Raw genomic sequence first — 43,660 nt, 5'->3', positions numbered from 1 at the left:
AGCCTTGGTTCGGGTAGTGACAGTGGCAGCGCGGGCAGCGGTAGTGCCGGTCTGGATCTGGGCAGTCTGACTGATCTGGGTGCCGGGAGTGCCGATTCCGGTAGTGCGGGCGGGCTGGATCTGGGCAGCTTGGGTGAGCTGGCGTTGGGTAGCCTTGTGCTTCCGTTCGGGAGCTTGGCTCTTCCGGTTGTGGGTAGTGCGGCGGCTCTGGGGAGCACGGGCGACTCGGGCAGCGCGGGCGGTATCGATTCCGGTAGTGCGGGGTCCGGAAGTGATTCCGGTAGTGTCGATTCCGGCAGTTCTGATTCCGGTAGCTCGGGTGGCATCTCGGGGAGTGGCGATATCGACCTCGGCAGCCTCACCGACCTCGCGCTGGGCAGCCTCGACCTGGGTAGCGCGGACGGCGGCAGCGTGGCACCGGACAGCGGCAGCGAGGGCGGATCGGGTAGCGCCGGCGACGCCGGTAGCTCGACGCTCGGCGGTGCAGGACTGGGCAGTGCGGCACTCGGCAGCGCAGTGCCCGTGCTCGGCAGTGCGGCGATCGGTGGCTTGACCCTCGGCAGCGCGCTCGCCGGCGGAGCGACCATCGGGAGCGTGGCACTCGGCAGTGCCCTCGCGGGCGGTGGAACCCTCGGTAGCGGCGGTGCCGCCGGAACCGGAAGCGGTGAAGGCTCCGCACGGGGCGAGGCCGCCGACAGTAACATTCAGGACATCGTCCTTCGCGCCACGGCGCCCGGTGATAGCTTTGCTGCGCAAGGCATCAGCGCGCCGACCGCTCAGAYCGAAGTCGGTGTGGCTCGTACCGGTGGCCAGATCTCGGCTGTGCCGGTCGGTGGCGTCGAAGCCGGCGACAAGGGGCTCGCCGACGACGCGCCGGCGCGCGGAGCGCTCCTCGGCACCGCCCTGCTGCTTGCCGCGGCGGCCGGCACAACGGTGGCCGCCGGACGGCATCGTCGCAAGTCGTAGGAGGGTCGCAGTTTCATGACCGACAGATCGACAGGCCGTTGCCCGCGCTCGCGGCGCAACGGCCTGTCGGCGGCTGTCGCAGCCTGCGCCACAGCCGCACTCGTTCTCGCCGGATGCGCAAGCACCGAACCGGGGAACGAGCAAGTGTCGGCGACAACGCAATCGGCGACCACAGCGGCAACCGGCGCGGGCGCCAACCTGGCCGACCCCTCGGCCCTGCATCCCGTGAGCATCTCGATTCCGGCAATCGGCGTCACGTCGGATCTCATGATGCTCGGCCTCGAACCCGACGGTGCGCTCGAAGTGCCCCCCGGAGGGCATCCCGCGGGATGGTATTCCGGCTCACCGGTTCCCGGCGAGATCGGCCCGGCCATCGTTGCCGGGCATGTGGATTGGGAGGGCGATCCCGGCGTCTTCTATCGACTCCACGAACTCACGCCAGGCGACGAGGTCACCGCCACCCGAAGCGACGGCGTCACCGCCGTGTTCCGGGTGGCGAGTGTCGAGCGTTTCGCGAAGGCCTCGTTCCCGACGAGCAGGGTGTACGGAGACCTCGACCATCCCGGCCTCAGACTGATCACGTGCGGGGGAGAGTTCGACGACTCCGTTCGCAGCTACCGCGACAACACCGTGGTATTCGCAGATCTCATCGACCAGCGTGACTCGATCTCGGATGCCCGTTGACGCCTCCGGCCACCCGATCATGCGGATGTGCGCCGGCCCCAGCGGAAGTAGGACAGCGGGCCGATGAAGTTCACCGCGATGATCGCGGCCCACTTGCCCTTGCTGCCGTTGACCTGCTCGGGGTCGCGCGTGGCAAGATCCGTCCACGCGGTAGCAGCGAGACTCAACTGCACCGAGCCCAGCACGAGTATCACCGCACGCCGGCGCGGGCTCAGCTCGGCCCATCGTTTCTTCGCCATGTCGCTCTCCTCTTCCTTCGCGTCGATCGAACGTACCCAGGTCCTTCCTACCCGATTCCACGTTTCCGACACGACGGCGTTCGACGCGCAGAAAGGACGGTCGGTCGGTAGCGTGTCGCGTGCGAGATCTCGGCCGTCCGGAGGCCCGAGCGAAACGGGAAGTGGCGGGGTGTGTCAATGGCGGATCTGGTGCTCTTCGGCGACGTTGTGACCATGGACGACGCGAAGCCGCGGGCCTCAGCCGTCGCCGTCGAGAACGGCCGTATCGTGGCCGTCGGTTCGGACGCGGAGGTCGCCCCGCACATCGGACCGGGCACCATCGTCCACGATCTGGGCGCCGCGTGCATCATGCCCGGATTCATCGAGGCGCACGGCCACCCGTTGAACGAGGCGGTGGTGCTGGGTGAGCCCGTCGTCGACATCCGGCCGGTGACGATCCCGGACGCAGCCGGAGTGCTGGCCGCCATCGAACAGGCCGTCGCCTCCGGTGGTCCGGAAGGCGCTCTTCTCAACGGTTGGGATCCTCTGCTGCAGAAGGGATTGTCCGATCCCACGCTGCAGTGGATGAACGAGATGTCGCCCGACGCACCTCTGGTGATCCTGCACAACTCGGGGCACGCCGCCTACTTCAATTCCGCCGCCGCCGTCGCCGCCGGTATCACCCGCGACATCCCGGATCCGGAGGGCGCGCGCTTCGGCCGCGACGAATCCGGGGACCTGGACGGCGTCGCCTACGAGATGGCGGCCGTGCTCGCGATCGCCAGTCCCCAACTGCTGTCGAACGCGGACCGCTTCCCGCAGCTCCTGGCCGCGGAGTGCGCCCGGATGAACGCCGCCGGTGTGACCACGGTCAGTGAGATGGCGTTCGACCCCGCGATGCGTCCGGCGCTGGAGGCCGCGGCCGAGGCAGGCGTGCTCACCACGCGGCTGCGGCTGTACGAGACGTCCGGTCCGCGACGGCCCTCCGACGTCGCCCCGGGCGCCGGCAACGACATGGTCCGGCAGGTGGGCATCAAGATCTGGTCCGACGGGTCCCCGTGGATCGGCAACATCGCGCTCAGCTTCCCGTATCTCGACACACCGGCCACCCGGGCGCTCGGTATGGCGTGCAGCCACGGCCACGCGAACTACACGAAGGACCAGATCGTCGAGATCAGCACACCCTATTACGAGCAGGGGTGGCAGATCGCCTGCCACTCGCACGGCGACGAAGCGATCACGATGGTGCTCGACGCGTGGGAAGAGATGCTGGGCGACAATCCCCGCCCCGACCACCGTCTGCGGCTCGAACACGTCGGAGCCATGCGGCCCGATCAGTTCCGTCGGGCTGCCCGGCTGGGGGTCACGTGCAGCCTGTTCGTGGACCACCTGTACTACTGGGGCGACGTCCTGGTCGACGACCTGTTCGGTAGTGACCACGGAGCACATTGGGCCGCAGCCGGTTCGGCGGTCGCGGCCGGTCATCGGATCTCGTTCCACAACGACGGTCCGGTCACCCCCACCAACCCGATCCGGAACATCGCGGACGCGGTCACGCGGCGCTCCCGCAGCGGCCACGTGCTCGCCCCCGAGGAGCGCATCCCGGTCGGTGCGGCTCTGCGGGCGCAGACGATCGACGCCGCGTGGCAGCTGTTCAGCGACGAGAGCATCGGATCACTGACGCCCGGTGCGCACGCGGACATCGTCGTCTTGTCGGCGAACCCGCTCACGGTGGATCCCGACGCGTTGGCCGACCTCGAGGTGCGGGCCACGGTCTTCGCGGGAAAGACGGTGCACGGCAGCCTCGGCTGATCAGTTCGGGCGGATCCGTGCGGTCGCCTTGATCTCGACGAGGATGCTCGGCTTGCCGAGCGCGGCCGCACCGATGGCGGTCCAGGCCGGCCGCGCGGCACCCTGGAATCGGGCCTTGGCGGCCATGAACTCCACCATGTGGTGGGGGTAGTCGACGTGGAAACTCGTCAGCTCCACGAGGTCGAGCGGAGACGCGCCGTGCTTCGCGAGCAGGGCCCCGAGTGTCGCGAACGCCAGGTCGTACTGGCGTTCCGGGTCCGCGGGCGGGGTGCCGTCCGAGTCCAGACCCACCTGGCCGGAGCAGAACAGCAGATCTCCGCTGAGCACGGCATCCGAGTAGCCGTACTCCTCTTCCCAATCCGTACCTGACGACATCGACACTCCTCGACTGTTCGGGGACGACGTACGCCGCCCGGGACGATGATGTCCCGGGCGACGGGGAGGGTGGGACATCTTCCCGCCCAGTGGGATTCGTCAGGCCGCGAGGTGTTCAGGACGCCAGCACGCCGATCACCGACATCGCGCCGAGCACGCCCAACTGCTGGCGGAGGCGGTGCAGGCCGCCGCCACCGAACTGTTCGCCGAGCAGGGCTTCGCCGCGCTGCAGGTGCTGATAGACGGCCGGCCGGAGTGGTGTTCCGCTGGATGGGAAGCCCCGCGCGCCCACCGGCCGCACCCCTCGACAATGACCGGGGTCACACCGAATCGCGGTAGCGACTCGGGTCACATCAGATTCGGGTCACATCAGATTCGGGTCACATCAGTCGAGAGGGGCGAACGTGGGCGTTGCGGGTTTCGATGAGGAATTCGACGTRGTCGTTGTCGGATCGGGGGCGGCGGGTTCGGCCGCGGCGCTCGGTGCACACCACGCGGGAGCGAGCGTTGTGGTCGTCGAGAAGTGCGACGAGGCCACCGCGGGCGGCAACACGCGAGTCTCCGGCGGCGGCTGGTGGGTCAACCGCGACCCCGAGCGGGCGCGCGCCTTCCTGAACTCGCTGTGCGGCGCGTTCCCGGTGGCCGACGACGTCGTGGCGGCGTGGGCGTCGGAGACCGCCGAGAACTCGCGGTGGCTCGAGGAACTCGGCGCCGACGTCGCGCTGAGCCCGGACTACCACACGGAGCCGGAGTATCTCGAGCTCGACGGCAGCGACTGCTACGCCGGCATGGACACCGTCGCCGGGCGGATGGGCAATTCGCTGCTCTACGACTTCCTGCGCGGTGCGCTCGACGAGCGCGGCATCGAGACCCGTTTCGGGACACCGGCAGTCGAGCTGATCACCGATGGCGGCGCCGTCGTGGGCGTCGAGGTCGAGGGTGTCGAGGGGCGGCGCCGGATCGGTGCGCGTGGCGGGGTGGTGCTGGCGACCGGCGGATTCCAGGCCAATGCCGCGATGGTCCGCGACTACCTGCGGGTCGAGGACCACGTGCTGTGGGGCTCGCCCGCGTCGACCGGCGACGGCCACCGCATGGCGCAGTCGGTCGGTGCCGATCTGTGGCACATGGGCAACATGATGACCATCACCGGTGTGCGCGGCGACGACGAGTTCGGCCACTACCTCGCGCTGTGGAACGCGCACAACTACCTGTGGGTGTCCGAGGACGGCCGCCGCTTCGTCGACGAGGCTGCCGATCCCAAGCACGGCCACATCCTCCGGAACGGGACCTACGAACTGTTCCCGCTGCGGCCCTTCCACCTGATCTTCGACGAGCAGATGCGCACCGCCGGCCCGCTCAGTCCCACACCCGACGTGCTGCCGGTCGGGTGGAACCTGCTCATGACCGAGAATCGGTGGAGTCTGGACAACAGTGACGAGATCGAGAAGGGCTGGATCCGGCGCGCGGACTCGATCGCCGAGCTCGCCGAGCTGGTCGGACTGGACGCCGCGACGCTCGAAGCGACCGTCGAGCAGTACAACGCGGCGTGCGCCGCCGGCTCCGACGACCACTTCGGCCGCGACCCGGAGAAGCTCGGCGCCGTGTCACAGGCGCCGTTCTACGTCCTCGACGTCACCCCGCTGCTCGGATGGAGCAACGGCGGACCGCGGCGCGACGGCCGCGCTCGCGTGGTCGACACCCGCGGTGTCGCCATCGACGGCCTGTACGCGGCCGGGGAGATGAGCTCGACCTACAGCTGGACCAAGGACGGCGGCTTCCACGTCGCCGACGCGCTCGCATTCGGTCGGGTGGCCGGACGCGACGCCGCGGCCCGTGCCTGACCAGTCCCGGTGGTTCCGCCACACGGGCGGAACCACCGGATTCGGGGCGGCGCGCAACACCGGATAACATCCAGGTCGGCTGGCCGATCCGGTGTCGAGCGGCCTCCGACGGACGGTGCGATGGGAGCGGGTGTGCAGGTGCAGGAGCCACAGCGTGGGGATGTCGCCGGTCAGGAGGCTCTGATTGCACAGCTCCCGCCGTACACCGAGCTGCTGTGGCCCACCCTCCAGGCGTTGATCGCGCTGGGCGGGTCGGCATCCAACAACGAACTCGACAGCGCCGTCGTCGAGCGGGAGGGCTGGTCGCCGGAGCTGCAGGGGGTGCTCCACGGCGACGGGCCCGGAACCGAGGTCGAGTACCGATTGGCTTGGGCGCGTACGTATCTCAAGGGTATGGGCCTGTTGGCGAACAGTCGTCGTGCTGTGTGGAGTGTGACGAAGCGGGGGCGCGAGGCGACCGAACCCGAGTTGCGCCCGCTGTTGGCGGCCTTCACCGCCGACAAGCGGCGTCAGCGCCTGAACCGCAAGGCCAACACACCTGGTGCGCAGGCTCTTCCGCTGTCGGACACGGAGGCGGAGTCCGAGTCGACGGCGGACACGTCGTACGGCGACGCCGCCGATGCGGTCGCGTGGAAGTCGACTCTGCTGGACTCGCTCCTGCGGATGTCATCGACCGCCTTCGAACGCCTCACGCAGCGCCTGCTCCGCGAGGCGGGCTTCTCGAGTGCCACCATCACCGGGCGCACCGCCGACGGCGGCATCGACGGGATCGGGATGTGCCAGATCTCGTTGCTGAGCTTCCCGGTCGCGTTCCAGTGCAAGCGGGTCAGTGGCAGCGTCGGGGCCGGCGCCGTCCGGGATCTCCGAGGCGCCATGGCCGGCCGCGGAGAGAAGGGCCTGCTGATCACGACGGGCACCTTCACGAGCGAGGCCCGCGCCGAATCACGTCGCGACGGCGCACCCCCGATCGACCTGATCGACGGGGACCGGTTGTGTGCACTGCTCAAGGAGCATTCGCTCGGCGTGAAGACCACGACCCGGGTCGTCGAGGACGTGTCCGTGCGGGCCGACTTCTTCGCCGGCCTCGAGTCGGACTAGGGGACGAAGTCACCGATGTGACTGACGAAACCAGAGTGACTGTGGTGAAATAGGCGTCGAATCCCACAGGGCCCGCGGCGAATACGCCACGGATGCCCAGTCAGAGCGATGCCGGAATCCGCCGGTGATGCGAGGTTTGCAGTGCAGGTTTCCAGACGAGAACTATTCAAGATTGCCGCGGCCGGCACCGCGGCAGCGGGCATCGCGGCCGTCGCCGGCCCCGCGATCGCGAACGCGGGCCCGGCGACACTGATCGACTACTCCGCCGGCGTCCCGTCGCCCGTCGGTATCCGCCTGGCCGGGCACGTCGGCGCCATCCGGTACGTCTCGGACCGCCGCCCCGACGCCGCGTGGATGCTCGGCAAGCCGATGCAGTTCGGCGAGGCCGCCGCGATGGCTGCGGTCGGCCTGCAGATCGTCTCGTGCTACCAGTTCGGCAAGGGGGCGACGTCGGACTGGCGGGGCGGATACGACGCCGGTGTGCGTCACGCCCGCCGCGGCGTCGAATTGCATCGCGCCGCAGGCGGGCCGGAGAACTGCCCGATCTACGCCTCCATCGACGACAACCCGTCCGCCTGGGAGTTCGACAACCTCATCGCCCCCTATCTGCGCGGGTGGGAGAACGTCATGGGCCACCGCAACGTCGGCGTCTACGCGAATTCGCCGACGATCGACCGCTGCCTGCGTGCCGGTGTCGGCGCATGGTTCTGGCAGCACAACTGGGGTTCGCCGGCCGGCTTCGTCCATCCGTCGGCACACATGCACCAGTTCGAGATCGACAAGCGCCAGATCGAGGGGATCGGCATCGACCTCAACTCGATCCTCAAGCCCGATTACGGACAGTGGTCGCTTCGTAAGCCGCTCTTCCTGTCTTGATCGCACTCCCCGGCACGGAGGTCAGCCGACCTGTGTCGTCGCCGACGCGGTGTCCGATTCGTGCACCGTCCCCGCGTAGCGCCGGGTGAATGATGTGCCGTCGTCGGTCGTGACGGTGACGTCGTAGCGGCCCTCCACGATGGGCCAGCGGACGCTCGCGCGGCCGTCCGGTCCGACCTCGCAGACGCGCGATTCCCCGCCGAATTCCCGCGGTGCGATCGTGAAGGACAGCGACGTCGCACCGTGGTTTGCCAGCTCGAGCTCTACCCACGCGTCCGCGGGGCAGCTGCCGTGCAGCGCCGCCCTGACGTGGGGTGCGGCCCCGTCGTCGGTCTTGGGTAGGACGCCCGCGAAGTGGCACAGGAATCCATCGGCTCCGTAGACGGTGAAGTCGTAGCGACCTGCCGTGCGGACAGCGTTCCACTCGTAGACCGCCGTGCCCTGCGGCGCGACCGTGAACGGAGTCCCGGCGAATGGTCGGTACGCGTTGGGGAACACCGTGTAGTGGAACGCCACGCTCCCAGCGTTCGTCAGCTCGGCGCGAACCCGGCCGGTGGCGCTATCCACCACGATGTCGGCCCAGGGCCGGTAGGGCAGCGGCCGCTGTGGACGGCTCCCCGGCTCCTGAGTCGGCATGACCTGGGCGCCCGGGGCGGGCAGCGGCACCGGGGGCAGGTCCACCGCCGCATCGGCCGCCGCCATCAGCGCCCTCGTATCCGGTAAGTCCGGGATCGAGTAGTCGGGATTGCCGAAGTCGAAGCAACTCGTCAGGTCACCGCACACCGCTCGCCGCCACGCACTGATATTGGGCTCGCGCACACCGGTGACGAGTTCCAGGAAGCGCAGTACCGAGGTGTGGTCGAACACCTGGGAGTTCACCCATCCGCCGCGCGACCACGGGGAGACCACGAACAGCGGCACCCGGTTGCCCAGCCCGATCGGCTGCCCGTCGACGAATTCCTCCGGGGTCCCGGTGGGCGGGAAGGGCGGCACGACATGGTCGAAGTAGCCGTCGTTCTCGTCGTACATGACGAGAAACACGGTGTGCCGCCACACCTCGGGGTTGGCGAACAGCGATTGGAGGGCGGAGTCGACCCAGTGCGCACCGTACGCGGGGCTGGCGTTCGGGTGCTCGCAGAACAGGTACGGCGACACGAGCCACGACACCGTGGGCAGCGTCCCGTCCTTGCAGTGCGCGTCGAAGTCCGTCAGGTCCCACCTCGTCATCGCGTCGATGTATCGGGGATCGTCCTCGGCAAAAGCGTGGAACTGGGGGAAGTACTCGAGGGCGTTGTCCTCGTAGTTGCCGTCCCGCTCGTCCAGGCCGGGCGTGTGGTACACGCGCCAGGAGACGCCGGCGTCCGAGAGACGCTCGGCATACGTCGTCCAGTCGCACACCGGGCTCTCCGGCAGCGGCGTGTTGTCGATCCACGGCCCGGTCGTGCCGTCGCGACCCGGTCCCACCGTTCCGGTCCACAGGTAGAGGCGGTTGGGGCTGGTGGGGCCGGCCATCGAGCAGAAGTACGCGTCGCCGATCGTGAACGCGTCCGCAAGCGCGTACTGATAGGGGATGTCCTCCCGGGTGAGGTATCCCATGCTCTGCTCGCCCTTGGCCGAGGTCCAGCGGTTCATCGCACCCTGGTTGATCGCATCGTGACCGCTCTCCCAGTCGTGCGGCAGACCCTCCGCATTCTGGGCGTTGTACCGAGTGGAGTCCATCCGGAACGGCAGGAGCACACCACCGTCGCCCCGGGACAGCGTGGGCTGCCGGAAGACGCTGTCGCCGTTGGGAAAAGTCAGGGTCTGCCGGTCCTCGAACCCGCGGACGCCGCCGAGCGTGCCGAAGTAGTGGTCGAAACTGCGGTTCTCCTGCATCAGAATCACCACGTGGCGGATGTCGTCCATGCTCAGTACCTTTCGACCGAATGCAACAGGGAGGCGAGGAAGGCGACGTCGGCCCCCTCGAGTGAGTCCAGGATCGTTCGACCCGCCGCCGGCGGGACCGCGACGGAAGGAACGACGAGCACGGCGCATCCCGCAGCCTCGGCCGCCGCCACACCCACGGGCGTGTCCTCGACGGCGACACATGCGCGCGGGTCGACCCCCAGGGCCGCCGCGGCCGCGAGATAGGGGTCCGGCGCCGGCTTGGAGCAGACCGTGTCCTCGACGGCGATCGTCGTGGTGAACCGCGTCGCGCCGAGCGTCTCGCGCACCACGTCGACGACACGTCGTGGTGATGCCGTCACGATCGCGGTGGGAATCCGCGCGCGGACCAGTTCATCGAGCAGCGACAACACGCCGGGACGCGGAACCACGTCGTTGGCGACCAGGGCCGCGAACGCCTCGTCGAGCTCGTGGGCAAGCGCATCCGGGTCGGGCGCCGCCGGCCCCAGTGCCCGGCACAAGTGGGCCGCGGTGTGATCGGCGGGCCGCCCCACGACCGCCGGCGCGTCGGCATCGGAGAGGGGGCGTCCGAGCCGTGCCGCGACCTGCTCGACGGCGTCCCACCACAGTCGCTCGGTATCGACCAGTGTCCCGTCCATGTCGAAGAGGACGGCTGCCGGGGCACCGGGGAGGGTATCAGGGCTCATCGGGCGCGCCTCCAGAATCGACGACTGGACGAAACGGATTGCTGAACTGCACTTCTGACCGGTTCGGCGGTCCCGCTCGGACGGTCCACCAGCACCGGACGGTCCGGTAGTGCGAGGGTCACGGCGGTGCCCGCGCCGAGCGCGGCGGCGGCGGTGGTCGACACGTCCGCAATCACCACGCGGCCGTCCGGCAGCTGCACGGTCAGCCGCGTGCCGGCGCCGCGGAATGCTGCACCGGTGATGCGGGACGTTCCGTCGTCGGACGCCGTCACGCCGAGGGATTCCGGGCGCACGAGCACATCGACGTCGCGGGCTCCGCTTCCGGACTCCGCAGAGCCCGGAAGTTCCCCATGGACGGGCAGCCTGCGGCCGAGGACGTGCACCGCCCGCCCGCCCGCCTCGAGCCGTCCCGGTAGTCGGCTCATGACCCCGACGAACTCGGCGACGAACGCCGTCGCGGGGCGCTCGTAGAGCTCGGTCGGAGGTGCGCACTGCTCCATCTGCCCGGACCGCATGACCGCAACCCGGTCGGCCATGGAGAGGGCCTCCTCCTGGTCGTGGGTCACGAACAGCGTCGTGATGCCCAACTGCTTTTGTAGACGGCGGATCTCGTCCCGCAGAGTCTGTCGCACCTGCGCATCGAGCGCGGACAGCGGCTCGTCCAGCAGCAGGACCCGGGGCTGCAGCGCGAGGGCACGCGCCAAGGCGATCCGCTGCTGCTGCCCGCCGGAGAGCTGGCTCGGGAACCGCGCGGCGTGCTGCGGCAGCCCGACCAGCTCCAGCAACTCCATCGCGCGGGCACGCCGGGCGGACTTGCCCGTCCCCTGCATACGCAGACCGAAGGCGACGTTGTCGACGGCGGTCAGATGCGGGAAGAGGCTGTAGGACTGGAACACCATGCCCACGTCCCGCCGGTGCGCGGGAATCCTCGTGATGTCCTCGCCGTCCATGCGCACCGTGCCCGCGTCCGGGCGTTCGAAGCCGGCGACGGTGCGCAGCGCGGTTGTCTTGCCGCAGCCGGACGGGCCGAGCAGGGCCAGCAGTTCGCCGGGGTGGACCTCCAGGTTCAGGCCGTCCAATGCCGTTGTGGCGCCGAAGGTACGGCGCAGTCCGCGGAACTCCACGGTGGAACCGGCTCCCGCGGTGGCGGCGGGCGTCCGATCGGTCAGTAGTGCGGTCATGAGGCCTCCTCGAGGCGTTTGGTGCGTCCGGCTGCGGCGACGAGCATGAGCAGCGCCCAGGTGCCGAGCAGGCCGACGATGGACACGGCCACCGACATCTGCGCCTCGGAACCGCTGATGACGACGGTCCACACCGCGAACGGCTGGTACCCGAGCAGTGCGGCGACGGCGTACTCGCCGAGGACGAGGGCAAGGGTCAGGAAGGCGGCGTTGAGAAGCGCGCCGCGCAGATTCGGCAGCACCACGTGGATGAGGGTGCGCGGCCACGAGGACCCGCAGGACCGCGCGGCTTCGACGAGGACCCGCAGATCGAGTGCCGACAGGCCGGCGTCGAGCGTGCTGTAGGCCAGCGGCAGGGCCATCACGGCAAAGGCGAGCACCAGGATCACGGGAAAGTCGGGATCCTGCAACGCAACCAGGCCGTCGAACAGCGGCGTGCCGTAGTAGCGATCCGCGCCCCACCTCAGCAGCGTGGTGATGCCGGCGCCCAGGGCGACGGCCGGGACGACCAGCGGCAGCAGACAGACCGCCTGGACGAGCGTGCGCAGACGTGGTGCGGCGATCCGCACCGCCAGCAGCGCCGGCACCAGCAATCCGAGTACGACCGCGATCGTTGCCGCGGCCACCTTCAGCGTCAGTGCGAGGCTGCCGGCCAGGCCCGTCGCGCTGCCGATGCCGGTGTAGGCGTCGAGGCTGACCTGCCGGCCCGGCGACCCGATGCCCACGCTGAACGCGAACGCGCACACGATCGGGACCACGAAATAGATACCGGCGACCAAGAGCACGACCCTGCGACCGAGTCCCGGCCTGGACATCGTCAGGCCAGCCATCGTGCACTCCTTCGCTGCAGCGGCAGGTAGATGGCCATGACGATCGCCGCGATCAGCACCATGTCCAGGCCGAGGGCAAGGGCGACGTTGCCCTGCCCCACCAAGACGTCGCCCGACAGGCCTGCCGCGATCTGCACCGTGACCAGTTGCACGCTGCTGCCGGCGATCGCCGCGGCCGTCGCGTAGGTGCTGAATGCCGTCCCGAACAGCAGGACGAACCCGCCGAGCAGCGACGGCAGCAGGATCGGCAAGGCCACGTGCCGCCAGTACTGCGCCGTGCTCGCGCGATTGTTGGCGGCCGCCTCACGCCACTGCACGCGCAGACCCTCGAGTGCCGGGGTGAGGGTCAGGACCATCAGCGGGATCAGGAAGTAGAGGTAGACGACGGTCAGGCCCCGCATGTCGTAGAGGCTCCAGCCGAGGTCGCCGAGATGGAAGGCGTTGGTGAGGACGCCCGCGTTGCCGAGGGTCGCGACGAACGCGAAGGCCAGGGGAACTCCGCCGAAGTTGGCGAGGACTCCGGCCGCCGCCAAGACTGCCTCGCGCAGGGCCCGGAACCGCGACGTCACGATGGCGTGCGCGATCGGCAGTCCGACGATCGCGCCGATCGCCGCGGCCGTCGCCGAGAGCTTCATGCTGCCGATCAGGCTCGACCGGTACGGATCCTGCAGCGTCGCAGTCATGTTGGCTGTGGTCAGCCCACCCTCGCCGGAACCGGTCGAGGGCGTGGTGAACGCGCCGATCACCATCGTGGCGACGGGCAGACCCAACGCGATTGCCGCGAACAGCAGCAGCGGGAGGACGCCGAGCCAGCCCCCCATGGCCACCCGGTGGCGACGCCGGGGGACGGGCTGGGTGTCAGCGGCGGGGACCGGGGTGCTCCCACTCCCGGCAGTGGTCATCTGGATACTCATCTGGCGAGCACGCCGCCCCAGCCTTGGCTGACGACTGCCTTGGCCTGCGTCGACTGTACTTCCGTCGGGAAGACCGGCGCGGCGGCGTCGACCTCGGGCAGCCTGGCCGCCGCGGTGGCGTCGAGCGTTCCCGCCTTCTCCATCGCGGGCATGAGCGCCGGACGGGCGTAGCCCTTCAACCACAGGTTCTGGCCCTCAGGGCTGTAGAGGAACTCCTGCCAGAGCCGCGCCGCGGCCGGGTGCGGCGCCCACTTCACGATTGCCTGCGAGTAGAACTGGGCGAACAAGCCGTCGGCCGGGATCGCGACCTGCCAATCGACCCCCTTGTCTCGGAGCGAGTCGCTGTAACCGGCGTTGAGGTAGTCCCAGTTGACGCTGATGGGGGTCTCGCCCTTCTGGATGGTCGCGGGCGTCGACTCGACCGGGTTGAAGTTGCCGACTTCGCTGAGCTTGGCGAAGTAGTCCAGGCCCGGCTGGATGTTGTCGTAGGAGCCGCCATTGGAGAGAGCGGCCGCGAAGACGGCAGCGAATGCTGAACCGGACTGCGTGGGGTTGCCGGTCAGCGCGACCATGCCCTTGTACTGCGGGTCGAGCAGGTCGGCAAAAGTCTTCGGGCACTTCGCAACGCGCGCGTTGTCGCAGCCGATCGAGACGTAACCGCCCATGTCGTTGTACCACCGCGCGTCGGCGTCCTTCTGGCCCTCGGGGATGTCGCCGAACGCCTGCACGCGGTACGGCGCCAGCAGGCCCTGCTCGGCGGCGCTGATTCCGAAAGTGTGGCCCACGTCGAGGACGTCCGGCGATCGGTCCTGCCCCTTGCGCGAGGTCGCGGCGTTGATCTCGTCCTGACTGGACGCGTCCGGATTCTCGACCTCGACGTCGATCCCGTACTTCGCCTCGAAGGTGTCGATGATCTCGCCGTAATTGGCCCAGTCCCGCGGGAGGGCGATGGCGTTCAACTTGCCCTCCTGCTTCGCGGCGGCGATGAGGCCGTCCATACCGCCGAAGTCTTCGGCCGAGGTGGCGGTCGAGGACTTGCCGGTGTCGCTGTCCGTCTTCGTGCTGGTCAGTCCGCAGCCTGCGAGTGTCGACAGGGCGATCGCCAGCGAGCAAGCAAGGCTCGCCTGGCGAAGGTGGTGCATTCGCATCGTGTCTCCTGATCAATGTTGGCTATACAACTTCGCCATCATTCCGCCAGAGCGACGTTGCCATGAGGTGAACGATTCGGAATCGAGTCGTGAAGATTGACCGGCCGAGAACCGTCGATCTCTCGCCGAGGGACGCCTGTGACCAGTGGGAAGAGTTCTGAGAGCTACGATCGGGTCAAAGAGCACCGGGTGCCGGAAGGAGACGGACATTGGCTGATTCGGGGGGCAAGCGCCCGCGCGCCGAGTATCGAAGGTTGGCGGCCGAGTTGAAGGAGGCGATCACGTCGGGAGAGTTCGGTTCCGGGGATCGGCTGCCCAGCGAGGAGAGTCTCGCCGGGCAGTACGGCGTCTCCCGTGGCACCGTCCGCCAGGCCCTGGCCGTCCTGCGCGCGAACGGACTGGTCACCTCACGACGTGGTACACGCCGCGTCATTCTCGGCACTGCGCGCACGCAGAGCTTCTTCGAGTTGCTCAGCTTCACGGGCTGGGCGCACTCGATCGGCGAGGATCCCGGAAGTCGAACGGTCGAGATCGAGCACCGGGCCGCGGTGCCACTCGAGTGCGAGCAGCTCCAGCTCGAACCGGGATCGCACATCTACCGGGTGGTGCGTCTGCGGACTCTCTCGCGGGTTCCCGTCATGCTCGAGCGCGCCATCTACCCCGAGCGGATCGGAAAACTGATAGCCGCCTTGCCTCCGGATGCCCCCTCTCACGCGAACCCCCTGCTGGAGGAGGGTGTTGTGTTCACCGATGCCGATCACACCATCGACCTCGTCGACGCAGATGCGGACGACGCCCGTCTCCTGGGTTGCGCCGAGGGCTCACCGCTGCTCCGCGAGCGCAGGCGTGTCACCGACCCCGCCAGCACCCCGTTGCTGTGGTCCGACGACCGCTTCCTTCCCGGCACGGTCTCGTTCACCGTGCACAACTCCGTAGCCACAACGGCCCTGTCGCGCCGCCGTGGCTAGTCTCGGTTGGGTGGCGACGTCCCTGCCGCAGCTGCGGCTGAGTCTCCCCGCGGTCCAGCACAACGTCGATCTCATGGCGGCGTGGTGCCGCGACCGCGGCGTCGAGCTGTGCCCGCACATCAAGACGACGATGACCCGGCCCATCGTCCAGAGACAGCTGGACGCCGGCGCGTGGGGCGTCACGGTCGCCACGGTTCGTCAAGCCTCCATTGCCCTCGAATGGGGGGCGCGGCGCATCCTCATCGCCAACGAGGTGATCCACGGCCCCGATCTCGAACAGCTCCGGGCGTGGCTGGACGCGGACCCGTCGTTCGAGCTCTACCTGCTGGTGGACTCGACGGCGGGCCTGAGCCTGGCTGGAACGGTCATGCGGGGCGCTGCCAATCCACTGAGGGTCCTCGTCGACGTCGGGACCCCGGGCGGGCGAACCGGAGTCCGGGACGCCCGGGCGGCGCTGGGCCTCGCCCGGGAGTGTGAGAACGCGCCGGGAATCGCCCTCGCGGGCGTCGCGGGGTACGAGGGCGTTCGCCCCAACCGGCGGGACTCGGACATCGTCGCGCAGGTCGATGCGCATTGCCGGGAGACGGTGGACGCCTTCCGTGCGGTGTCGCCGTGGATCCAGACCGAAAAGCCGGTGTTCAGCATGGGCGGCTCGGCCTTTCCGGATCGGGTCATCGAGGCTATCGCGGACCTGCCGGAACGGGGCGGGCGTGTGATCCCGGTGTTGCGGTCGGGTTGCTACGTGACGCACGACCACGGAACTTACGCGGAGGTGTCACCGGTGCCAGGCCTGCGTGCGGCGCTGACGGTCCGGGCTGTCGTCCTGTCCGCGCCGGAGCCGGGGCGGATCGTGGTCGGCGCCGGAAAACGCGAGCTTCCCTACGACGCCGGCCTGCCGGTGCTGGTGTCTGCCACCGATGCCCAGGGAACCGCCCGCCGGTCGGCGAAGGCGACCGCGACCCAAATCTACGACCACCATCTCGTCCTCACCGATACGGTGGGGCTGGATGTCGGTGACATAGTCGATCTCGGCATCTCCCACCCGTGTTCGGCCTTCGACCGCTGGCCCGACATCACAGTGGTCGACGACGGCCGTGTGGAGGCGGTGTGGCACCCGCAGTTCCGCTGAATCCATCCTTGGATGGATTTCTCGAGCAGAGTTGTGAAGCCGCCGGATCCGTAAAGCTAAGGTAATAGCATGTCTGTCGTCTACAACATCCTCGTTGCCGTCCACCTGCTGGGCATGGCCGCGATCGTCGGTGGTTACCTCTCGGTCCTGAAGGCCCCCCGCGTCAGCGAGGTGATGGTCTGGGGCGCTCGAATCCAGTTGCTGTCCGGCATCGTGATCGTCGGGCTCGGCGAGTCGATCGACTCGCTCGGCAAGGACTACGACATGGCGAAGATCGGCGTCAAGCTGGTGATCACCCTGATCATCGTGGCTGTTGCCGAGATCGGCCGGGCCCGGCAGAAGCGTAGCGAGGGCAACCCCAACTTCGCGCACATCGTCGGAATCCTGGCGATCGTCAATGCGCTGATCGCGGTGCTCTGGACGAGCTACTGACATCCGACTCGAACACACGACGGGCGTCCTCCACACGGAGGGCGCCCGTCGTCGTAGGCGGCGGCGATCAGCCGGGGACGTTCGCCATCTTGCCGAGCCAGATGCGGGCATCCTCGGGCAGATTGCCTGACGCCTCCGCGTGCTTGCACCACTTCTTCGCCATCGACAGGAAGTTCATCGGGTTGTAGGCGTCCTCCTCGTGCGACCACAGGTTGTCGCCCGCGTAATGCAGGATCGTGATGTTCGCGGCGCCGTGATCGGTGCCGTCGCCGGGATCCTCCATCGGGTTCTGCACCTCGCAGATCACCCAGCCCCGCTCCTCGTCGATGACGTACCAGGAGACGGGGAACTCGGGCATACGGTTGCCGGGGAAGGCTGTCATCGTCCGGGTGACCCAGCGGCGGATCTCCTCGCGGCCGGTGAAGCTGCCGAACGCGTGCTCGAGGTAGGTCGCGTCCTCGGTGAACTGGTCGGCGAAGGCGTTCCAGTCGCGGGTCTGCGTCGCCTGCACGACGGTCTTCTGGTAGTTCTCGAACGCGGCTTCGAGTTCTTCGCGGGTCCACGCCATCGCTGCGCTCCTCCTGGTCGGTTGCGGGACGACTTCACCTGCAACCTAACGCAGGGCTGGAACGTGTTTCAGTTTTTCGTCGCAATCGACCAGATTGTCAGGTTCCGTGGAGTTCGGTCCATATGCCGAACGGCGGTGGTCCCTCGCCGAGCACCTTGACGCCGTGCGCCGGCGTGCCGGTCAGGGCGTCGGCGTGCTTGACGTGCATCCACTGGTAGCCGGCGAGGAGGTGCTCTTCGGACGTCGCCTTGTTGACGACCACGTTGTCGCCGTTGGCGCGTTGTTCGAGGTACCAGCCGCTGTCCGGGCCCGCCAGGACCCACCACTTCTCTCTGCTCATGGTCGTTACTCCCGTCCTGGAGCGACTACGCGATGCCCCTCTCAACGCTACCGCTGCGGTGGGGTGAAACAAGTCGTGCCGAATGACCGATATGTGGATGCGGTCCGGGCCTCGGATCGGCTTCGGATACCGTTAGCGGTCCGAAATCAGCTACGACGCGGAGGGTCTCGTGGAATTCCTCATCAACCTGTTCTATACGATCGCTGCGAATCTCTACATGGGCTCCTCGGGGGCAGTGAACGGCGGATCGTCGGGCGGGGGCCAGACGACGCAGACGCCGTAGCCCGCGGGCTCGAACGTCGAACGCCMGCCCCGATGCATATCGGGGCGGGCGTTCGTGTCTGTGCGCCGGAAGCCGCGTGTCAGGCGTGGCGCTTGCCCGCGGCTCCCGGCGTCGTKGCTTTCGGGATGAAGAACGCGAACACCAGCGACACCACGGCGGCCACGATGGCGATGACGAACGTTGCGCGGAAGGCGTCGAACGACGGAATCGTCGCCGTCCCGAGCGTCACCGTCATGCTCGCCAGCACGACGCTGATGACCGCCGCGGCACTGGACGTGCCGACCGACCGCATCAGCGAGTTCAGACCGTTGGCCGCCGCGGTCTCCGAGACGGGGACGGCGCCGATGATGAGGGCCGGCATGGAGGCGTACGACAGGCCGACGCCGGCACCGATGATCATTCCGCCGACGACGATCATCCACACCGAGGACGACAGGAAGTAGACGAACCCGTAGCCCAGGCCGACCACGACCGAGCCCACCATGAGGGTGAAGCGCGGGCCGCGCCAGGCCGAGATCTTCGCGGACACGGGTGACAGCGCCATCATCACGAGACCGCCCGGCGCCAGTGCGATGCCGGCGGTGACCATCGACAGGCCGAGCCCGTAGCCGGTGGACTCCGGTGCCATCAGCAGCTGGGGGAGCGTCAGCGAATTGCCGTACATCGAGAAGCCGATCGCGATCGACGCCAGATTCGTGAACAGGACGTTCGGCCGTGCGGACACGCGCAGGTCGACCAGCGGACGAGCGGTCCGCAGCTGCACGAAGCCCCACGCCACGAACACCACGACGGACCCCGCGAGCAGGCCCAGGGTCAGTGGATCGCTCCAGCCCCACGTTCCGCCCTTGGTGATCGGGAGCAGGAACAGGATCAATGCCGTGCTCAATCCGACGGCGCCGACGAAGTCGAAACGTCCGGGATTGCGGACCGTGGACTCGGGGATCACGATCACGGCGAGCGCGACACACAGGAGCCCGAGTCCGGCCGACATCCAGAACAGCACATGCCAGTCCGCGACCTGTGCGACGGCCGCGGCGACCGGTAGCCCGATCGCACCGCCGACGCCGAGGGTGGCACTGACGATGGCCATCGCGCCGGCGACCTTCCGCGGCGGAAGTTCGTCTCGCAGGATGCTGATGCCGAGCGGGATCACACCGACCGACGCGCCCTGCAGTGCGCGACCGACGATCAACGGAATCAGTGAATTGGCGAAGGCGCAGACCACCGAGCCGATCACGACGAGCAGCAAGCTCGCGACCAGAATCCTCTTCTTGCCGAACATGTCGCCGAGGCGTCCGCTGATGGGTGTCACCACCGCGGCCGCGAGAAGCGTCGCGGTGACCGCCCACGAAGCGTCGGCCGGCGTCGCCGAAAGAAGGTGCGGCAGTTGCGGAATGATCGGAACGACCAGTGTCTGCATAAGGGCGACGACGATGCCGCAGAAACCGAGAATCGCGACGATGGCGCCGCTGGATCTGGATTTCGCGGTGTCCGTCGACGGGGACGCGACGGTTGCACTCAAAATGGGGCTCCTCGGATTTACTGCTACACAACAAATTTGCAAGAATGTGTACGGTACACATGGATGTGCACGATGCACAAAGCGGACATTGCGGGCAATGTCGGAGCGAGAGGGTGACGGGTGTCCGACGGAGACCGGACGATGACGGACATCGAGTACGAGTTGACGCTGTTGTCGCGCTACCACGCCCTCGCGCAGCAGCGGGGCGGGCAGAAGCTCGACAGGTCCGCGTACCTGATCCTCGCGAGGCTCGAACTGGAACCGCCGATGAGCCTCAAGGAACTGGCGGAGGCGTTCGTGCTGGACATCTCGACGATCAACCGGCAGGTCGGCGCGCTCGAACGCCACGGCTTCGTCGAACGCGTCGCCGACCCGGACGGCGGTGTGGCGCGCAAGGTACGGCCGACGGAGTCAGGGCTGGACCGGCTGCACCTCGACCGCGACCTGAACCGCACCGGGATCGGTCGGGTGCTCGGCGGCTGGGACGTGGACGAGATCCGGCTCCTCAGGGACATGCTCGTCCGGTTCAACCGGGGTGTCGAGGAAATCGAGGGGCAGCCGTGGCCCCGTCCGGCGGCAGGCTAGGACTGGACGTGCCGCGTCGTCGACTGGACCAGGTCGGGTTCGTCGGGCATCACCACGAGCGTCGGGCGCTGGTCGGGGGAGTGACCCACCGCGCGCCACGACAGCAGTGACCACCGGGACAGTCCCGACAACGCGGAGCCCACGCTCGCGAACGACAGTGAGGACAGTGCGGAACCGGCTGACCCGATGGATCCGATCGACAGGATCGAGCCGACGCTACCGATGGACAGGATCGAGCCGACGCTGCCGATCGAGAGGATCGAGCCCTCCGAACGGATCGAGAGGATGGATCGTCGGGAATGCCGGGAACGGATCGACTGCGTGTTGTCGGCCATTCCCCGGTCTACCACGAACGGACGCGGTGTGAACAGTGAAAGGCCCCACCGAATTCTCGGTGGGGCCTTCACTGTCGGACGGTGAACCTACGCGACGGTGAACATTCCGATCGTCGGCAGGAAGTTGCACGTGAGCGGCGCCGCGCCCTCGGGCTCGGTGGTGAGGTCGCCGGAGATCACCGCGAGCACCCGGCCCGGGCCGGTGTTCGAGATGACCGACAGCGTCGCCGGGCCGTCCGGGTTGATCCGCGCCTCGGTGGTGAGGGTCTGCGTCTCACGACGGCCGTTGTCGACGTTGATCCAGGTGACCGTCATGCCCTGGGTGGGGGCGGCCTTCGCCGTGCCGAGCGCAGTGAAGACGAAACCGGCCTGGCCGGCAGCCGGCCCCGGCGGGGGCAGGTGCGCGGGGCCCGGCACCGCGAGGGCGGTGCCGACCGCGTCGCTCGACGGGGCGATGCAGCCCTTGCCGACGGTGGGGTAGAGGAACTGGGCGATCGCGGGCCCGTCCTGGGGGATCTCGGGTCCGCCGCCGCCGCTGCCGTCGAGGAAGGTGATGACACGCTCGAGGGTGGACTTGAGTTCGGGCGGCAGGTTGGCCGACTCGAGCAGTGCACGCGCCTGAGCGAGCAGGTCGTTCTTGGTGTCGACGTCGGCGATGTCCGCCGGAACGGCGGCCGCGCCCAGGATGGCGGGGGCGAGGGACGCCAGCGCGTCGATGGAGACGTCCTCGGGGACACCCGGAAGGGTCGGTTGCGCGACCGCGTTGGCCGGAACGGCGAGCGCCGCCGCGGCCGCAACTGCACACGCGGTGAGTGCTCGTCGCATTCCTCGGTTACGAATCACGGTTTACCCCATCCTTGTCGTTCAGACGCGTGCGGAGCAGCGTCGGTCTGCCGAGCGGGCGCCACGGCCCATCACGGTCGCGGGTCACTCTATGGATCGACCCCCGATGTGTACAGACTCTTCTGTACGACCCATTCGTGACCTGCGTCCCGAGGAGTCTATGCAAGCTGTGACGTGACTGCCATCGCTTGGTGACCATATCGCGTGACTTATGGGGAAAATGTGAACCTTGATGCAACTGTTACTGATGAGCAAGGTATTTTCTGTGCCCGTCGGCGTCGGGTTAGGCTGACGCGACACCTGGTCGTTCCCCCGCTGCGTCACACTGGGTGCTTACTGCCAGCACACGATCACGGGAGAGCACCAGCCAGTGTCTCAGCTTGCACGTGCCGGGCGGCGGCCACGCGCGCACGCGGCGTATCGCACACTCGTCGGCTGGGCGCCCGCGCTGCTCGCACTGTCGGTGCTGGCCAGGCTGCTGTGGATGGTCCTGACGCCCAACGGTCTCAATCTCGTCGACCTGCACGTGTACGTCGACGGCTCCGCAGCGCTCCTGAGCGGTGACCTGTACGGATTCACGTATTCGGAAGAGACACCCGAGTTCCCGCTGCCCTTCACATATCCGCCGTTCGCGGCGCTCGTGTTCCTGCCGCTGCACTACCTGCCATTCTCGGTCGTCGGATTCTGTTGGCAGCTGTGCACCGTCCTCGCCCTGTACTGGGTGATCCGAATCAGCCTCGAGCTGCTGGTCGGATCGGCCGCCGTCGGGGACCGGCACTGGAAGTACCTGGCGATGCTGTGGACCGCGATCGGGGTGTGGACCGAACCGGTGCGCACGACGCTCGACTACGGCCAGGTCAATGTGTTCCTCGTCCTCGGTGCGATGCTGGCCGTCCGCAGCACCCGCTGGTGGGTGTCCGGTGGCATCGTCGGGATCCTCGCCGGCATCAAGCTGACCCCCGCCGTCACCGGCCTGTACTTCGTCGCTCAGCGCCGCTGGCGCGCCGCGGTGTTCTCGGCGATCGCGTTCTTCGGAACCATCGGGCTGAGCTACCTCGTGATCAGTGCACAGGCTCGTGACTACTTCACGTCGAAGTTCGGTGACGCCGACCGGATCGGACCCGTCGGGTCGGCGTGGAACCAGTCGCTGCGCGGCGCCCTCAGCAGGATCGTCGGCCACGACGTCGAGTCGGGTCCCGTGTGGCTGATCGCGGTCGCGCTGTCGGCCCTGCTCGCCTTCCTGGCGTGGCGCGCCCTGGCCCGCGACGACAGGCTCGGCACGCTGGTCCTGGTGCAACTCTTCGGACTGCTGATCTCCCCGATCTCGTGGGTCCACCACTGGGTGTGGGTGTTGCCGATGCTCATCTGGCTCGTCCACGGTCCGTATGCGCGGATGGTCGGCACCCGCGTCGTCGCGTCGCTGTGGCTGATCGTGACCGTGATCGGTGTGCCGTGGGTCCTCAAGCAGGTCGAGGACGACGCGATCTCACGGCCCGGCGCGCTCGCGTGGGCGGGCACCGTCAACGTCGCCGGCGCGCTCGTCGTGTTCGCGTGGGTCGCCTATGCCGGCCGACGCGTGCGCGCTACGCAGACGCGGCCAGATCGTCGATCCGCCGTGCCAGCTCCAGATCCAGCGCAGTGATCCCGCCGGCGGAATGCGTGGCGAGGGAATACGTCACTTTCCGCCAGCGGATGTCGATGTCGGGATGGTGGTTCATCGACTCCGCGGCCTCCGCAACCCGGTCCACCAGCGTGATCGCGGCGGGAAAGCTGGCGGATTCGACGGTGCGGACCAAGGTGTCGCCGTCGCGTCGCCAGGTCGGCAGGTTCGTCAGTGCGGAGTCGATCTCGGTATCGGACAGCAACTCGGCCATACCTCATGATGGTGCGATGGGGAGGGGACCGCAATGACCGGCGCACCTGAACGTGAGGTCGGGGAGGTCGGGGAAGTGGTGGCCGCGGCCGTGATCCGCGACGGCCGCCTACTGCTCGCGCAGCGCACCCGCCCGCCGGAGCTGGCGGGGCTGTGGGAATTGCCCGGCGGAAAGATCGAACCGGGCGAGACCCCCGCCGACGCGGTGCGTCGCGAACTGCGGGAGGAACTGGGCGTCGAGGTGACCGCGGGCGAACGGATCGGCGTCGACGTGCCGCTGCGCGACGGACTGGTGCTGCGCGCATATCGCGCCGAGCTGATCAGTGGCGTCCCGCAGGCACTCGACCACTCCGCGCTGCGCTGGGTGGACGCGACGGATCTGCGCGAGATCGCACTGGTCGCCAACGACCGCGCATGGCTGCCGGACCTGACCGCGCTGCTCGACGCGGACTGACCGGTCTCAGGCCGCGCGGGCCTTCTTGAGGCCCTTCTTGAGTTCCTTCTTGGTCGCGCCCTCGTTCTCGAGCTTCTTCATGCGCATGATGACGACGGGGCACTTGAGGCAGCGCGTCTTCTTACGGCAGCACTTCTTCTTGGGCTTGAGGCCGGAGACCTTGCTGGCCTTGACCTTTCCCTTGCCTTTGCCCATTGCCGAGCCCGGCCTTCCTCCCGAGTGCGGTGCCCAGGATCGGATCTGTCCGCACGCGAGTGAGCGTACCCTCATCCGTTGATCCGGCAAGGTGGTCCGGGGGCTGTCGATGCCCCACCGGGGCCGGCACCGGAGGGTCGTCGGGATGGTTTGCGCAGACGCCGTGACCGGCCAGTGGTGCAGATCACTATTGCCTGGTCAGAGGTATCGATCGGGGGTCACGATGCGAGGTTTCGCGCTGCGGGCGGGTAGGGTATTCGCTGGCCGCAATCCCGGCGCTGACGCGAACATCGTGAACCTTCAGTGACGCGGGGTCGCGAATGGGAATCACGCATGCGCGTAGCGGCAGCCAGAAGCCGTGCGACATCAAATTCGTGTGGCCCCGTCAGCAGCCAGGAGAACGCCCCGCGTGAGCACCACCAATTTCCGTAACGTCGCCATCGTCGCGCACGTCGACCATGGCAAGACCACCCTCGTCGACGCCATGCTGCGCCAGTCCGGCGCCTTCGCCGAGCGCGCCGAGCTGGTCGACCGCGTCATGGACTCCGGTGACCTCGAACGCGAGAAGGGCATCACCATCCTCGCGAAGAACACCGCTGTCCACCGTCACAACACCGACGGCTCGGTCACCGTCATCAACGTCATCGACACCCCCGGCCACGCCGACTTCGGTGGCGAGGTCGAGCGCGGCCTGTCCATGGTCGACGGTGTCGTCCTGCTCGTCGACGCGTCCGAGGGTCCGCTGCCGCAGACCCGCTTCGTGCTGCGCAAGGCGCTCTCCGCGTCGCTGCCGGTCATCATCGTCGTGAACAAGACGGACCGTCCCGACGCCCGTATCGAGGAGGTCGTCACCGAGGCGCRGGATCTGCTCCTCGACCTGGCTTCCGATCTGGACGACGAGGCTGCCTCGGCCGCCGAAGCGCTCCTCGATCTGCCGGTCCTGTACGCCTCCGGGCGTGAGGGCAAGGCCTCGATGAACCGTCCCGAGGACGGTCACGCTCCCGACACCGAGAACCTCGATGTCCTGTTCGACGTCCTCATGGAGCACGTGCCGGCCCCCAAGGGCGATTCCGCTGCCCCGCTGCAGGCACACGTCACCAACCTCGACGCCTCCGACTTCCTCGGCCGCCTCGCGCTGGTGCGTATCCACAACGGCGAGCTGCGCAAGGGCCAGAACGTCGCGTGGATGCACGCCGACGGCGTCAAGAACGTCAAGATCACCGAGCTGCTGAAGACGGTGGGCGTCAGCCGTGAGCCCGGCGAGGTCGCCGTCGCCGGCGACATCGTCGCCGTCGCGGGCATCCCCGAGATCATGATCGGCGACACCCTCGCCGACATCGAGAACCCGGTCGCGCTGCCGACGATCTCCGTCGACGAGCCCGCGATCTCCGTCGTCATCGGCACCAACACGTCGCCGCTCGTCGGCCGCGTCAAGGGCCACAAGCTGACCGCTCGCATGGTCAAGACCCGCCTCGATTCCGAGCTGGTCGGCAACGTGTCGCTGCGCGTCCTCGACATCGGCCGCCCCGACGCGTGGGAGGTGCAGGGTCGTGGTGAGCTGGCGCTGGCCATCCTCGTCGAGCAGATGCGTCGCGAGGGCTTCGAGCTCACGGTCGGCAAGCCGCAGGTGGTCACCAAGCAGGTCGACGGCAAGCTGCACGAGCCGTTCGAGGAGCTGACGATCGATACCCCCGAGGAGCACCTCGGCGCGATCACGCAGCTGCTGGCCAACCGCAAGGGCAAGATGGTCCAGATGACCAACCACGGCACCGGCTGGGTTCGGATGGAGTTCATCGTCCCGTCGCGTGGCCTGATCGGTTTCCGTACCGACTTCCTCACCGAGACCCGCGGCACCGGCATCGCCAACGCCGTCTCGCACGGCTACGGCCCGTGGGCCGGCGAGATCCGCGCCCGCCACACCGGCTCGCTGGTCTCCGACCGGACCGGCTCGGTGACCCCGTTCGCGATGATCCAGCTGTCCGACCGCGGCACGTTCTTCGTCGACCCGGGCGCCGACACCTACGAGGGCATGGTCGTGGGCATCAACCCGCGCGCCGAGGACCTCGACATCAATGTCACCAAGGAGAAGAAGCTCACCAACATGCGCTCGGCGACCGCCGACGCCACGGAGACCCTCGCGAAGCCGATCGAGCTGACGCTCGAAGCCGCGATGGAGTTCTGCGCCGGCGACGAGTGCGTCGAGGTTACCCCCGAGGTGGTTCGCGTGCGCAAGCTGCACCTGTCGCAGACCGACCGCGCGCGCGAGCGTTCGCGTGCGAAGTCGCGTGACAAGGCCGCACTGTAAGTGTGTGACGCGTTCCGTGCGCGTTGTGCGAGTCTGAACACTCGCGCAACGCGCACGGGCGGGGGAGCCGCTCGCGGACGGGAGGACCGATAGTGGCGCAGGTCTGGCACGGGTTCTCCCGTGAGTTCGGTCGGCGGTTGCTGGGGGCAGCCGCCGCGGTGTCGGTGTTGACGGTGGCCGCGTGCACCGCCAATCCGCCACCGCCGGTGGAGAGCACCGACAGCCCCAAACCGACGACGGCCGTCCCGACGAAGAACACCGTCGTCGTCGCGATCGACGACGTCGGTATCGGGTTCAACCCGCATCTGCTCGCCGACCAGTCGCCCGCGAACTCCGCGGTGAGCGCCCTGGTGTTGCCGAGTCCGTTCCGCCCCGTGGTCGATCCGGCGCGGCCGGGCGTCACCACGTGGATTCCGGACCCGTCGGTGCTGGTCTCGGCCACAGCGACACCCGAGACGCCTGCAAGTTCCGACACGGCCCCCGAGACGCCCGACGTGGCTCCCCCGGTGCCGACCACGATCACCTACCAGCTGCGCAACGAGGCCCAGTGGTCCGACGGCGCCCCGATCGCCGCCGAGGACTTCCGTTACCTGTGGCAGCAGATGATCAGCCAGCCCGGTGTCGTCGATCCCGCGGGATACGGGTTGATCGAGGACATCGCGTCGTCCGGTGGCGGGAAGACGGTGACGGTCAAGATGTCCGCGCCGTACCCCGCGTGGCGGGAGTTGTTCACCGATCTGCTGCCCTCTCACCTCGTGAAGGATTCGCCGGGCGGATTCGCGCGCGGTCTGGCGGACAACATCCCCGTGTCGGGTGGCCGGTTCCACATCAAGTCGGTCGATCGAGGTCGGGACGAGATCCAGCTCGAACGCAACGACCGGTTCTGGGACACCCCCGCCAAACCGGACCAGATCCTCATGCGGCGTGGCGGCTCGCCCGCGCAGCTCGCCGACTCGATGCGGTCCGGCGATGCGCAGGTGGCCCGCGTCCACAGTGGTGCCGCGACGCTTGCCCAGCTGTCGGTGATCCCGGACGTGCAGACCGGCACCGAGCTCCAGCCCCGCGTGCTGTCGGTGACGCTCAACGGACGGGTCCCCGCCCTGGCCGACCGGCAGGTCCGCAGGGGGCTCCTGGGCCTGCTGGACCCGAATTTGCTCGCGACGGTCGGTGCCGGCAGCGAGTCGGCGGCGGTGCCGGCGCGAGCACAGATTCTGGCTCCGTCCGACCCGGGTTACGCGCCCACCGCACCGCCACCGCCGACGCGTGAGCAGGCGTTCGGGCTGCTGGCCGCCGCCGGCTACCAGTTGCTTCCCACCACCACCGCCACCGAGGGCGCTGCCCCCGAGACCCTGACGGAGGGCCGGATGGTGCACGACGGCGAACAGTTGACCCTGGTGCTGGGCGCCCCCGAGAACGACGACACCGCGGTCGCGGTCGCGAACACGGTGGCCGACCAGTGGCGTGGGGCCGGTATCGCCGCCTCGGTCCTGTCGCTGCCCGCCGAGGAGCTGTACGGGGAGGCGCTGGCGTCGGGCCGGGTCGATGCGGTCGTCGGCTGGGAACGCGCCGGATCGGATCCGGCGACCTCCCTCGCCTCCCGTTTCGGATGCCTGCCGTTGACGGCCTCCGAGGCCGCCTCCGCGACACCGGAACCGGGTTCCACGTCGGCCCGCGAATTGCGGTCGCCGAGCAATCTCTCGGGCCTGTGCGAACCGGCGCTGCAGCCGGCGATCGACGAGGCGCTGCGCGGCCAGGGTGACGTGGCGCGGGTGATCGCGGACGCCGAGCCCAAGCTGTGGGATCTGGCGGCGGTACTGCCGGTGCTCCAGGACAACACGGTGGTCGCGGTGGSCCCCGGCGTGCAGGGCGTCGTGATGGGCGGTCCGGTCCAGGTCGGCATCTTCACGGATGCCGGAGCGTGGACGCGGACGAAGTGAGCGAGAGAAACGAGTGGTTGTGAACGGTCGGCGCATCCTGTTCGTCCATGCGCATCCCGATGACGAGACCCTGACCACGGGCGGCACCATCGCGCGCTACGCGGCGGACGGGGCCGAGGTGACGGTGCTGACGTGCACCCTCGGCGAGGAGGGGGAGGTTATCGGTGACCGGTGGGCCGGTCTGGTGGCCGACCGCTCCGATCAGCTGGGGGGCTTCCGGATCCTGGAACTGACCCGCGCACTCGAGGCCCTCGGCGCCTCCGAGCCGCGATTCCTCGGCGGCGCCGGGCGGTGGCGCGATTCGGGCATGGCCGGGACGCCGTCGGCGGCGAACCCGCGCGCATTCGTCAACGCCGATCAGGACGAGGCGGTCGGGGAACTGGTCACGGTCATCCGCGAACTGCGTCCGCAGGTCGTGGTCACGTACGACCCGGTCGGCGGGTACGGGCATCCGGATCACGTTCGGGCGCATCACCTCACGACCGCCGCGGTGGAGGCCGCGGGCACCGACGCCTTCCCCGAGGCGGGCGGGCCGTGGGAGGTCGCGAAGTTCTACTGGACGGTGACCGAGGAGTCCGCGCTCGAAGCGGGGATCGCCGCGATCGATGCCGTGCCCGAGGGCTGGCGGTTGCCCGAGCCGGGCGAGCTGCCACGCGTGCCGGACTCGACGGTCACCGCGGTGGTGGACGTCGCGCCGGTGATGGCGGCGAAGCTCGCGGGTCTCCGCGCGCACCGCACCCAGGTGACGGTGGCGCCGTCCGGCACGGAGTTCGCGTTGTCGAACGATGTCGCGCAACCGGTCCTGTCCGAGGAACACTTCGTGCTGGTCCGTGGACAGTCCGGTCCCGTCGACGAGCGTGGGCGTGAGACGGACCTGTGCGCCGGACTCGGGTCCTGAGGGCGGTCCAGCCGAGTGGGATGTCCGGACGGTATCGGCGCATCCAGGCCCCGACGGTGCCGTCACGCCAGTTCTCCTCGAACTTCGACGGGAATACCGCTGCGGTAGAAGTGCGGTAGGGCTGTCGCTCCCGCAGTCGGGACCCCATCGCTCGGTCGGTGGTGTCGCGAACGTGCTGCGCGCCCCGGCACCGGATACACCACGCCACGGGATCTCCGTGACCGTCGAGCGGTCGGACCTGGTGAACCTACCCGGGCTCGTCGCCGCCCCACTCGCCGTATGCTGTGATCTACGCCACGTTCGTGGGGGTCCGTTCGTCGGCGCATGCAGCTGTCGAACGGGAGGGTGCGGCGGATGTACAACTGGGAACTCCAGAATGCGATCACGGCGTTCGTGGACAGTCTGCGGCCGATGGCCCCGTACTTCCACGACCTCTACATCGGGTCGTTGCACGCGTTCGTGCATCAGCAGAGCGAGCTGCTCACGATGCTCGGCTACCCGCCGGTCCCGTGACCCGGACCCCGCCGTGGCGGCGCCGTCGCGAATAGACCACGATCGGTGACATGACCGTCGAGAGCCACCCCGTCGAGCCGCCCGTGTCCACCGCCGAAGCCCGCACGACACTGGCGTTGCTCACGTTCGACGGGTTCCTGTGCGCGGTGCTCTCGGTGCTGTTCCTGCCCGCCTACCTCGGGACGACACCGTTCCCGGTGAGCATCCTCGTCGCGGCCGTGGTCAACCTGCTGCTGGTGCTCGGTGCGCGCAAGTTCACGGAGCGGCCGATCCTCGCCGCGCTGCCGATCTTCGGCTGGCTGTTCGGGTTCGGCCTGTGCGTGATCGGCGGACCGGGCGGCGACGTGCTGGTGTTCGAGGACTGGCGCACGCTGCTGCTGTTCGTCGCGGCGGTGCTGCCGGCCGGGGTCTACCTGTTCCGCGTCCAGCTCGACTCGATCGTGGCCCGGGCCCAGCAGGGCTGATGCCGTCCGGACCGTCGGCGGGCACGGCCGCTCGGTGAGGCCGTGCGCGGGTGGGAATTCCTGCCCGTGCACGACCCCGAGCGCGGCTATTTCTTGTAGAACGCGGTCACGTCGTCGTTCCCGATCAGATCCGGAACGGTCCAGCCGTCCAGGTCGTACTCGCTCATGAACTGCTCGGCCAGACCCTTCATCGCGGAGACACCCCCGCGATTCTCCGCCGCGAACAGCAGTTCGGCCTTGACGTTCTCGTGGTTGCCGGAGTAGTTGCGCTCGTAGAGTTCGTGCCGTCCGCCGAACTCGGATCCGATCGAGTCCCACAGTGCCTTCATGACCTTGACCCGGTCGACGGCCGTGATCCCGTCGCTGCCGCGGACGTACTTGTCGAGGTACGGACGGACGTCGGGGTTCTTGAAGTCCGCCGCCGACGACGGCAGATAGATCAGGCCGGAGGCGACGTCCTGTTCGATGATCTCCTTGATCCGCGGGTAACCCTGGATCATGAACATCCGGTAGGTGAGCCCGTACTCGAGCTTCGGGATGACGGTGTCGCCGATCCACTGTTCCGGGTCACGCGCCATCGATTCGCTCAGCGACCAGAACAGGTTGCGCCAGCCGATCACCTCACCGACGCGGGTCTGGACGCCGCGGAAGCCGCCGGCGCCGGTGGCGTCGAGGGCCTTCATCAGCAGTCCGGCGATGAAGTCGAGCTTGACCGCCAGCCGGGTGCAACCCTGGAAGGTGAACCGCGGCAGGAAGCCGGACTGGGGGAAGAAGGCGTTGATCTTCTCCACGTCGCCGTACATGAAGACGTTCTCCCAGGGCACCAGCACCTTGTCGAAGATGAAGATGGCGTCGTTCTCGTCCATCCGGGACGAGAGCGGGTAGTCGAACGGGGAGCCGACGACGGCGGCGTTCTGCGAGTACGACGCGCGCGAGATCAGTTTGATACCCGGCGCGTCCATCGGCACCGTGCAGATCAGCGCGTATTCCTTCTTCTTGATCGGCAGCCCGTAGTGCGCGATGAAGTTGTAGTTGGTGATCGCCGATCCGGTGGCGACGACCTTCGCGCCGGAGACGATCAGACCGGCGTCGGTCTCCTTCTCGACCTTCATGAACACGTCACCGACCTGGTCCGGAGGCAGCTGACGGTCGACCGGCGGGTTGATGATCGCGTGGTTCCAGTACAGGACCTTCTCCTGCGACTCGCGGTACCAGCGCTTGGCGTTGTCCTGGAACGGCGCGTAGAGCTCGCTGTTGGCGTTGAGAGTGCCGAGGAAGCTGGCCTTGTAGTCGGGGGAGCGGCCCATCCAGCCGTAGGTCATGCGGGCCCAGGTGGCGATCGCGTCGCGTTCGCGGAGCAGATCGTCGGAACTGGTGGGGGTCTTGAAGAACGGCATGGTGATGCCGCCGTTGCCGGTGTCGGTGGGGCAGGTGAGCGTGTCGACGTGCTCACCGGTGTGCAGCGCGTCGTACAGGCGTGCCGTCATCCGGATCGAGTTGMGGAAGGCCGGGTGGTTCCAGAACTCCTTGACCTTCTCGCCGTGCAGGTAGATTTCGCGGCCGTCCTTGATCGACTCGATGTACTCGTCGCCGGTCATGGGGCGGGATGCGAAGTTCGTGGTCCGGTTCGCGTCGGAGTCGGCCGCGACATTGACCTGCGAACGGTCGACGTCCGTGTCGGTGGGGCGGGGCTCGGTGGTGGTCATCGTTTCTCCTGCATCGGGGATGGGGTCAATTGGTTGCACCGGACAGGTGCAGGGGTGTGAAAGTGGTCTCGGAGTCGAACCATCCGCGGTGCGGATCGTCCATCGATCCGTTCCAGGCGGCACTCCCGCTCGGTGCTCCGAGATCGTGGAATGTGCTGCGGTAGAAGAGCAACGGATCGGTGTCACGGAACTGGGCATCGACGATCTCGCCGATGAAGATCACGTGGTCGCCGCCGTCGTACTCGCGCCACGGAACGCACGACAGGGTGGCGGCGCTGCCGGCCAGCACGGGCGCGGTGGGCCCCTGGGCCCACACCGGTTCGGGGGACTGCGGGCGACCGGCGAAGTGAAGCGCGACGTCGGTCTGGTCCGCGGCGAGGATGTTGACCGCGAACGGTGCGCCGGACAGGAACGCGCAGGCTTTGGACGTGCGGGTCAGGGTTACCTGGCACAATCGCGGTTCGATCGAGACTGCGGTGAAGGCCGTCACCGTTGCGCCGTGGGGCGTACCGTCCTGCCGGGTGCAAGTGATGACGGTGACCCCACTTGCGAACTGTCCGAATATGTTTCGCAGTCGACGCGAATCCATGTCGGGGCTCCTTGCTGGTGGTCGTTGGCTGTGACGGAGACCATAGGTCGATCGGATCGCGGTAGGCGATCCGCTGAGCGGCCTCACTATCCGGATTGCGCGACGGGTTCGACCACCCGTTATTGCCAGAGGAGGTGTTCCCGATCACACTGGGGCCGAAGTCCCGAACTGGACGGGATGGGAAGGGTGCGAGGGTATGGCGATGAACGTGGCCGCCGATCCGGGGGATTGGGACGAGGCGGAGAACGTGGTCTCGAATGCGTACTTCCCGCACGACCTGATGCCGCTGTCGGCCGGATCGGAGCCGCATCTGAACGTGCGGGCGATGCAGATCGGGCCGCTCCGTCTGGCGCGGATCGGTTGGGGAGCCGAGGTTTCCGTCGACACGGAGCATCCCGGCGGGTATGCGGTGAACATCCCGCTGTCGGGTCGGATCGAATCCGTGACCGCCGGCGGTGACGTGATATCGGGTGTCGGGAAGGCGTCCGTGTTCCGGCCGGACACCCCGGCCGTGATCACCCGGTGGACCGCCGACTGCGAGATCGTCGGTGTCAAGGTGGACCGGGACTACCTGCACCGCGAGCTGGGGCGTGTCCTCGGCCGTCCCGACCGCCGACTGCCCGATCAGGTGGACCTGTCGACGGAGGCCGGGCAGACCTGGATGGCGTTGTTGCGCTCGATCGTCCAGCAGGCCCGGGGCGGCGAGGGGCTGTGGCAGACCCCGGTCGTCGCGGAGCAGTTGTCGGGGGCCATCACGGGCGCGTTCGTACTGGCGGCGATGCCCGACGACGCGGCCGCGGCCCCGCGGCCGCGGATCGTCAAGCGGGTCCTCGACCGGATCGACGACGACCCGTCCCTCGCCTGGACTGCGAGCGACATGGCCGAGGCCGCGGGTGTGAGTGTGCGCCGGTTGCAGGAGGGATTCCGGGAGTACCTGGGCATGTGCCCGCGGGACTACCTGCTAGACGTCCGGCTCTCACGCATCCACGACGACCTGGTGACCGGGGATCCGTCGGTCACGTCGGTGACCGACGTCGCCCTGCGCTGGGGTATTACCCACACCGGACGGTTTGCGGCGGCCTATCGACGCAAGTACGGGTACGCGCCCTCGGAGACGTTGCGTTCCTGATGTTCTCGTATCGGGTCATCCGCGGTGGCCGAGGTCGGCGCTGAGCGCGTCCGCGGCGGCGACGACGTGCTGTGCGGCCGCGTCGCGGAACTGTTCGGGGGTGTGTCGTCCGGAGGAGGTGGAGCACGCGGTGACGGCGACGACGGTTCCCGCCGCGTCCCGCACGGGGGCGGCGATCGAGATCAGGCCCTCCTCGAGTTCGGCTGCGGTCAGCGCGTAGCCCTGGTCGCGGACCCTGGCCAGCTCTGCGCGCAATTCGTCGGGCGTTCCGAGGGTTGCCGGCGCCAGCTTGTCGAATCGGGTTGTGGCGATCACCCGGTCGACGGTCTCGTCCGGCGCCCAGGCGAGCAGTGCACGCCCCATCGACGTCGCGTAGGCAGGCACGCGGGTGCCGACCGAGACGTTGATGCTCATGATCCGGCGCACGGGCACGCGGGCGGCGTACACCACGTCGCCCCCGTCGAGTACACCCAGCGAGGCGGATTCGCCTGTGCGCTCGGACAGTTGGACGAGCCGCGGCATCGCGGACTCGACGAGTGCGTGGGACGCGGAGTAGTGCTGGCCGATGCTGAGCACGCGGGGAGTGAGCGACCACCGGGTCCCGTTCGCGGCGACATAGCCGAGCTTCTGCAGGGTGAGCAGGATGCGGCGTACCGCCGGGCGGGACAGGTCGGTCTTGGCGGCGAGTTCGGCCAGCGACGGGGTGGGGTCCTGCTCGTCGAATGCGAGCAGGACGGCGAAGCCCCGTTCGATGCTCTGGATGAAATCCCGGTCTTCGTTCGGCATCTGATGCTCCTGGCTGCGGGTTCGGTGTGACTTCGAGGTCGGGTGTTGACAACGGCTGTGACTCGACGCACAGTATGGTGTGTACGCATTGCGACGTGCATGTACGCACAGCGTACAACTTCGGTGGGGGACGCGCCTGCCCCGCGTTCACCGCCGCCACAACTTTCTCGACCGTCACTGTTCGAGCCTCGACGAGGAGGACCCATGACCAGCACCGAAACGGCGACCGCGCACGCATCGGGTAATGCCGCCACCGACAAGTTCAAGTCCGAGCGCGTGTCGGCGGACACGTCGAAGGAGCGGGCGGCCGCGATCTACCGCGACGTGCTCGCGGCGTTCGGGGAGATCATCCACAAGCACGGTGTCACCTACGACGAGTACCGGGTGGTCAAGCAGTGGATCATCGACGTCGGCGAGTACGGCGAGGTGCCGCTGTGGCTGGACGTGTTCGTCGAACACGAGATCGAGGACGTCAACTACAGCCGCAACGGACTCGCCGGCACCAAGGGCAGCATCGAGGGCCCGTACTACGTCGCCGATGCGCCGCAGCTGCCGTCCACGTGCACGATGCCGATGACCGACAAGGACGCCGAGGCAACCCCGTTGGTGTTCTCCGGCCAGGTCACGGATCTGGCGGGCAACGGTCTCGCCGGCGCCACCGTCGAACTCTGGCACGCCGACGAGGACGGCTTCTACTCGCAGTTCGCGCCGAACCTGCCCGAGTGGAACCTGCGCGGCACCATCGTCTGTGATGGCGAGGGCCGTTACGAGATCACCACGCTGCAGCCCGCGCCGTACCAGATCCCGCACGACGGGCCGACGGGCTGGTTCATCGAGTCCTACGGCGGTCACCCGTGGCGTCCGGCCCACCTGCACCTGATGGTGAAGGCCCCCGGCAAGGAGACCATCACGACCCAGCTGTACTTCGCGGGCGGTCAGTGGCTCGAGAACGACGTCGCGACCGCGACCAAGCCGGAACTGATCCTCGATCCGAAGGCCGGGGACGACGGCAAGAACTACGTGACCTACAACTTCGCCCTCGACCCCCAGGCCTGAGTCGAAGCGAATGCCGGTGTCCCACTGGGGCGCCGGCATTCGGTGCTTCCCGATCCGATTGAGAGCTGTTCGATGCCCGACCCTGATCTCGCAATCGTCTCCGTCGAGACGACCATCATCGACGTGCCACTGGTGCGTCCGCACAAGTTCGCCACCACCACCGCGGAGAAGCAGTCGATTCTGCTGGTCGCGATCACCACTGCCGGCGGCGTCACCGGCCACGGTGAGGGCGTGGTGCCCGGTGGGCCCTGGTGGGGTGGTGAATCCGTAGAGACGATGAAGGTGATTGTCGACCGTTACATCGCGCCGTACATCATCGGGCGTGGTGTCGACGAGATCACCGGCATCATGGTGGATCTCGAGAAGATCGTCGCCAATGCCCGGTTCGCGAAGGCTGCCGTCGACGTCGCGCTGCACGACGCGTACGCCCGGCACCTCGGCGTGGGGGTGCACACGCTGCTCGGTGGCGCGTTCCGGACCGGCGTCGACGTCCGCTGGGCTCTCGGAGCCGCTCCGGTCGAGGAGATCCTCGAGGAGGTCGCGCACAGGATGGAGGCGCGCCTGAACTTCTCCTTCAAGCTCAAGATGGGTGCGCTGGACCCGGCCGTCGATACGGAGCGGGTGGTCTCGATCGCACAGTCGCTCAGCGGCAAGGCGGGCGTGAGCATCGACGTCAACGCGCGATGGGATCGGTTCACCGCGTTGCGTTTCGTGCCCGAACTCGTCGACGGCGGCGTCGAACTCGTCGAGCAACCCACCCCCGCCGAGCAGATCGAGGTGCTCGCCGAGCTCAACCACCTCGTCGCCGCACCGGTCATGGCCGACGAATCGGTGCACACGCCGCACGACGCCCTCGAGATCGCCCGCGCCGGTGCCGCCGACGTCATCGCCCTCAAGACAACGAAATGCGGTGGGCTGCAACGCAGCAAGGAGGTGGTCGCGGTCGCGAAGGCGGCCGGCATCCGTTGCCACGGCGCCACGTCCATCGAGGGGCCCATCGGCACCGCCGCGTCGATCCACTTCGCCTGCGCCGAACCGGGTATCAACTTCGGAACCGAACTGTTCGGCCCTCAGCTGTTCGCCGTCGAACTGCTGCAGACACCACTCGACTACTCCGCCGGCCAGGTCCACCTGCCATCCGGACCCGGGCTCGGCGTCGAACTGGACATGGACGTCGTCAGGCACCTCGCCCGCGACTGATCACACGCACGGAGAGCACGGAGAACGAGGAGAACTTCATGGCACTGTTCCACGTCCGGATGGACGTCGACATTCCCCGCGATCTGGATCCCGGGGTGCGCGACGAGACGATCGCGCGGGAGAAGGCGTATTCACAGGATCTCCAGCGTCAGGGCAAGTGGGCACATCTCTGGCGAATCGTCGGGCAGTACAGCAACATCAGCATCTTCGACGTGGACTCGGCCGACGAACTCCACGAGCTCCTGTGGAGCTTGCCGCTGTTCCCGTACATGACGATCGAGGTCACGCCGATGACGAAGCACGGCAGCTCGATCCGCTAGGAAGGCCTTCGCCAGATCCCGCCCGCACCGGGCGTGACGGCGTCGACCAGCGCCCACGCCTGCTCGACCGGGAGGTCGTGGACGACGTACTTGCCGGTGCCCGCGGGTGTCGCCGCGATCACGGTGGCGACGCCGGCGCGGCGCTGGAAGAACGTCTGGCGCACCGTCCAGCCGATGATGCCGGCGGCCTCGATGCTGTCGCGGCGGCGGTCCAGCGATCCGCTGCGGGTGATCAGCCAGCCGGGCAGCACCGCGTGCCCGAGTCCGCGGTAGCGGTCCCACGCGAGTCCCGCGCCTGCCAGCGCGAGCACGACGACGCCCGCCCACGCGGGCCACGGCACGTGACGGCCCGCGACGACGAATCCGGCGGCGATCAGCGCGGTGAGGGCGGCCGGCCACAGCGCGCGGGTGTAGCGGCGCCGATGCGCGGCCGGTCCGTGCGGGAGCAGCGCGACGTCCGCCTGCCGGTCGTCGCCGAGAACGGTCGCCATCACCCGCGTCGCGTCCGCCCGCGGGCTCTGCGGCAGCAGCAGTGACGACTCACGGTGTTCGGCGCTGACACCGGTCATGATCGCGTCGAGGGACGCCCCGCCGGCGACGCGAAGCAGCAGCGGCTCCTTGAGCGTCGTGCCGCGGAGCCGGGCCCGGTCCAGGGTGGTCTGCCGGGTGCGCAACAGTCCGTGACTGACGTGCAGCGTGCGGCCGTTGTGGGTGACGCTCATGCGGCCGTACACCACCAGATAGCGCCCGCACGCGAGGACGCTCGCGGCGACAAACAGGATCACCAGCCCGGCCAGGCCGAGTACGGCGAGGCCCAGTGCGCCGGCCTGTTCGGCGGAATCGAATCCGTCCGCGAGGGCGGGGGAGCGGGCGATCCGGTCGGCCAGCCCGTACTGGAACACGATGCCGACCAGCGCGCCGATCGCGATCAGCCCGGTCACCGAGAACGGCGCGTACCGCACCCATGACGGCGACCAGTGCCCGATCTCGACGCCCGGCCTCCCGGGCGGTGCGGTGTCCGAGGCAGCATCGGTGCCCGCCTCGGGCCGGAGCTCCCGGTGTCCGGCGAGCAGCGCCGCGCGCAGGTCCGGGACGAGGGTGGCGTCGAGCGCATTGAGTTCGAACCTGCTCTCGCCGCGCTGCGCCTGCTGGCCGGTGCCGATCCGGAGCACCGCCAGCCCGAGGAGCCGGTGCAGCACCCCGGCCTCGACGTCGACGGAGCGGATGCGGGTGCGCGGCACCGACAGGACCTTCTTCTCGAAGACGCCGTGCCGCAGCTGCACGTGGACCGGACCGATGCGGTAGGTGGTGGTGAACCAGCGGAGCACGCCGTAGACGACGAGGACGGCGACGGCGACCAGCCCCCAGTAGTGGTTGCCGTTCCGGCTGCCGACGATCCACGACACCGCGATCACGGGGAGCAGTTTGAGGACCTCGTTGACCGGGTGGACGAGCAGCATCCGCTTGTCGAGGCGCAGCCACGGCTGTTCCTCCTCGGCGGCCAGGGCGGCGTCACCGGACTGTTCGAGGGGCACGCTCACGTCGCATCCCCGGCGTTGCGGGCGGCGATCTCGGTGAGGTGTTCGACGGTGCGGTCGGCGACGTCGAGGTCGAGTGCGGTGATCTTCACGGCGCCGGCCGACGACGCCGTGGTGACGGTGACCGTCGCGAGGCCGAAGAATCGGTCCAGCGGTCCGCGTTCGGTGTCGACGGTCTGGACGCGGGTGATGGGTGCGATCCGGCGCTCCTGGTTGAACCAACCGGTGCGTGTGTAGACGGCGTCGTCGCTGATCTCCCAGCGGTGCACGCGGTAGCRCCACCGCGGCACGACCACGATGTCGACGACCGCGACGACCGCGGTGAGCGCGAAGACCAGCACGTGCGGCCACGTGGTCCAGCGTCCGTCGACGACCGCCCACACGACCTGCGCGACGAACACCGGCAGCCAGATCAGGGTGGCCGTCGTCGCCCACAGTCGCGGGGCGCGGACGCTGGGGCGCCACTTCGGTTCGGCCATCGTCACCGTTCGCTCGAACGGTGCGGGGTCGGGAGGGAAGCTCACGATCTCATCCTGCCCGAGTCGACGTCCCGCGTCCTATGGTGGAGGTGGCCGCGAGTGTCTGCCGAGACGGAAGGTGGTCGTCATGCAACGATCCGGAACCGACAACACCCGGGACGCCGAGGGCTCCGAGGAGGCCGAGGACGTCGTCCGCCCGACGGACGTGCCCGAAGCCGATCTGGTGGAGCAGATGACCCCGGCCGAAGGCGACGACGAACGCGAGGATTCGGACCGGATCGAGCCGCCGCTGGAAGTGAACGAGGCGGACGCGGCCGAGCAGCGCCGCAGCGTCCCCGTCGACGAGGACTATCCCCGCGGCTGAGCGGATCGACCGGGACCCGCGGTGGCAGGTACCGGGGCGGGTGACGCATGATCGACGGGTGACCCACTCAGGCGATGACACCGACCGGTCCACGATCCTGCCGATCCCGTCGGTACCGCGGCCCCCGGTGAAGACCGAAGCGCCGTCCGCGAGTGCGATGCGGCGGGTACTGCGTCGCGCCCGGGACGGGTCCACCCTCAACGTCGACGAGGCGACCACCCTGCTGCACGCGCGTGGCACGGACCTCGAGGACCTGTGCGCGTCGGCGGCGAAGGTGCGTGACGCGGGACTGGTCGCGGCGGGCCGTCCGGGGACCGTGACGTATTCGCGGAAGGTCTTCATCCCCCTCACCCGCCTGTGCCGCGACAAGTGCCACTACTGCACGTTCGTGACGGTCCCGGGCAAGCTGCGGGCCGAGGGTCACAGCGTGTACCTGGAACCGGACGAGGTGCTCGAGATCGCGCGGCAGGGCGCCGAGATGGGCTGCAAGGAAGCCCTGTTCACGCTCGGGGATCGCCCGGAGGACCGGTGGCCCGAGGCCGAGCAGTGGCTCGACGAGCGGGGCTACGATTCCACACTGGACTACGTGCGCGCGATGTCGATCCGGGTGCTCGAGGAGACCGGTCTGCTGCCGCACCTCAACCCCGGCGTGATGAGCTGGGAGGAGATGTCCCGGCTCAAGCCGGTGGCGCCGTCGATGGGGATGATGCTCGAGACCACCTCGAAGCGTCTGTTCACCGACAAGGGCGAGTGCCACTACGGCAGCCCCGACAAGGACCCCGACGTCCGTCTGCGCACACTGACCGAGGCGGGCCGACTCTCGATACCGTTCACGACCGGGATTCTCGTCGGCATCGGCGAGACGCCGGCCGAGCGTGCCGACTCCATCATGGCGATCCGAAAGGTGCACAAGGCTTTCGGTCACGTGCAGGAAGTGATCGTGCAGAACTTCCTCGCCAAGCCGGATACCGCGATGCGGGATGCGCCCGACGCGAACCTCGAGGAATTCCTGGCGACCATCGCGGTGACCCGGCTGCTGCTGGGCCCGGGTATGCGGATCCAGTCGCCGCCCAACCTCGTCTCGCACGCCGAGTGCCTCGCGCTGATCGGCGCCGGCGTCGACGACTGGGGCGGCGTCTCGCCGCTCACCCCGGACCACGTCAACCCGGAGCGGCCGTGGCCCAACCTGGACACCCTTGCCGAGATCACGGCGCAGGCCGGGTTCACGCTCACCGAGCGGACCGCCGCGCAGCCGCAGTACGTGCTGGCCGGACACCCGTGGATCGACCCGCGGATCGGCGCACACGTGCGGGCGCTGGCGGACCCCGAGACGGGTCTCGCGCGGGAGGGCGTGAAGCCGGCCGGGTTGCCGTGGCAGGAACCGGACGAGGAATGGGTGTCGACCGGTCGTGTCGACCTCAACACCGAGATCGACACGCAGGGCCGCAACACCGAGACCCGCTCCGATCTGGGCAGCGCGTTCGGCGACTGGGAGACGGTCCGGGAGCAGGTGCTGGAACTGGGCCGCGCCGCGCCGACCCGGGTGGACACCGACGTTCTGTCGGCGCTACGCAGCGCCGAGCGCGATCCCGCCGGCCTCAGCGACGACGAGTACCTCGCGCTGGCGACGGCGGACGGTGACGGGCTCGAGGCCGTCGTCGCGCTCGCGGACGCGCTGCGCAGGGAGGCCGTCGGCGACAACGTCACGTACGTGGTGAACCGGAACATCAACTTCACCAACATCTGCTACACCGGCTGCCGGTTCTGCGCGTTCGCGCAGCGCAAGGGTGACGCGGACGCGTTCACGCTGTCGGCCGAGGAAGTGGCCGACCGGGCATGGGAGGCGCACGTCGCCGGTGCGACCGAGGTGTGCATGCAGGGCGGCATCGACCCCGAACTGCCGGTCACCGGGTACGCCGATCTGGTGCGGGCGGTCAAGCGCCGGGTGCCGTCGATGCACGTCCACGCCTTCAGCCCGATGGAGATCGTCAACGGCGCTTCCCGTGGTGGGCAGAGCATCCGGGACTGGCTCACCGAACTGCGCGCGGCCGGACTGGACACGATTCCCGGCACGGCCGCCGAGATCCTCGACGACGAGGTCCGCTGGGTGCTCACCAAGGGCAAGCTGCCGACGTCGGCGTGGATCGACGTGATCACCACCGCCCACGAGGTGGGCCTGCGATCGAGTTCGACGATGATGTACGGCCACGTCGACAGCCCCAAGCATTGGGTGGGGCACCTGAACGTGATCCGTGGAATCCAGGACAGGACAGGCGGATTCACCGAGTTCGTGCTGCTGCCGTTCGTGCACCAGAGCGCGCCTCTGTACCTCGCGGGCGCGTCCCGGCCGGGCCCGACGCAGCGGGACAACCGGGCCGCGCACGCGCTGTCGCGGATCATGCTGCACGGGCGGATCCCCAACATCCAGACCAGCTGGGTGAAGCTGGGTATCGCCGGCACGCAGGCGATGCTGCAGGGCGGTGCGAACGATCTCGGTGGCACGTTGATGGAGGAGACCATCTCCCGGATGGCCGGTTCGCAGCACGGATCGGAGAAGACCGTCGAGGAGCTGCGGGCCATCGCCGAGGGGATCGGACGTCCCGCCCGCGAGCGGACCACGGGCTACGCGTTGCGCGAGCACGCGCCGGCCCTTCCGTTGATCTGAGTGCCGCGATGAGCGACGACAGCCGCCCGAGCGACCGGACCGTGGCGGTCCTGCTCGACCAGGCGGCGTGGGGCATCAGCCCCATGCTCGACGTGCTGCACCTCGATCCGCTCGGCATCAAGGCCCGCACGTTCGAGCCGCCGAGCGCGGCCGACCGGGCCCTGGCCGAGAAGGTGCTCGACGCCGCGGCGTGGGTGCTGGACGAGCTGACGGTGCCCGGCACCGCGGCCTGGGAACGGTCGAGCGCGGCGGACCGGGCCGACTGGTGGGTGACGCGGCTCGGTGCGCTCAACACCGTCGCGGTCGCGTTCCCCAGCGTTCTCGGTGCGCTGGTCGGCCGGCTGCCGATCCAGGACCTGCTCGGCTTCGCGAACCAGGCGCTGGTGTTGGTGGCGGTGGCGCGCGAGTACGGCGTCGAGGACCGGGCACGGCAGGTGGATCTGCTCGCGGCGGTGCTGTGCCGACGCGAGCTCGATGCCCGGCCGATCCTCGAGTGTTCCTCCCGCCACGAGGATGCCGAGCGTGACCACACTGCGGGATGGCGACCGTTCGCGGTGGTCGGATCGATGTGGCGTACGGCACACACGGTTCGCGGGCTGCTGTCCGAGATCGAGCGGCGGCCGCGCGGCAGTGGGCCGTACCGCGTCCTCGGTCGGCTCCCGGTGGTGGGTGCGCTCGCCGAATACCTGGGTGAACGCGGCGCGCTCGCGGAGGTCGCGAGCGAGGTGCGGGACCGGATCGACGCGGGTCGGCCCGCCGCCCGCGCGGTTCGCTGAGGCGACCCTTACCTGACTGTTGCGGTCGGGGAGATTCATACTGGACACTCCGGAAGTTCGTCGGGTCGAGGACCCGACCAGCCGGGTCGTCGAGGCGCCTCGGCGCCCGGGTCAGAAAGGCAGGGAGAGCAGCAGTGACCTACACGATTGCCGAACCGTGCGTCGATGTGCTGGACAAGGCATGTATCGAGGAGTGCCCGGTCGACTGCATCTACGAGGGTGGTCGCATGCTCTACATCCATCCGGACGAGTGTGTGGACTGCGGTGCGTGTGAGCCGGTGTGCCCCGTCGAGGCCATCTTCTACGAGGACGACGTGCCGGATCAGTGGACCGGATACGTGAGCGCGAACGTCGACTTCTTCGACGATCTCGGTTCGCCGGGCGGTGCCGCGAAGCTCGGCAAGGTCGACTTCGACCCGCCGCTGATCAAGGCGCTGCCCCCCATGGGCGAGGAATAGGTCGAGGAAGAGCGTTGCCCCGTAACCCGGTAGCCAAGTCCCTGCCCGATTTCCCGTGGGATTCCCTCGCGTCCGCGAAGGAGAAGGCGCAGTCGCATCCCGACGGCATTGTGAACCTGTCCGTGGGAACCCCGGTCGATCCGGTGGCTCCGGCCATCCAGGCCGCATTGTCGTCGGTGGCGGCCGAGCCCGGCTACCCGACCACGCACGGCACCGACGCGCTGCGCGAGGCCACGGCCGCGTCGGTGGCCCGCCGCTACGGGATGACCGGAGTGGATCCGGCGGCGATCCTGCCGGTGATCGGCACCAAGGAAGCCATCGCGTGGCTGCCGCGCCTGCTCGGTCTCGGGGCCGGCGACCTCGTGGTGATCCCCGAGGTCGCCTACCCGACGTACGAGGTGGGCGCGCTGCTCGCC

General features: G+C 68.6%; 47 protein-coding genes. 26 read left to right on the top strand and 21 right to left on the bottom strand.

The window, feature by feature from the left end:
* Positions 1-966, top strand: a 966-nt coding sequence (locus AB4Z09_RS21785) for a hypothetical protein (protein WP_442240650.1), incomplete at its 5' end; no start/stop codon positions are given.
* Between the two features lie 144 nt (positions 967-1,110).
* Positions 1,111-1,650, top strand: coding sequence for a class F sortase (locus tag AB4Z09_RS21780; RefSeq protein WP_254622850.1), 540 nt, complete (start codon positions 1,111-1,113; stop codon positions 1,648-1,650).
* Positions 1,651-1,667: 17 nt separating this feature from the next.
* Here AB4Z09_RS21780 and AB4Z09_RS21775 read toward each other — a convergent pair whose 3' ends face one another.
* Entirely contained in the window at positions 1,668-1,889 is a 222-nt protein-coding gene (locus AB4Z09_RS21775) for a PLDc N-terminal domain-containing protein (RefSeq protein ID WP_114718397.1), read from the bottom strand.
* 177 nt (positions 1,890-2,066) lie between these two features.
* Between AB4Z09_RS21775 and AB4Z09_RS21770 the strand changes: the two genes are divergently transcribed.
* Positions 2,067-3,680 (top strand): amidohydrolase, encoded by a 1,614-nt coding sequence (locus tag AB4Z09_RS21770; RefSeq protein WP_442240649.1) that lies wholly within the window; start codon positions 2,067-2,069, stop codon positions 3,678-3,680.
* Here AB4Z09_RS21770 and AB4Z09_RS21765 read toward each other — a convergent pair whose 3' ends face one another.
* Together AB4Z09_RS21765 and AB4Z09_RS21760 are read right to left on the bottom strand one after the other, a co-directional pair.
* Positions 3,681-4,055: a RidA family protein gene (locus AB4Z09_RS21765; protein ID WP_442240648.1), complete on the bottom strand. Its 375-nt coding sequence runs from the start codon at positions 4,053-4,055 to the stop codon at positions 3,681-3,683.
* 115 nt (positions 4,056-4,170) lie between these two features.
* Positions 4,171-4,347 (bottom strand): hypothetical protein, encoded by a 177-nt coding sequence (locus AB4Z09_RS21760; RefSeq protein ID WP_174909074.1) that lies wholly within the window; start codon positions 4,345-4,347, stop codon positions 4,171-4,173.
* A 112-nt stretch (positions 4,348-4,459) separates the two neighbouring features.
* Here AB4Z09_RS21760 and AB4Z09_RS21755 point away from each other — a divergent pair, with 112 nt between their 5' ends.
* The 3 genes from AB4Z09_RS21755 (at position 4,460) to AB4Z09_RS21745 (ending at position 7,870) form a co-directional block, all read left to right on the top strand.
* The gene (locus AB4Z09_RS21755) at positions 4,460-5,896 is read left to right on the top strand and encodes an FAD-dependent oxidoreductase (protein WP_174909076.1); all 1,437 of its coding nucleotides are present in this window, start codon (positions 4,460-4,462) and stop codon (positions 5,894-5,896) included.
* Between the two features lie 120 nt (positions 5,897-6,016).
* A complete protein-coding gene (locus AB4Z09_RS21750) occupies positions 6,017-6,994 on the top strand; it encodes a restriction endonuclease (RefSeq protein ID WP_174909078.1) in 978 nt (325 codons plus the stop codon).
* 108 nt (positions 6,995-7,102) lie between these two features.
* Positions 7,103-7,870 (top strand): DUF1906 domain-containing protein, encoded by a 768-nt coding sequence (locus AB4Z09_RS21745; protein ID WP_174909080.1) that lies wholly within the window; start codon positions 7,103-7,105, stop codon positions 7,868-7,870.
* 21 nt (positions 7,871-7,891) lie between these two features.
* Here the strand turns inward: AB4Z09_RS21745 and AB4Z09_RS21740 are convergent, their stop codons facing one another.
* Genes AB4Z09_RS21740 through AB4Z09_RS21715 form a run of 6 tightly spaced genes read right to left on the bottom strand, consistent with a single transcriptional unit; the run spans position 7,892 to position 14,534 of the window.
* On the bottom strand, positions 7,892-9,775 hold the full coding sequence (locus AB4Z09_RS21740; protein ID WP_442240647.1) for a phosphocholine-specific phospholipase C: 1,884 nt from the start codon (positions 9,773-9,775) through the stop codon (positions 7,892-7,894).
* Positions 9,776-9,777: 2 nt separating this feature from the next.
* Positions 9,778-10,461 carry an HAD family hydrolase gene (locus tag AB4Z09_RS21735; protein WP_114718403.1) on the bottom strand — a complete coding sequence of 228 codons (684 nt, stop codon included), beginning with the start codon at positions 10,459-10,461 and terminating at the stop codon, positions 9,778-9,780.
* Complete coding sequence (locus AB4Z09_RS21730; protein WP_114718404.1) at positions 10,458-11,642, bottom strand: ABC transporter ATP-binding protein; 1,185 nt, start codon at positions 11,640-11,642, stop codon at positions 10,458-10,460. Before AB4Z09_RS21730 ends, AB4Z09_RS21735 begins: the two co-directional genes overlap by 4 nt.
* Positions 11,639-12,472, bottom strand: coding sequence for an ABC transporter permease (locus AB4Z09_RS21725; RefSeq protein WP_217487193.1), 834 nt, complete (start codon positions 12,470-12,472; stop codon positions 11,639-11,641). The genes AB4Z09_RS21730 and AB4Z09_RS21725 overlap by 4 nt, the downstream gene beginning before the upstream one ends.
* On the bottom strand, positions 12,460-13,374 hold the full coding sequence (locus AB4Z09_RS21720) for an ABC transporter permease (protein WP_174909084.1): 915 nt from the start codon (positions 13,372-13,374) through the stop codon (positions 12,460-12,462). The genes AB4Z09_RS21725 and AB4Z09_RS21720 overlap by 13 nt, the downstream gene beginning before the upstream one ends.
* 8 nt (positions 13,375-13,382) lie before the next feature.
* On the bottom strand, positions 13,383-14,534 hold the full coding sequence (locus AB4Z09_RS21715) for an ABC transporter substrate-binding protein (RefSeq protein WP_114718406.1): 1,152 nt from the start codon (positions 14,532-14,534) through the stop codon (positions 13,383-13,385).
* Between the two features lie 209 nt (positions 14,535-14,743).
* Here AB4Z09_RS21715 and AB4Z09_RS21710 point away from each other — a divergent pair, with 209 nt between their 5' ends.
* The 3 genes from AB4Z09_RS21710 (at position 14,744) to AB4Z09_RS21700 (ending at position 17,063) form a co-directional block, all read left to right on the top strand.
* Positions 14,744-15,502: a GntR family transcriptional regulator gene (locus AB4Z09_RS21710; protein WP_114718407.1), complete on the top strand. Its 759-nt coding sequence runs from the start codon at positions 14,744-14,746 to the stop codon at positions 15,500-15,502.
* A gap of 10 nt (positions 15,503-15,512) precedes the next feature.
* Positions 15,513-16,631, top strand: a complete 1,119-nt coding sequence (locus tag AB4Z09_RS21705; protein ID WP_174909086.1) for an alanine racemase — start codon at positions 15,513-15,515, stop codon at positions 16,629-16,631.
* A 69-nt stretch (positions 16,632-16,700) separates the two neighbouring features.
* On the top strand, positions 16,701-17,063 hold the full coding sequence (locus tag AB4Z09_RS21700; RefSeq protein WP_174909088.1) for a hypothetical protein: 363 nt from the start codon (positions 16,701-16,703) through the stop codon (positions 17,061-17,063).
* Between the two features lie 67 nt (positions 17,064-17,130).
* On the opposite strand, the gene AB4Z09_RS21695 is transcribed toward AB4Z09_RS21700, so the two are convergent.
* The 3 genes from AB4Z09_RS21695 to AB4Z09_RS21685 form a co-directional block, all read right to left on the bottom strand.
* Positions 17,131-17,631: a nuclear transport factor 2 family protein gene (locus AB4Z09_RS21695; protein WP_114718409.1), complete on the bottom strand. Its 501-nt coding sequence runs from the start codon at positions 17,629-17,631 to the stop codon at positions 17,131-17,133.
* Between the two features lie 97 nt (positions 17,632-17,728).
* Positions 17,729-17,971: a maltose regulon activator MalT gene (locus AB4Z09_RS21690; RefSeq protein WP_114718410.1), complete on the bottom strand. Its 243-nt coding sequence runs from the start codon at positions 17,969-17,971 to the stop codon at positions 17,729-17,731.
* A 362-nt stretch (positions 17,972-18,333) separates the two neighbouring features.
* A complete protein-coding gene (locus AB4Z09_RS21685) occupies positions 18,334-19,776 on the bottom strand; it encodes an MFS transporter (RefSeq protein WP_114718411.1) in 1,443 nt (480 codons plus the stop codon).
* A 141-nt stretch (positions 19,777-19,917) separates the two neighbouring features.
* On the opposite strand from AB4Z09_RS21685, the gene AB4Z09_RS21680 reads away from it, so the two are divergent.
* On the top strand, positions 19,918-20,361 hold the full coding sequence (locus AB4Z09_RS21680; protein WP_174909090.1) for a MarR family winged helix-turn-helix transcriptional regulator: 444 nt from the start codon (positions 19,918-19,920) through the stop codon (positions 20,359-20,361).
* Here the strand turns inward: AB4Z09_RS21680 and AB4Z09_RS21675 are convergent.
* Both AB4Z09_RS21675 and AB4Z09_RS21670 read right to left on the bottom strand, forming a co-directional pair.
* Positions 20,358-20,696: a hypothetical protein gene (locus tag AB4Z09_RS21675; protein WP_442240646.1), complete on the bottom strand. Its 339-nt coding sequence runs from the start codon at positions 20,694-20,696 to the stop codon at positions 20,358-20,360. The genes AB4Z09_RS21680 and AB4Z09_RS21675 overlap by 4 nt on opposite strands.
* Before the next feature lie 87 nt (positions 20,697-20,783).
* The gene (locus AB4Z09_RS21670; protein WP_114718414.1) at positions 20,784-21,521 is read right to left on the bottom strand and encodes an Rv1157c family protein; all 738 of its coding nucleotides are present in this window, start codon (positions 21,519-21,521) and stop codon (positions 20,784-20,786) included.
* Positions 21,522-21,909: 388 nt separating this feature from the next.
* Between AB4Z09_RS21670 and AB4Z09_RS21665 the strand changes: the two genes are divergently transcribed.
* On the top strand, positions 21,910-23,181 hold the full coding sequence (locus tag AB4Z09_RS21665) for a mannosyltransferase (RefSeq protein ID WP_114718415.1): 1,272 nt from the start codon (positions 21,910-21,912) through the stop codon (positions 23,179-23,181).
* On the opposite strand, the gene AB4Z09_RS21660 is transcribed toward AB4Z09_RS21665, so the two are convergent.
* Positions 23,123-23,413, bottom strand: coding sequence for a 4a-hydroxytetrahydrobiopterin dehydratase (locus tag AB4Z09_RS21660; protein WP_114718416.1), 291 nt, complete (start codon positions 23,411-23,413; stop codon positions 23,123-23,125). The two genes, AB4Z09_RS21665 and AB4Z09_RS21660, sit on opposite strands and share 59 nt — an antisense overlap.
* A gap of 33 nt (positions 23,414-23,446) precedes the next feature.
* Between AB4Z09_RS21660 and AB4Z09_RS21655 the strand changes: the two genes are divergently transcribed.
* Positions 23,447-23,866, top strand: a complete 420-nt coding sequence (locus AB4Z09_RS21655; RefSeq protein ID WP_174909094.1) for a (deoxy)nucleoside triphosphate pyrophosphohydrolase — start codon at positions 23,447-23,449, stop codon at positions 23,864-23,866.
* Between the two features lie 6 nt (positions 23,867-23,872).
* Here AB4Z09_RS21655 and AB4Z09_RS21650 read toward each other — a convergent pair whose 3' ends face one another.
* Complete coding sequence (locus tag AB4Z09_RS21650) at positions 23,873-24,061, bottom strand: hypothetical protein (protein ID WP_031940253.1); 189 nt, start codon at positions 24,059-24,061, stop codon at positions 23,873-23,875.
* A 409-nt stretch (positions 24,062-24,470) separates the two neighbouring features.
* Here AB4Z09_RS21650 and typA point away from each other — a divergent pair, with 409 nt between their 5' ends.
* The 5 genes from typA (at position 24,471) to AB4Z09_RS21625 (ending at position 30,178) form a co-directional block, all read left to right on the top strand.
* Positions 24,471-26,366, top strand: a complete 1,896-nt coding sequence (gene typA / locus AB4Z09_RS21645; RefSeq protein ID WP_442240645.1) for a translational GTPase TypA — start codon at positions 24,471-24,473, stop codon at positions 26,364-26,366.
* 92 nt (positions 26,367-26,458) lie between these two features.
* Positions 26,459-28,303 (top strand): ABC transporter family substrate-binding protein, encoded by a 1,845-nt coding sequence (locus AB4Z09_RS21640; protein WP_442240644.1) that lies wholly within the window; start codon positions 26,459-26,461, stop codon positions 28,301-28,303.
* Positions 28,304-28,322: 19 nt separating this feature from the next.
* Positions 28,323-29,201 carry an N-acetyl-1-D-myo-inositol-2-amino-2-deoxy-alpha-D-glucopyranoside deacetylase gene (gene mshB, locus AB4Z09_RS21635; RefSeq protein WP_442240643.1) on the top strand — a complete coding sequence of 293 codons (879 nt, stop codon included), beginning with the start codon at positions 28,323-28,325 and terminating at the stop codon, positions 29,199-29,201.
* 324 nt (positions 29,202-29,525) lie between these two features.
* Positions 29,526-29,714, top strand: a complete 189-nt coding sequence (locus AB4Z09_RS21630) for a hypothetical protein (RefSeq protein ID WP_147283446.1) — start codon at positions 29,526-29,528, stop codon at positions 29,712-29,714.
* A 50-nt stretch (positions 29,715-29,764) separates the two neighbouring features.
* Positions 29,765-30,178 (top strand): hypothetical protein, encoded by a 414-nt coding sequence (locus AB4Z09_RS21625; protein WP_174909100.1) that lies wholly within the window; start codon positions 29,765-29,767, stop codon positions 30,176-30,178.
* A gap of 86 nt (positions 30,179-30,264) precedes the next feature.
* On the opposite strand, the gene AB4Z09_RS21620 is transcribed toward AB4Z09_RS21625, so the two are convergent.
* Both AB4Z09_RS21620 and AB4Z09_RS21615 read right to left on the bottom strand, forming a co-directional pair.
* Positions 30,265-31,884, bottom strand: a complete 1,620-nt coding sequence (locus AB4Z09_RS21620) for a 4-hydroxyphenylacetate 3-hydroxylase family protein (protein WP_442240642.1) — start codon at positions 31,882-31,884, stop codon at positions 30,265-30,267.
* 25 nt (positions 31,885-31,909) lie between these two features.
* On the bottom strand, positions 31,910-32,473 hold the full coding sequence (locus AB4Z09_RS21615; protein ID WP_114718421.1) for a flavin reductase family protein: 564 nt from the start codon (positions 32,471-32,473) through the stop codon (positions 31,910-31,912).
* Between the two features lie 202 nt (positions 32,474-32,675).
* On the opposite strand from AB4Z09_RS21615, the gene AB4Z09_RS21610 reads away from it, so the two are divergent.
* Positions 32,676-33,602: an AraC family transcriptional regulator gene (locus tag AB4Z09_RS21610; protein WP_114718571.1), complete on the top strand. Its 927-nt coding sequence runs from the start codon at positions 32,676-32,678 to the stop codon at positions 33,600-33,602.
* A gap of 15 nt (positions 33,603-33,617) precedes the next feature.
* On the opposite strand, the gene AB4Z09_RS21605 is transcribed toward AB4Z09_RS21610, so the two are convergent.
* Complete coding sequence (locus AB4Z09_RS21605) at positions 33,618-34,388, bottom strand: IclR family transcriptional regulator domain-containing protein (RefSeq protein WP_114718422.1); 771 nt, start codon at positions 34,386-34,388, stop codon at positions 33,618-33,620.
* A gap of 204 nt (positions 34,389-34,592) precedes the next feature.
* Here AB4Z09_RS21605 and catA point away from each other — a divergent pair, with 204 nt between their 5' ends.
* The 3 genes from catA to catC all read left to right on the top strand — a co-directional run bounded on the left by catA (position 34,593) and on the right by catC (position 36,964).
* Positions 34,593-35,444: a catechol 1,2-dioxygenase gene (catA, locus tag AB4Z09_RS21600; RefSeq protein ID WP_114718423.1), complete on the top strand. Its 852-nt coding sequence runs from the start codon at positions 34,593-34,595 to the stop codon at positions 35,442-35,444.
* A gap of 72 nt (positions 35,445-35,516) precedes the next feature.
* Positions 35,517-36,644, top strand: a complete 1,128-nt coding sequence (locus AB4Z09_RS21595) for a muconate/chloromuconate family cycloisomerase (protein ID WP_174909104.1) — start codon at positions 35,517-35,519, stop codon at positions 36,642-36,644.
* Positions 36,645-36,682: 38 nt separating this feature from the next.
* Entirely contained in the window at positions 36,683-36,964 is a 282-nt protein-coding gene (catC, locus tag AB4Z09_RS21590) for a muconolactone Delta-isomerase (protein WP_114718425.1), read from the top strand.
* Here catC and AB4Z09_RS21585 read toward each other — a convergent pair.
* Together AB4Z09_RS21585 and AB4Z09_RS21580 are read right to left on the bottom strand one after the other, a co-directional pair.
* Positions 36,961-38,505, bottom strand: a complete 1,545-nt coding sequence (locus tag AB4Z09_RS21585; protein ID WP_442240641.1) for a PH domain-containing protein — start codon at positions 38,503-38,505, stop codon at positions 36,961-36,963. The genes catC and AB4Z09_RS21585 overlap by 4 nt on opposite strands.
* On the bottom strand, positions 38,502-38,981 hold the full coding sequence (locus AB4Z09_RS21580; RefSeq protein WP_442240651.1) for a PH domain-containing protein: 480 nt from the start codon (positions 38,979-38,981) through the stop codon (positions 38,502-38,504). Before AB4Z09_RS21580 ends, AB4Z09_RS21585 begins: the two co-directional genes overlap by 4 nt.
* Positions 38,982-39,108: 127 nt before the next feature.
* Here AB4Z09_RS21580 and AB4Z09_RS21575 point away from each other — a divergent pair, with 127 nt between their 5' ends.
* The 5 genes from AB4Z09_RS21575 to AB4Z09_RS21555 form a co-directional block, all read left to right on the top strand.
* The gene (locus AB4Z09_RS21575) at positions 39,109-39,345 is read left to right on the top strand and encodes a hypothetical protein (protein WP_442240640.1); all 237 of its coding nucleotides are present in this window, start codon (positions 39,109-39,111) and stop codon (positions 39,343-39,345) included.
* 40 nt (positions 39,346-39,385) lie between these two features.
* On the top strand, positions 39,386-42,010 hold the full coding sequence (locus AB4Z09_RS21570; protein ID WP_442240639.1) for a bifunctional FO biosynthesis protein CofGH: 2,625 nt from the start codon (positions 39,386-39,388) through the stop codon (positions 42,008-42,010).
* An 8-nt stretch (positions 42,011-42,018) separates the two neighbouring features.
* On the top strand, positions 42,019-42,786 hold the full coding sequence (locus AB4Z09_RS21565) for a hypothetical protein (protein ID WP_442240638.1): 768 nt from the start codon (positions 42,019-42,021) through the stop codon (positions 42,784-42,786).
* Positions 42,787-42,920: 134 nt separating this feature from the next.
* The gene (gene fdxA, locus AB4Z09_RS21560) at positions 42,921-43,244 is read left to right on the top strand and encodes a ferredoxin (protein WP_114718430.1); all 324 of its coding nucleotides are present in this window, start codon (positions 42,921-42,923) and stop codon (positions 43,242-43,244) included.
* 14 nt (positions 43,245-43,258) lie between these two features.
* Positions 43,259-43,660, top strand: a 402-nt coding sequence (locus tag AB4Z09_RS21555; protein ID WP_442240637.1) for an aminotransferase class I/II-fold pyridoxal phosphate-dependent enzyme, incomplete at its 3' end; no start/stop codon positions are given.

The sequence above is a fragment of the Rhodococcus sp. TAF43 genome (genome assembly GCF_052113525.1).
GTDB lineage: Bacteria > Actinomycetota > Actinomycetes > Mycobacteriales > Mycobacteriaceae > Prescottella.
The sequence above is the reverse complement of the archived record's forward strand: the minus strand, read 5'-3'. Positions and strand labels throughout refer to the sequence as shown.

Bases quoted from the DNA above. Each gene is read 5' to 3' on its own strand.
- catA (WP_114718423.1), top strand. From the start codon at position 34,593: ATGACCAGCACCGAAACGGCGACCGCGCACGCATCGGGTAATGCCGCC.
- AB4Z09_RS21630 (WP_147283446.1), top strand. From the start codon at position 29,526: ATGCAGCTGTCGAACGGGAGGGTGCGGCGGATGTACAACTGGGAACTC.
- AB4Z09_RS21775 (WP_114718397.1), bottom strand. From the start codon at position 1,889: ATGGCGAAGAAACGATGGGCCGAGCTGAGCCCGCGCCGGCGTGCGGTG.
- AB4Z09_RS21730 (WP_114718404.1), bottom strand. From the start codon at position 11,642: ATGACCGCACTACTGACCGATCGGACGCCCGCCGCCACCGCGGGAGCC.
- AB4Z09_RS21615 (WP_114718421.1), bottom strand. From the start codon at position 32,473: ATGGATTCGCGTCGACTGCGAAACATATTCGGACAGTTCGCAAGTGGG.
- AB4Z09_RS21675 (WP_442240646.1), bottom strand. From the start codon at position 20,696: ATGGCCGACAACACGCAGTCGATCCGTTCCCGGCATTCCCGACGATCC.
- AB4Z09_RS21690 (WP_114718410.1), bottom strand. From the start codon at position 17,971: ATGAGCAGAGAGAAGTGGTGGGTCCTGGCGGGCCCGGACAGCGGCTGG.
- AB4Z09_RS21695 (WP_114718409.1), bottom strand. From the start codon at position 17,631: ATGGCGTGGACCCGCGAAGAACTCGAAGCCGCGTTCGAGAACTACCAG.
- catC (WP_114718425.1), top strand. From the start codon at position 36,683: ATGGCACTGTTCCACGTCCGGATGGACGTCGACATTCCCCGCGATCTG.
- AB4Z09_RS21725 (WP_217487193.1), bottom strand. From the start codon at position 12,472: ATGGCTGGCCTGACGATGTCCAGGCCGGGACTCGGTCGCAGGGTCGTG.
- AB4Z09_RS21680 (WP_174909090.1), top strand. From the start codon at position 19,918: ATGACGGACATCGAGTACGAGTTGACGCTGTTGTCGCGCTACCACGCC.
- AB4Z09_RS21575 (WP_442240640.1), top strand. From the start codon at position 39,109: ATGCAACGATCCGGAACCGACAACACCCGGGACGCCGAGGGCTCCGAG.
- AB4Z09_RS21700 (WP_174909088.1), top strand. From the start codon at position 16,701: ATGTCTGTCGTCTACAACATCCTCGTTGCCGTCCACCTGCTGGGCATG.
- AB4Z09_RS21750 (WP_174909078.1), top strand. From the start codon at position 6,017: ATGGGAGCGGGTGTGCAGGTGCAGGAGCCACAGCGTGGGGATGTCGCC.
- AB4Z09_RS21660 (WP_114718416.1), bottom strand. From the start codon at position 23,413: ATGGCCGAGTTGCTGTCCGATACCGAGATCGACTCCGCACTGACGAAC.
- AB4Z09_RS21625 (WP_174909100.1), top strand. From the start codon at position 29,765: ATGACCGTCGAGAGCCACCCCGTCGAGCCGCCCGTGTCCACCGCCGAA.
- AB4Z09_RS21740 (WP_442240647.1), bottom strand. From the start codon at position 9,775: ATGGACGACATCCGCCACGTGGTGATTCTGATGCAGGAGAACCGCAGT.
- AB4Z09_RS21565 (WP_442240638.1), top strand. From the start codon at position 42,019: ATGAGCGACGACAGCCGCCCGAGCGACCGGACCGTGGCGGTCCTGCTC.
- AB4Z09_RS21720 (WP_174909084.1), bottom strand. From the start codon at position 13,374: ATGACCACTGCCGGGAGTGGGAGCACCCCGGTCCCCGCCGCTGACACC.
- AB4Z09_RS21765 (WP_442240648.1), bottom strand. From the start codon at position 4,055: ATGTCGTCAGGTACGGATTGGGAAGAGGAGTACGGCTACTCGGATGCC.
- AB4Z09_RS21595 (WP_174909104.1), top strand. From the start codon at position 35,517: ATGCCCGACCCTGATCTCGCAATCGTCTCCGTCGAGACGACCATCATC.
- AB4Z09_RS21610 (WP_114718571.1), top strand. From the start codon at position 32,676: ATGAACGTGGCCGCCGATCCGGGGGATTGGGACGAGGCGGAGAACGTG.
- AB4Z09_RS21655 (WP_174909094.1), top strand. From the start codon at position 23,447: ATGACCGGCGCACCTGAACGTGAGGTCGGGGAGGTCGGGGAAGTGGTG.
- AB4Z09_RS21715 (WP_114718406.1), bottom strand. From the start codon at position 14,534: ATGCGAATGCACCACCTTCGCCAGGCGAGCCTTGCTTGCTCGCTGGCG.
- AB4Z09_RS21650 (WP_031940253.1), bottom strand. From the start codon at position 24,061: ATGGGCAAAGGCAAGGGAAAGGTCAAGGCCAGCAAGGTCTCCGGCCTC.
- AB4Z09_RS21745 (WP_174909080.1), top strand. From the start codon at position 7,103: ATGCCGGAATCCGCCGGTGATGCGAGGTTTGCAGTGCAGGTTTCCAGA.
- AB4Z09_RS21670 (WP_114718414.1), bottom strand. From the start codon at position 21,521: ATGCGACGAGCACTCACCGCGTGTGCAGTTGCGGCCGCGGCGGCGCTC.
- AB4Z09_RS21770 (WP_442240649.1), top strand. From the start codon at position 2,067: ATGGCGGATCTGGTGCTCTTCGGCGACGTTGTGACCATGGACGACGCG.
- AB4Z09_RS21605 (WP_114718422.1), bottom strand. From the start codon at position 34,388: ATGCCGAACGAAGACCGGGATTTCATCCAGAGCATCGAACGGGGCTTC.
- AB4Z09_RS21735 (WP_114718403.1), bottom strand. From the start codon at position 10,461: ATGAGCCCTGATACCCTCCCCGGTGCCCCGGCAGCCGTCCTCTTCGAC.